Genomic DNA, 57,671 nt, shown 5'->3' with positions numbered 1-57,671 from the left:
CAGCAGCGGGTACTTGAGGTCGCCACCGCGGACGTAGACCGGTTCCACATAGAGCAGTCCGCCGTCGAGCGGCACGGTCAGCAGGTTGCCGTACTCGACCTCGGAGTCGCCGCCTCTGAGGAGTCTGATGGACTCGGCGATGGACGGCTCGGAGTTGAACTGGCTCTGCACCCGTTTGGGTCCGTCGACCGTTCTGCCGGTCGGCAGTTTCAGAATGCTGATCTTGCCGTAACCGGGCGTCCCCGCCTCGGCGTTGACCGACACGAACGCGCTCAGGTTGTCACGGCCGTTCGGTGTCATCGTCGTCGTCAGCGAGAACGCCTGCGACGAGTCCCCCGGCAGCTTCATGCTCAGGTAGTACGGCGGCACTGCGCTGTGCGAGTTGTTGCTCGGGTCGTCCGGGACCTGCCACACCTCGCTGCCGCTCAGGAACGTCTGGGCGTCCTTCACGTGGTAGCGGGTGAGCAGTTCGCGCTGGACCTTGAACAGGTCCTGCGGATACCGCAGATGAGCCATCAGCTCCGGCGAGATCGACGTCTTCGACTGCACCGTGTTCGGGAACGCCTTCATCCAGGTCTTCAGGACCGGGTCCTCGGTGTCCCACTGGTAGAGCTTGACGGCGCCGGTGTACGCGTCGACGGTCGCCTTCACCGAGTTGCGGATGTAGTTGACCTGGTTCTGCTGGGCCACCACCGCGCGCTGGTTGTTGGCCGCCGTCAGCGAGTCCGCCGTGGTGTCGCCGAGCGTGGTGCGGGAGGCGTACGGATAGCCGTTGGTGGTGGTGTACGCGTCGACGATCCACTGGATCTTCCCGTCGACGACCGCCGGGTAGGCGTCACCGTCGATGGTCAGCCAGGGGGCCACCGCCTCGACCCGCTCCTTGGGCGTGCGGTTGTAGAGAATCCGCGAACCCTCGCCGATCGCGCCCGAGTACAGGATCTGCGGCTCGCCGAACGCCACCGCGTACGCGGCCCGGTTGACCGGACTGGCGAGGCTGACTCCGCTCTTGCCCTTGTAACTGGTGGTCTTCTCACCACTGTCGTCGGAGTAGTCGATCTCCTTCTGGGGACCGCCGACGATCGAGTACTGGGTGGTCTTCTCGCCGTAGTAGATCTGCTGCTGGTACGAGCCCAGGTCGCCCGTGGACGGCAGGTTGTACTCGGTGAAGACCGGGCGGCCCTCGCTGTCGGCCGTGGTGCCCTTGGCCGCGACGACGCCGTATCCGTGCGTGTACCGGAAGTGGTCGTTGATCCAGTTGTTCTTCGGGATGCCCGCGAGGTTCAGCTCGCGCAGACCGAGAACCGTGTCCTGTTCCTTGCCGTTCTTGCTGTACCGGTCGACGTCCAGGTTCGACGGGAAGCCGTAGTAGTTCCGCACCTGCTGGAGCTGCTGGAAGGTCGGCGACACGACGTTCGGGTCCATCAGCCGGATGCTCGCGACGGTGTCGGCGTCGGCACGGAGCTTGGCCTGGTCCTTGGTGTCGCTCGTCCCCGGGTAGTCCTGCACATCGGTGCCGGCGATCCCGTACGCCTCGCGGGTCGCCTTGAGGTTCTTCTCGACGTACGGCGCTTCCTTGGCCTGCTCGTTCGGCTCGACCTGGAACTTCTGGACGATCGCCGGGTACAGCCCGCCGATGAGGATCGCCGAGAGCACCATCAGGCCGAAGCCGATGACGGGCAGCTGCCAGGTGCGCCGCCACAGCGTGGCGAAGAAGAGCAGCGCGCAGATGACGGCGATGCAGAACAGGATCGTCTTGGCGGGCAGATAGGCGTTCGCGTCGACGTACCTGAGGCCCGTCCAGTTGCCGGTCGCCTTGAAGTCACTGGACTTCACCGCGAGCCCGTACCGGTCGAGCCAGTAGGCGACCGCCTTCAGGGCCACGAAGAGGCCGAGGAGCACCGAGAGGTGCCCGGTGGCCGCGGCCGTCGCACGCGCTCCCGGACTGGTGATCCGCAGGCCGCCGTACAGGTAGTGCGTGAGCGCGGCGGCGATCAGCGAGAGCACGGCGGCGGCGAAGCCGAAGCCGAGCAGGAAGCGGTACCAGGGCAGGTCGAAGGCGTAGAACGAGATGTCGAGATGGAACTGAGGGTCCTTCTGGTGGAAGGGCACTCCGTTCACCCACATCAGCCACGTGCGCCATTGGCCCGAGGCGGACGCGCCGGCGATCAGCCCCACCAGGGAGGTGATCGCGAGCAGCAGCCACCGCTTGTAGGGCGCGATGCCCATGCGGTACCGGTCGAGGCTCTGCTGCTCCATCGACATGGCGCTCAGCGGCGGGCGCAACCGGTGCGCCAGCCAGATGTTGAAGCCCACCGCGGCCGCCATCAGCAGACCGAAGACGAAGAAGAGCCCGATCTTGGTCCACAGTGTGGTGGTGAAGACCGACGAGTAGTGGACCGAGCGGTACCAGAGCCAGTCCGTCCAGAACCCCGCGAACATGACGAAGGCCATGGCCAGCACGGCCAGCACGCCCAGTGTCATGAGCAGGGTCCGGACACGCCGGGACGGCCGGCCCACTCTGATCCGTGACCCCGTCGGGCCTCCGCCGCGGTCCGGCATCTGGAAAGCCAAGGTGCGCACCTCGAAGTCGCTGTTGATCCGTCAGGCCCCCGTGTTGGTGGACCGTCCGTAAGGCTCCGTGATCGAGGAGCCTCATCTATGCAACTTACTCACGCTTTACTCGGTTCCCGATTCCGGTTACGAACGAGGCAGGATTGTGACCATGTCCAACACTCCCATGGCAGCGAGCCCACTCACCCGGGCCGTACTCGAGATCGACGAGTACGCCTCCGGCCTCGGCTGGGACCAGCCCGCCCGCCTCTTCGCCCTCGTAGACACCGCACGGCTGCGGGCCCAGGAACCCGGCCTCGCCGCTCAGCTCGGCCTGGAGAACGAGCAGGAGACCATCGGTCTCACCCCCATCGAGCAGGACGAGATCCCTGCCGGCAAGCCGCTGGACGAGTTCCTCGGCACCATCGCCTGGCCCGACGCCGTCGTCGGCTGCGCGCTCACCGTGGAGCGGCTCATGCTGCCGCCGTCCGCGGAGGCATCGGTTCCGGAGGGTCTCAGCGGCAAGAAGCTCACGACGTGGGTCGCCGCACACCCGGACCGTCAGGAAGTGCGCATGACGGTCGGCGTCCTGCGCGACGGCACCCGCGACTCGGCGCTGCGGCTGCGCGAGAAGGACGCGGCCACGGAGGTGCTCACGGGGGCGGGCCTGGTGCCGGGCCTCGCGGAGGCGCTGTCGGCGACGTTCGCGGACTGATCCGCGCACGGACGTGGCCGGGGGCGCCCCGCGAACCGCGAGGCGCCCCCGGCCACGGACGAGCGGTGTCCGTCAGCCCTTGGTGGTGCACTTCGGCAGGTCGGAGTTCCGGCCCGCGCTGATGTCCTTGAGTGCCTTCATCGCGTCGTCGATGGTGCCGACCTTGACCAGCGTGAGCCCGTCGGGGGTGTCCTTGGCGGCGGCGGCGCAGTTGTCCTTGGGCGTCAGGAAGTACTGGGCGCCCTTGTTGCGCGCGCCGACGGTCTTCAATTCGATGCCGCCGATCGGGCCGACCTTGCCGTCGTCGTCGATGGTGCCGGTACCGGCGACGAACTTGCCTCCGGTGAGGTTCCCCGGAGTGAGCTTGTCCACGATGCCGAGCGAGAACATCAGACCCGCGCTCGGGCCACCGACGTCGGCGAGCTTGATGTCGACGGTGAACGGGAACGTGTGGTCGATCCCGGCCGAGATCCCGACGATGGCACGATCGCTGCCGCTGTCCTCGGACTTGACCGTGGTGATCGTCACATCCTTGGTCGCGGTCGCCGTCGTGTGCTCCTTCGTGGCGGCGGCCTGCTCCTTGGCGGGCACGATCCTGAACACGACCTTGTCGCCGGGCTTGTGCTTGGTGACCAGCTTCGCGACGTCGTCGGGCGCCTTCACGGCCGCACCGTCGACGGCCTTGATGACGTCACCGGCGTGCAGCCGGCCTTCGGCGGGGGATCCCTTGACGACGGTGGAGACGATCACCCAGGACTTCACCGGGATGCCCAGCTCCTTCAGAGCGGACACCTTGGCGCTCTCCTGGGACTGGCTGAACTCCTCGGCGTTCTCCTGCGTCGACTGCTGCTCGGTCTTGCCGTCCGGGTAGAGCGTGTCGTGCGGCACGATCTTGCTGTCGTGCGCCAGCCATCCGTACACGGCCTCGACGAGGTTCATGTTGTAGTCGGCGCTGGTGACCCGGACCGTGGTCATGTTCAGGTTCCCGGTCGTCGGGTACGTCTTCCGGCCGGAGATCTGCAGCACCGGCTCACCGTCGTGGTCACCCAGCGTGTTCACCGTGGGACCCGGTGACATCTCCGAGTACGGCACTTTGATGAACACTCCCGCGCACAGGAGCGCGATCAGGATCAGAGTGGAGGCGAGCATCGTCGCGGTGCGGCGTGGCATGGAACGACAGTACGGGACGGTGCTGTAAGCGCACCGTCGGGGCCGTCCGTACGTGGTGGGGCCGGAGCCCGCCCAAACGGCGTGAATGCCCGCTTCCCGGCGGTGGTCCGGAGAGTTCCGCACGGTGTCGGAGCCGGCCTGGGCACCGGACGCCGTGCGCCGCGCACCCGGGCGCATCGCGCGGGCGCGTGGCACGGACCGGGAATCTCACGCCGCGTCGGAGTGGGACTTCTCCCGGATGTCGGTCCGCTCCCGGATGTCGGTCCGCTCCATGGCCTCACGGAAGCGCGTGTATCCAGCGAGCTCGACGCCGTCTCCCGCGGCCTTGCGATTCCGGCCGGCCCAACTTCCCCACAGACTGGCACCGATCGCGGCCATCAACGGAATCAGCAACCAGGCAAGCGCCGCCATGTCGACCTCCCAACCCCATGAGCGACCGCAACTGACTGATCAGCAGATTAACCATCCACACGGTTAACGCTCACGGCAGGGCCCCGGTTACGCAACCGGACGGCGGGTGAGAGTTCGGTCAGTCCTCGGCGCCGGAGAATTCGCCGGTCTCAGCAGGCCCCGACCCACTCCTGCGAACCGTCGGAGAACCTCTGGTGCTTCCAGATCGGCACCTCGTGCTTGAGATCGTCGATGAGTCTGCGGCAGGCCTCGAAGGCCTCGCTCCGGTGGGGGCACGACACGGCGACAATGACGGCCAGGTCCCCGACGCGCAGGTCGCCCACCCGGTGAACGGCGGCCAGCGCCCGCACCGGATAGGCGGCGGCCACCTTCTCCGCGACCCGGCGCATCTCCTCCTCGGCACTGGGGTGACACGAGTACCCGAGCTCGTCGACGTCGGCGCCTCCGTCGTGATTCCGCACGGTGCCCACGAACAACGCGGTCCCCCCGGCGGCGTCCTCCCCCACGGCCTTGAAGACCTCGTCCAGGGAGAGCGGTTCGTCGCGGATCGCGAGCAGCCGGATCGGATCCTGCGCGGCCTGCTCACCGGGGTGGTCATAGGTAGGTGCCATGGCTCCATCGTGCCGCACCCCGCCGACACCGTGGAATATGTCTTTCACCCGGCACGCGCGCGTACCGCTCGGAGCCTCCTCCAGAAACAGCCTCGACCCCACGAGCCCGATCCCCGACAGGCGCGGAGGCCACACCTTCACGGCTCGGCCGCCGACACCGGCCGGCCGGCCGGCCGAAATGGTCTCCCACCCCGACCGCACTGCTCGGCATGGGCACGGCGCGGGCCCAGTGTCAGATCCTGCGCCGGGCCTTCCGGGCCCGCCGTACCACCGCTGCCGCGCCCAGCAGGGCCACCGTCGCGCCCGCCGCGCCCGCCGCGGTCGCGTCCTTGCGGCCCAGCCGCCGGCCGGCCACCGTGTGCCGCCCGGCGACCTCCTCCAGCAGCTCCGCGAGGACCGCTTCGTTGGTCCAGCGCGGCCGCCATCCGGCATCGTGCAGCCGGCTCCCGCTCACCACCCAGGGGTACATCGTGTAGGCGAGATCCCCCGCGGGCGAAGGGGTGAGCCCGATCCGGTGGAGCCGGGCGGCGGCGCCCAGCGCGACCGCGGACGGCAGCTCCATCCGCCGGATCCCGCTCAGCTCCTCCACCTCCTCCTGCTCCAGCCACCCGTCGCACCCGACGGCCAGCTCGCCCTCGACCTTCTCGACGACCGCGTACTCCAGCGCGCTGCACAGATCCTCGACGTGGCAGAACTGCCAGGCGGGCCTCGACCCCGCCACGACCAGTAGCCGGGGTGACTCGAAGTACCTGGTCAGCGCGGTGTCCGAACCGCCACCGACGAGCACGCCGGGCCGTACGACGGTCACGTTCAGCCCTGGGTGCGCCCGCGGCGCGCGGCGCGCGAGCCGCTCGATCTCCAGGAGGTCACCGACGCCCGTCGCCTCGGCTGTCGCCCGCAGTTCGGCATCTTCGGAGAGGGGCAGTTCGTTGTCGGGCAGCGCCCCGTAGACCATCGCCGACGTGCACAGCACCACCCGGTGGACGCCGGCCGCCGCGGCGGCGGTGAGCACGGTCTGCGTCCCCCGGACGTTGTACGCGGTCCGGGCCGCCGCGTCCGTCTCCAGATCGAGGTCGAGCGCCAGATGGACCACGACGTCCACCCCGCGCAGCTTTTCGGCGATCGCCGGGTCCCGGACGTCCAGGATGTGCCACTGCGCGTCGGCGCACTCGCCGCGCCGCTCGTCGATGGCGACGACCTGCTTGATCTCCTCGCTGGCCGCCAGCCGCTCGGTGAGCAGCGCGCCCACACCGGCCGCGGCGCCGGTGACCGCGACGACGGGGCCGCGCGAGGCTGGGCTGGTTGAGTGGTTTCGCGCTGCGCGAACCTGCGGATCTGGGGAACTCACCGGGCGTCTCCAGCGGTTGTCTTCAGTAATGGACGCGCGTGACGCGCCCCTACCAGGTGGCATCCATCCTGCCGCAGGCGACGAGTCGGCGAAGCACCGAGGCCCGATCGGGTTCAGGTGTCTACGCTGGGTGGTGTTGTGGGCAGCCGCCGTCGGAACGAACCGGCGGCCTTACCAGCCGAGGAATCCCGTGAGTGACACCCCATTCGGATTCGGCCTTCCGCCGGAGGAGCCGGAGAACGGCGACGAGGGCAAGAAGAAGGACCAGCAGGGCGGCGGTGGTCAGGGACCGTTCGGTTTCGGACCGCCCGGAGCCGGTGGCCCCGGAGCCGACAATCCGCTCGCAGCCATGTTCGGCTCGATGAACCCCAATGACCTGGGCGCCGCGTTCCAGCAACTGGGCCAGATGCTCTCGTACGAGGGCGGCCCGGTGAATTGGGACATGGCCAAGCAGATCGCCCGGCAGACGGTCGCCCAGGGCACCTCTGACGGCACCAAGGACGCGAGCATCGGCCCCGCCGAGCGGCTCGCGGTCGAGGAGGCCGTCCGTCTGGCCGATCACTGGCTGGACGACGCGACGTCCCTGCCGTCCGGTGCCGCGTCCGCGCTCGCGTGGAGCCGCGCGGAGTGGGTCGAGGCGACCCTGCCCGTATGGAAGGAGCTCGTCGACCCCGTCGCCGAGCGGGTCGGCGCGGCCATGGGCGACGTGCTGCCCGAGGAGATGCAGGCCATGGCGGGCCCGCTGATCGGCATGATGCGCTCCATGGGCGGCGCCATGTTCGGTACGCAGATCGGGCAGGCCGTCGGCGTGCTCGCGGGCGAGGTCGTCGGCTCGACCGACATCGGCCTGCCGCTCGGCCCGGTCGGCAAGGCCGCGCTGCTGCCGCTGAACATCGAGTCCTTCGGAAAGGACCTGAGCGTCCCCCAGGAAGAAGTGCGGCTCTACCTCGCCCTGCGCGAGGCCGCCCACCAGCGCCTCTTCGCGCACGTGCCGTGGCTGCGCTCGCACCTGTTCGGCGCAGTCGAGGGGTACGCGCGCGGGATCAAGGTCGACACCGCGAAGCTGGAGGACGTGGTCGGCCAGTTCGACCCGCAGAATCCGGAGGAGCTGCAGCAGGCACTCCAGCAGGGCATGTTCCAGCCGGAGGACACGCCGGAGCAGAAGGCCGCGCTGGCCCGCCTGGAGACGGCGCTCGCGCTGGTCGAGGGCTGGGTGGACGCGGTCGTCCACTCGGCGGCCAAGCCGCGCCTCTCGTCGGCCGACGCGCTGCGCGAGACGCTGCGCCGCCGCCGTGCCACGGGTGGTCCCGCCGAGCAGACGTTCGCCACGCTGATCGGTCTGGAGCTGCGCCCGCGCCGGCTGCGGGACGCCTCGCGCCTGTGGGCCTCGCTCACCGACGCGCGCGGTGTGGACGGCCGGGACGGCCTGTGGGCCCACCCGGACATGCTGCCGACGGCGACCGACCTCGACGACCCGGACGGCTTCGTGCACCGCGAGCACATGGACTTCTCCGAACTCGACAAGATGCTCGGCGAGGCCGCGAGCGGCACCCACGAGAAGCCGAACCTGAAGAAGGCCGACGACGCCAAGGACTCCGACAACAGCGGTGGGGACTCCGCCGAGGACGACGACAAGGGCGACGGCACCGAGTGAGCCTGTACGACGGCGCGGTCCTCGTACTGAAGAGGTACGAGGGCCAGGAAGAGCTGCGCCAGGCCTATCTGGACCATCTGTCCAGGCACCCGGACGGGATGTGGAAGTCGTGCCACGCCGGGCACCTCACGGCCAGCGCTCTGGTGATCGACCCGTCCCGGGGCCGCGTCCTGCTGACGCTGCACCGCAAGCTCCGGATGTGGCTGCAGATGGGCGGGCACTGCGAGCAGGGCGACTCGACCCTGGCCGACGCGGCCCTGCGCGAGGCGACAGAGGAGTCGGGCATCGAGAGGCTGACCCTCCTGCCCGGCGGCCCCGTGACACTGGACCGGCACGCCATCCCGGCGCCGTGCCACTGGCATCTGGACGTCCAGTACGCCGCCCTCGCCCCGGCCGACGCCGTCGAGGCCATCAGCGACGAGTCCCTCGACCTGCGCTGGTTCGCGTACGGCGAGGTCGCCGAGGTGGCCGACGATTCGGTCGTACGACTCCTGGAAGCGGCCCGCGCGCGGCTGTGACCGGCCCGAAGACGACCAGTAGGTCCAGCATGTAAGGGGCGACCGCCCATGGCGGTCGCCCCTTACATCTGCTCGCTGAACCGTCGCATCCTGGACGGTCGGGTGTCAGCTCCAGGCGTTGCCCTGGTTCTGCGCGTGCACGCCCTGCTGACCCATGCCGTACTGGGCGCGCAGCCCCTGGCCGATCGCCGCGTTCTGCGGCGGCAGCAGTTCACTGGGCTGCACGAGCGCGTAACCGCTGCCCATGAAGCTGAGCTCCCAGCCCTCACCGGTGTTGCCTCGGCGCCGCCACACTCCGGAGGAGTGGGTCTGGGCCTGCATCTGCACGCGCAGGCCGGTCGACCACGCGACGATGGCGTCGGCATCGCAGTTGACGTACCGGTCAGGGGTGACCTGCATCATCAACGGCATCCCGGAGGTCACCAGCGCGACCTTGCCGCGCCCCGTGATGTTGAGCTGGTACTTGCCGGAACCGGAGATGCCGTACTGGCTGTCCACGGCGATGACCTCGTGGTGCAGCCCGGAGTCCATCGCCAGCACATAGCTGCTGTCGACGGTGAGGCCGTCCTGGTCCACGTCGAGGACGTGCACGTGCTGGCCGAGGTTGGCGAGGTAGACCGTGCCCTGCCCGTGGCAGCGCATCAGGTCGAGGCCCTCGCCTGTGTACGCACGCGCGCGGTGCTGGCTGTTGTTCTGGTACTCGGCGTCGAACTCGACGAGACCCTGGTACGCGACCATGGTGCCCTTGCGGGCGAGGATGTCGTCGTGCCCCTCCAGGACGACGCGCAGCATCTGCGAGTTCTGCAGGCTGTAGCGATCCTGGGTCTGCTGCTCGTTGTAGCCGAAAAGCGGGCTCTGCATGATGTCCTGCTCCCCCTCAGCCCCGGACTCGGAGGCGGTCGGTGCTGTCCTCGCTGGGCTGGACGACGACGATGCCCTGCCCGGAGAACGCCATCTGGAACGCCTCGCCGCTGCCGCGTCCGATCAGCGACTGCGCCTTGAAACTGCGCTTGCCCTTCACCTTGAGGTTCGGGGACCAGGCGACGAGCGCGTCCGGGTCGACGTACGTCTCGTCCTCACCGCCGCCGCAGTCGACGACGATCGGCGTACCCCGGGAGGTCAGCGCGACCCAGCCCTGACCGGAGATCTTGGTGTTCCACAGACCCTGTCCGGCGAACTTGGCGAGCCCCTTCACACGCTCGACACCCCAGGTGAGATGGGCGTCGAAGGCGAGCAGATTCGTCGCGTTGACGGAGATCGCGTCCCCGTTGAGGTTGATGACGACGACGTTCGCCCCGTAGTCGGCGAGGTAGAGCAGACCGTCGCCGGAGCACTTCATGAGGGACGCGCCCTCGCCGGTCATCCAGTCGCGTGCGATCTGGCGTACGGCGGGCGGGTTGGGCTCGTACTGGACGAACCCTTCGTAGGCGACCATCGATCCCACGCGCGCGAGGAGATCGTTTCCGGTCTGCATGGCGACCTTCAGCATGTGACTGCCGTGGTTCTCCATGCGCGCGGTGACGGGTGCCGGGGCAAAGCCCGCGAGTTGCTGGTTCATGACGGGCTCCCTCAGACCTCGTACGGCTGGACGACGACGAAATTGCCTGGCGCGGCACGGAACTGGAGGTTCACGCTCTCGCCGGTGTCGCCGGGGTAGGCGTTCCGGCGCATCCTCACCTGGCTGGAGACGATCACCTGAGCGGCCGCGGACCAGGCGACGACGGCGTTGCAGTCGGCGAACGTCGTGGGGGTCACCGGCAGGACGACAGGAGCGCCGTGCGTCTTGACGACGATCGTGCCCGTCCCCTGGAACTGCATGGTGAACAGCGCACCCCCGGGGATGCCGTGTCCCTCGATGCGGCGGACCTCGTACTGGAGGGACTCGTCGAAGGCGAGGACGTTCTCCGCGGAGACACAGATCGCGTCCCCCTGGAGCTCGATCGGGTGCACATGGGTGGCGTTCTCGGCGAAGAACACCTGGCCCTGACCGGTGCAGCGCATCAGCTGCATCTCCTGGCCGGTCGCGCTGCCCACGAGCCGGCCGGCGAATCCGGCGCCCTTGTAGCTGAAATCGACCTTGCCCTGGTACAGCACCATGCTGCCCTGACGGGCCAGCACGGGCTGCCCGCCGATGCCGAGATCGACACGGATGAGCTTCTTGTTCTGCGGAGTCCACCGCTGACCGGTGGGCGTCTCCTTGAAGGCCCCCAGCGCGGCGGACACACCGGCCCCGCCCTGCGGAGCACCCTGGGGCACGCCGTACGGCGAGGGGGCGCCGGGCTGACCCGGATACTGCGCGGGTACCTGACCGTACTGCGGCTGCTGGCCGTAGCCGGGGGGTGCCGTCGGGGGCTGCTGACCGTATCCGGGAGGAGCGGCCGGCGCCTGCTGACCGTAACCGGGCGGCATCTGAGCCGTCTGGCCGGGCGGCTTCACGCCGTAGCCGGGCGGCGGACCGGGCGGACCCGGCGGCTGCCCGTACGGCGCGGGGCCCGGCGGCGGGACGGTGCCGCCCGGAGGGGTGTGCAGCGGACCCACGATGGTGGGGGCGGCGTGCACGGAGGGCGCGGGCGCCGGAGCGTGCGGCGGGGCACCGGGAGGCGGCGCGAAGCCCTGCGCGGCGGGTGCCGGAGCGGGCGCCGCCGGCGCGCCGAACGTGGGCGCCGCGGTGGCCTGGGCGGGCGGGGCGAAGGACGGTGCGGCACCGGACTGCGGCTGCGGGGCGGCGGGCGCCTCCTCGGCGACCTCACCCCCGAAGTTCTTCAGCAGCGCGTCGAGGCCGCCGTCGAAGCCCTGTCCCACGGCGGCGAACCGCCAGACGTCCTTCAGGTAGAAGTCGCCCAGCATCACGGCACGTTCGGTGGAGAACTCGGCACCGCTGAACGCGTACCGGGCCACCTCTTCACCGCCTGCGACGACGCGCAGGTATCCGGGGGCTATCTGCGACATCTGTCCGGCGCCGTCGATCGTCGCCGTGAAGGCCAGCTTGTGGATCTGCGCCGGGATCCGGTCGAGGGTGACCCGGAAGGACTCCGTGTCGCCCGACTGCGCGCCGAGCAGCTGAATGGACTCCTCGGGGGACTTCGGCTGGTTGAAGAAGACGAAATACCGGTCGTCCGACAGCCGTTCGTCGGCGTCCAGGCCGAAGCAGCTGATGTCGAAGGTGAGTCCGGGGCCGGTGATCTGCACGCCTACGTACAGATCGGTGCCCGCGGTGAGGTCACTGATCTTGGCCTTGTGGCCGCGTTGGAATTCCCTGGCCATGCGTAACGACCGTCCCCCATCCCGAATGCGAGTGCGTCGCGTCAGGCTAACGGCAAAGTCCGGAAGTGGACGAAGCCGGTACAGACCCGGTACAGAATCACTCTCGTGGAGGGGGTCGGCCCGCCTCTACTCGTCGCGCGCTGCCGGGAGGTGGGGAAGCCGGTCGGCGGCGACGACGCCTTCGAGATAGCCGCGAGCGCGCTCGGTACGCGGATAGGCCTCCAGGAGCCGCCAGAAGCGCGGCCCGTGGCCCGGTACGAGCAGATGGGCGAGCTCATGGAGGAGGACGTAGTCGACGACGTACTCGGGCATGCCCTGCAACCGGTGCGACAGACGGATGCTGCCCTCGGCGGGGGTGCAGGAGCCCCAGCGGGTGTTCTGGTTGGTGACCCAGCGCACCGACGAAGGCCGGGCGCGGCCCTCGAAGTAATGGGCGGACAGCCGCTCGGCCCGTTCGGCCAGCTCGGTGTCGCCGAGCACCCGTTTGCTTTCCTGGGCGGCCAGTTTGTCGAGCATGACGGTCACCCAACGCTGCTCCTCCGCCTCGGACATACGGGCGGGGATGAGCACGACAGTGCGATCGCCCTCGCGGTATGCGGAGACGGTTCTGCGCCGTCGGGCACTCCTGCGGACCTCGATCGCGCTCGCCCCCGAACCGCTCGGCGGCGGGCTCGTCGTGCTGCGCTGTGATTTTGCGGCGCTGTGCAGTGGGTCGGCGGGCACGCCCCGACGTTACCTGCTGCACACGGGGGAAGTCCCGCCCCCGGGACGGTTCGATGCCGATCCGCACTCTGCGCGTTTAATTCGTACGACGAACGGTGCCACCTGTGGACAACTTTCGGCGGGGTCCGGCGGGGACGGGCATGCTGGCATTCGGTCCGCGCTGCGGGAGTGCACCACGGACATACGGGGACGTACTACAGGTCTACGGGGGTAGGTCATGCATCCGATCGTGAAGCCCGCTCTGCGGCGCGGCTGGCGGGATCTCAACACCGTGCAGTTCGGAATGGCACCGGCGCACGCGATGGTGCTGGGCCCGATGGACACGGCTACAGGCAGCTTCCTCGAACTGCTCGACGGGACACGCGGAATGCCGCTGTTGCGGGAGCAGGGACGTGAGATGGGGCTGCCCGACGGCCATGTCGACGGACTGGTGGACCGGCTGGCCCGCTCGGGCCTGCTGGACGACACGACCGGAGGCGGCCCGGCGGCGGACGCGTTGCGCGGGAGGAAGGAGGTCATGGACCGGCTGCGACCCGACCTCGCCTCCCTCTCCCTCGTCGCCCCCGAGCCGGGCGGGGCCGTCAAGCGCCTGGCCGCCCGCCGCTGCCTGCGCGTACAGGTGCGGGGTGCCGGCCGGGTGGGGGTCGTCCTGGCCGCGCTGCTCGCGGGCGCCGGCGTGGGCGAGGTCGAGGTGCGTGACCTCGGCCGCGTCGAGCCGTGGGACGTGGCGCCGGGCGGCCTTCCCGTCGAATCCATCGGCGAGCGCCGGGAGGACGCCGCCCGACGGGCGGTGCGCAGAGCGGCTCCGGACCGTCCGCCCCGCGCCCGCGGCAAGGAGAGGGAGGGAGAAGAGACGCGCGGACTGTCCCTCGTGATCCTCGCTCCCCGGGACGGTCTCGCCGTCCACGCTCCGGACCCCGCGTCCGCCGAGAGCCTGATCGCCTCAGGGACACCCCACCTCTACGCGGGGGTCGTCGAGGCCACCGGAGTGGTGGGCCCCTTGGTCCTGCCGGGCGACACCGGCTGCGCGGGCTGTCTGGACCAGCGGCGCACCGACCGGGATCCGACCTGGCCGCGCCTGGTCGCGCAGTGGCGCTCCGGGCAGCAGCGCCGGGTGGCCGCATGCGACCTCGCCCTGGCCGCGGCGGTCGCGGGACTCGCCGCGAGCCACGCGCTCGCCTTCCTGGACGGTGATCCACCCGCCGGCGCGGGCGTCCGCTGGGAGGCATCGCTCCCCGGATGCGACTGGCATGCGACACCGGTCTGGGCGCATCCCGCCTGCTCCTGCGGCACCGCGGAGAAAACAAAAGGTGGGCGGACCCCCGAGGACGGCGAAGCGCACGAGACAATGGCAGGGCAACAGCCGCACGCGGCACGGCTTGCTGGGACCTGGAGGGCGCATGTCTGATCTTCCCCGGAAGGCAGTCACCCGTACTGCCAAACTGGCCGCGCTACCGCTCGGCTTCGCCGGGCGTGCGACCTGGGGGCTCGGGAAGCGGATCGGCGGGAAGTCTGCGGAGATCGTGGCCCGCGAGCTTCAGCAGCGCACGGCCGAGCAGCTCTTCAAGGTGCTCGGGGAGCTGAAGGGCGGTGCGATGAAGTTCGGGCAGGCACTGTCCGTATTCGAGTCGGCACTGCCGGAAGAGGTCGCGGGTCCCTACCGGGCTGCGCTGACGAAGCTCCAGGACGCGGCACCCCCGATGCCGACACGCACCGTCCACTCAGTACTGGTGGAGCAGCTCGGCGCGGACTGGACCGAGCTGTTCGTGGAGTTCGAGGACAAACCGTCGGCGGCGGCCTCGATCGGTCAGGTGCACCGGGCGGTGTGGCACGACGGCCGTGAAGTCGCCGTAAAGGTGCAGTATCCGGGGGCGGGCGAGGCCCTCCTGTCCGACCTGACCCAACTCGGCCGATTCGCCCGGATCCTGGGGCCCCTCATCCCCGGTATGGACATCAAGCCACTCATCGCGGAACTGCGCGACCGGGTCTCCGAGGAACTCGACTACGGCTTGGAGGCGCAGGCACAGGCAGCGCACGCCGAGGAGTTCGCGGGCGACCCGGACGTCCTGGTGCCCGCCGTGGTCCATCAGTGCGAGCAGGTCCTGGTGACCGAGTGGATCGACGGAGTGCCTCTGTCAGAGGTCATCACCGGCGGCACGCAGGAGCAGCGGGACCGCGCCGGTCAGTTGCTGGCCCGATTCCTCTTCTCGGGCCCCGCCCGCACCGGCCTGCTGCACGCCGATCCGCACCCGGGCAATTTCCGTCTCCTGCCGGACGAGAAGAGCGGCTGGCGCCTGGGTGTCCTGGACTTCGGCACGGTGGACCGGCTTCCCGGCGGCCTGCCCCAGCCGATCGGCGATTCCCTCCGCATGACACTGGACGGTGACGCCGAGTCGGTCTACGAACTGCTCTGCGAGGAAGGATTCGTCAAGGAATCGATAGACCTCGAACCCAACGCGGTCCTGGACTACCTGCTGCCGATCATCGAACCGGCCGAAGTGGACGAGTTCACCTTCACCCGAGGCTGGATGCGCAGCCAGGCCGCCCGGATCGCCGACCCTCGCTCTCCCGCTCACCAGTTGGGCAGGCAGTTGAACCTGCCGCCTGCGTACCTCCTCATACACCGGGTGACCCTCAGCACCATAGGTGTCCTGTGTCAGCTCGGCGCGACAGTCCGCCTGCGCGACGAACTGGAGGAGTGGCTGCCGGGATTCGTGCCGGAGGAGGAGCTGGAGGGCGAGGAGTTGGGCGAAGAGGTGTCGGCCGCCGAGGCGTGAGCCGGCACCGCGGACGCGGCCCGCGGGTCAGACACTCGTCAAACCGGGCTGTGGGCCGGCCGTTCACGAACCGGGTGCTACCACCAGGCCGAGTCGAGACGGCCCTCGATCGCTCTGAGGTTGTCGCGGGCGCAGTTGTCACAGAAGTATTGGCGGGCGCCGTTCTCGACGGAACAGGTCCACATCGGCTGCGGGCCGTCGGCGGCGGTGCCGCAGCGGGCGCACACGATCTTCTCGGCTTCGCCCGCGTCGGACCTCGATGTGGAGCCGGTGCTGTCACTGTCTTCGGGAAGACTCGTCACTCGGGCGACGATATCGCCGCGATCGGCGGTTCGCCCGGTACAACGCACCGCGGGGACCGGTCCGTTCGGACCGGCCCCCGCCAAATTCAATGCCTGCGACTGCTGCGACTGCAACGGCTGCTACGACGACATGCGTCGATTACTGCATGACCGCCATGGCCAGCGCGCGCCGGGCTCGCATCGAAGCGCGCTCGGCCCGGCGCTGCATGCGGCGAGCGGTGGCCAGGCGCACGGCCCGGCGTTCCCGCTCGGCCTGATGCAGTCGCTCGTGCATATGCGCACGAGCCAAGGCTTCTGGAATGAGTTGCATCTCTCGGGTCCTGTTCTGACGCGAGTCGTTCGCGCCGGTGGTGATGAAGTCTGGGGTCGCGGAGCCGGCGGGCTCGCTCGTGGACGGCGTCATCGGGGCCTGTTTCTTGGGGTCGTGCGTCAGGGGGCGGTCGATCGTTCCTCGGATGCTCATGCCGCAACCGGGTTCTTGCGCGGGCGGCCACGCGGCCGCTTGCGGGCCACGACAACACCCTGGACGAAAAGCTCGCCACCCCAGACGCCCCAGGGCTCACGCCGCTCCTTGGCGCCGGCGAGGCAGGCCTCCATCAGCGGGCAGGTGCGGCAGAGAGACTTGGCGTACTCGACGTCGGCCGGCGACTCGGCGAAGAAGACCTCCGGGTCGTAGGAACGGCAGGGGACGGGTACGCCGAGGTTCTCGATGGCGTCGTCGAGCGCGGTGAGCGCAGTGAGCGGGATCAAGGTGGAGTCCTCCGTGAGGCCGGGCGGGGGGATCGTTTCGGAAGGCGGTACGGACGGGGCGTGCGCTTCGAGTTGCACGGTTCGTCTTCCTCGTCTGGTCGTGCCGGCCGGGTTGGCCGGTTGGCGGCTGGTACCGGGTTCTTTTCTTGTCCCGAGGCCCCTTCGCTCCGCCGTCCCCGGTCGGGGACAAACAGAAGGGCCGCGGATCCCGGGTGGGGTTCCGCGGCCCTGAAGGCGCCGGCCTGATGGTGGATCAGGCTGGATCACTCCAGGGTTCAGGCCCACGGAAGGCCCACATCGTGTGGTGCTGCTGTGTCTGCTTCAGGGATCCGGCACCGGCTGCCGCAAAGGCATAGACATGTGCCTGTGCCCCTACTGCCGCTTCCAGTGCCTGGGTCGGTCGCTCATTGCGCTCACTGACGGGAAGACCCGCGAGAGACACGGAGGACGTCGGCCGGACGGCGGGAATGCCGGACAGACCGGTGCCCAGGTTCGAGACGCCGAGCATGCACGTGGAGACGACGACCGAGCGATCGGTCATTTTCACGGTGTTGATGAAGCTGGTGTTGATGCTGATCACGGGGAATCGCCTCCTCTCGGCGTCTTGGGGGACCGGTGCGAGCCGGTCCGACGGATATTAAGTACAGCACGGAACCAGGGCCTTGGAGAAGGCCGCTGCTGCCGTGGTTAAGAACCTATGGGGATTGCCGGGGCATGCGCAAACTATTTTCCCGACGAGTTTGAATCAGTCGCCCTCGCTCTCTCCTTCAAGCTCTCGACCTGCGCAGATGGCCAGAACATCGGCTCCGAAGCGGTTGAGTTTGCGCACGCCGACGCCGGGGATCCGGGCGAGCTCGCCCTCGTCGTCCGGCGCGGTCTCCGCGATCGCCATCAGCGTCTTGTCAGTGAAGACGCAGAACGCGGGCTGCCCACTGCGCTGCGCCTGCACCGCGCGCCACTCGCGCAGCCGCTCGTAGAGACCCTCGTCCATGTCGGAGGGGCAGCCCTCGCAGCGCATCAGCTTCATCTCACCGGCGTCGGTGAGGGTGCGGCCGCAGACCCGGCAGCGCGCCGGGCTCCGGCTCGTGCGCCGTACGGCAGTGACACCGCTGCTTCCGGCGCCGCGCTCGATGCCTCCCGAGGCTCCGCCACCACCACGGCCCGCCGTGGCGACGGAACCGGGACGCAGCCCGTCGAGGAACCGGCTGGGGCGTCGGCCCGCGCGGCCGCCGGGCGAGCGGGCGAGTGCCCAGGAGACGAAGAGATGCTCTCTGGCGCGGGTGACACCGACGTAGAGGAGGCGGCGCTCCTCCTCGATCTGCTCATCTGTCTTTGCGTAGGTGATCGGCATCATGCCCTCGGCCACACCGACCAGGAAGACGACGTCCCACTCCAGCCCCTTGGCGGAGTGCAGGGAGGCGAGGGTGACGCCCTGCACGGTCGGGGCGTGCTGAGCGCCGGCACGTTCGTCGAGCTCGGCCACCAGGTCGCCGAGCGTCGCGCCGGGCTTCGCGGTCGCGAAGTCCTGCGCGAGATACACCAGGGCGGCCAGCGACTCCCAGCGCTCTCTGACGGCGCCGGAGCCGGCCGGGGGATTGCTGGTCCAGCCCTCGCCCGAGAGCACCGCTCGGACCTGCGAGGGCAGGTCGACGACGTCGTCCAGCAGCGAGTCGTTGCCGCCGAAGCGGGCCGCGGCGCGCAGGGCCGCGCCCGCCTTGCGCACCTCGGGGCGGTCGAAGAACCGCTCGGCGCCGCGCAGTTGGTAGGACACACCTGCGTCGGCGAGCGCCTGTTCGTAGATCTCGGACTGGGAGTTCGTGCGGAACAGAATCGCGATCTCACCGGCGGGGACGCCGGAGGCGATGAGGTCGCGGATGCGGCGGGCGGCGCCCTCGGCCTCGGCGGGCTCGTCCGTGTACTCGGCGTAGACGGGCTCGGCGCCCGGGGGCCGCTGTGAGATCAGTTCGAGGCGGTGCTCGGCGGCCCGGCCGCGGGCCTGGGAAAGCAGGCCGTTGGCGAGGTGGACGACCTGGGGCGAGGAGCGGTAGTCGCGGACGAGCTTGACGACGGTGGCTCCGGGATGGCGGGTGCGGAAGTCGAGAAGGTGGTCGGGGGTTGCACCGGTGAACGAGTAGATCGTCTGGCTGGCGTCACCGACCACGCAGAGGCTGTCCCGCTCGCCGAGCCACAGCTCCAGAAGGCGTTGCTGCAGCGGGCTGACGTCCTGGTACTCGTCGACCACGAAGTGCTGGTACTGGGAGCGGACCTGCTCGGCGATGTCGTGCCGGTCCTGCAGGATGGCGACCGTCAGCAGCAGGACGTCCTCGAAGTCGATGACCCCGCGGTCGCGCTTGAGGTCCTCGTACACCGAGTAGATCTTGGCGGTCTCGGCCGGGTCCCGGGGGGCCTCGCGGCCGGCGCGGGCGGCGGCCGCGGCGTAGTCGGCGGGGATGGTCTGGGTGACCTTGCACCACTCGATCTCGCCGGTGACGTCCCGCAGCTCTCCCCTGTCGAGGCGGATGCGGCAGGCGGCGGCCGCGTCCGCGACGAGCTGGATCTTGCGGTCCACGAGCCGGGGCAGACTGCCACCGACAGCTTTCGGCCAGAAGTACTGGAGCTGTCGCAGCGCGGCGGAGTGGAAGGTGCGGGCCTGGACTCCTCCGGCGCCGAGCTGGCGCAGCCGGCCGCGCATCTCGCCCGCGGCCCGGTTGGTGAAAGTGACCGCGAGCACGCTGGAGGGCTGGAGGATCCCCGCGCGCACCCCGTAGGCGATCCGGTGGGTGATCGCCCGCGTCTTGCCCGTGCCGGCACCGGCCAGCACGCACACCGGACCGTGCAGGGCGGTGGCGACCTCGCGCTGCTCGGGGTCGAGCCCGTCGAGCACCGCGTCGGCCGTGTCCGGAACCTGTGGGAAGAGGGTGGAGTGCGTTGCTGCTGTCACACCGCCATGCTGCCAGGTCGGGCGAGACGGGTGAGCCGGTTGTCCACAGGGAGGCGCCTGCAGTCGTACGAATGCGGCAAGCGTCACGTCCGTCGCGTGCGCCGGGGTCGCATCTCGGCCATGCCCCGGGCGTCACACCCCTCCCCCGCCGCGGCCGTCGACGCCTAGGGTGCGGTGCAGTGCGGTGCGGTCAGTGCGGCGAGCATCACGTCTCGGCGGGCGCCCGGATACCCCCTGCGGGAATGGCGACCGGGTGACCTGCGTTCCACTTTCAGCGACGACGCACCCGAAGCCGTGAAGGAGCGCATGAGACATGCAGGGCACTGTGACGATGTACAGCACCACGTGGTGCGGCTACTGCCGTCGGCTCAAGAGCCAGATGGACCGTGAAGGCATCGCGTACAACGAGATCAACATCGAGCAGGACCCGCAGTCCGCGGCGTTCGTCGAGAAGGCGAACGGCGGAAACCAGACGGTTCCGACGGTCCTGGTGGTCCCCGCCACGGGTGGCAGTGAGGTCGTCATGACGAACCCCAGCCTCGCCCAGGTGAAGCAGGCCCTCAGCGCCTGACCTCCCGCGTGCACGGCAATGCCCCTCTGGTGAGCCACCAGAGGGGCAGCGTCATGTCAGGGGCGCCGTCAGGCGGTGTTCCCCCGCGTCGGCAGGGGCTTGCCGTACCAGAGTTCGATCAGGCGGGCCGCGATCGAGATTCCGTAGGGCGGCACCACCTCCCCGGACTCGAAGGCGGCTCGCAGGTCTTCCCGGGAGAACCAGCGGGCTTCCTGGATCTCCTCGCCGTCGACGTTGATCTCCGACGAGGTGGCGCGGGCCATGAAGCCCAGCATGAGGCTGGAGGGGAACGGCCAGGGCTGGCTGGCGACGTAGTCGACCGCGCCGACCGTGACGCCCGCCTCCTCGAAGACCTCGCGGCGTACGGACTGCTCGATCGACTCGCCGGGCTCGACGAAGCCCGCGAGCGTGGAGAAGCGGCCTTCGGGCCAGTGCACCTGGCGGCCGAGCAGGATGCGGTCCTCGTCGTCCGTGACAGCCATGATCACGGCCGGGTCGGTGCGCGGGTAGTGCTCGGCGCCGCACGCGGGGCAGCGGCGGATGTGGCCGGCGGCCGCGATGACCGTGCGCTCACCGCAGCGGGAGCAGAAGCGGTGCAGTCGCTGCCAGTTCTCCAGGGCGACCGCGTGCACCATCAGGCCGGCGTCGCGCGGGGACAGCAGGAGACCTGCCTCGCGCAGGCCCGCCGGGCGGGCGGACTGGTCGATCCGGCCGGGAAGCGCGTCCTTCTGGAGTGCGAAGTAGCTCACCCCGTCGTCGTCCGTGCCCAGGAAGTAGCGGTGCGCCTCGGTGAGCGGGGCTTCGAAGGAGGGCGTCATCAGCAGCGCCGTGGTGCCGTCGGCCATCTCGTCGATGAGCACCTGACCGCCGGAGACCACGAAGGCGCGGGTGGTGGGGTGGCTCCAGGCCGCCGCGAGCCAGGCCTCGTCGAGCCGGTGGTGGGCGGCCCGGTCGATGCCGCTCGGAGCGGTGAGCGAGATGGGACGGTCGGCGCTGTGGTCGGTCCAGGTGGTCACGGGTGCTTCCAACTCCCCCGGTGGAACGGTTATTTCGGCGGGCGGTTCGGCAGGACGGGCGTGCGGTGCGCTCTTGAGGGTGTGGATCGGCTTGTTCAGTGTGTGTCGCACCAGTTCTCGGCCAGGTCGCCCCACAGGTAGGCGGTCGTTTCGACGCCCTTCATGAGGAGGTCGAGTTCGACCTTCTCGTCGGGGGCGTGCCAGCCGTCGGAGGGAACGGAGATGCCCAGGAAGAGCACCGGGGCGCCGAGGACTTCCTGAAGGTCGGCCGCCGGTCCCGAGCCGCCCTCGCGGGTGTAGCGGATCGGCTGCTCGAAGGCTCGGCCCATGGCGCGTACGACGGACTGCAGGGCGGGGTGGTCCAGTGGCGTCAGGCACGGGCGGGTGGCCGCGCCGAACGTGATCTCGTGCCGGATGCCGTCGGGTACCTGCTCGGCCGCCCAGGCGCGTACGGCCTTCTCGATGTGGTCCGGGTCCTGCCCGGCGACCAGCCGGAAGGAGAGCTTCACCAGGGCCGAGGACGGAATGATCGTCTTGTTGCCGGGGCCCTGGTAGCCGCCGCCGATGCCGTTGACCTCGGCGGTCGGGCGGGCCCAGACGCGCTCCAGGGTGGTGTGACCGGCTTCTCCGTGGGTGGCCGTCGACCTGGCCGTGCGCAGCCACTGCTCCTCGTCGAAGGGCAGCTCGGCGAAGAGTTCGCGCTCGCGGTCGGTGAGTTCGGTGATGCCTTCGTAGAAGCCGGGTACGGCCACGCGCGCGTGCTCGTCGTGCAGGGCGGCGACCAGGCGGGCGACCGCGGTGGCCGGGTTGGGCACGGCGCCGCCGAAGGACCCGGAGTGGATGTCCTGCTCGGGGCCGTGCAGGACGATCTCGCACTCGGCGAGGCCCCGCATGCCTGTGCAGACCGTGGGGGTGTCCTCGGACCACATGCCGGTGTCGGAGACGATCACGGCGTCGGCGGCGAGGTGTTCCGCCTGCTCTTCGACGAGTTCGCGGAAGTGCGGGGAGCCGGACTCCTCCTCGCCCTCGATCAGCAGTTTGAGGTGCACTGCCGGGGCGGTGCGCCCGGTGGCGGCGAGGTGGGCCCGGACGCCGAGTGTGTGAAAGAACACCTGGCCCTTGTCGTCTGCCGCTCCGCGCGCGTGGAGGCGGTTTCCGCGGATCACCGGCTCGAAGGGCTCGGTGTCCCAGCCGTCCTCGCGGGCGGCGGGCTGCACGTCGTGGTGCCCGTAGACGAGGACTGTGGGCGCGTCGGGGTCCTCGGAGGGCCACTCGGCGAAGACGGCCGGGGCGCCCGCGGTCGGCCAGACCTCGCTGGTCGGGAATCCGGTCTCGCGGAGCTTGACGGCGAGCCAGTCGGCGCTGCGTGCCACGTCCGCGGCGTGGTCCGGCTGAGCCGAGACCGAGGGGATGCGCAGCCACTCCGCGAGGTCGTCGAGGAAGGCGGCGCGGTGGGTCTCGATGTACGTACGGACGGTGCTGACGGCGTTGTCAACGGGCTTGCTCATGTTCCTGAGCCTATCCGCCCACAGAGGCGTGTTCGTCCGGCGGTTCGCCGGGAGCCCCGTCCTGTGGGCCCGCCGGGTCCTCGGTGAGCAGCCGCTCCAGTGCGGCACGGTCCGGGAGGCCGTCCGGTCGTACGACCTCGCCGTCGCGGACGTACAGGAAAGCGGCGGTGACGGATTCCAGGGGCACACCCTGCCGCTCGGCCCAGCCGAGGCGGTACAGCGCGAGCTGGAGCGGATCTGCGGTTCGACCGTGGCCGGTCTTCCAGTCGACGATCTCGTACGTCGTCCCGTCGCCGTCGTCCGTCCTGTAGACGGCGTCGATCCGGCCGCGGACGACCCGGCCGGCGATCGCGAACTGGAAGGGCACCTCGACGCGGTACGGGGTGCGGTGCGCGTAGGGAGTGCGTTCGAAGGCGTCCTTCAGGGCTTCCAGGTCACGCTCGTCGGCGATCTCCGCCTCGCTGCCGGGCAGTTCCTCGGGATCCAGCATCGGCAGCCGCAGCTCTTCGAAGCGGGACTCCACCCAGGCATGGAAGCGCGTTCCCCGGCGCGCGGCGGGCTGCGGGGGGCGCGGCATGGGGCGTGCGAGTTCCTGTGCGAAGCCGTCCGGGTCGGCGGCCAGACGCAGCAGTTGGGAGGCGGTGAGCGAGGCGGGCAGGGGTACGTGGGTGACGGTCGCGCGGGAGCGCAGGAGTTCTCCGGTCAGCGCGTCCAGGTCGCGGTCCCAGGAGGCGAGGGTGCGGGCCTCCTCGGGCGTGAGGTGTTCGCTCCCGGTCTCCTGGGGGTGCGGGCGGGCGGCGGGCGCCGGGCCGTGGGACTGGTGCGGCACCGTCGGTCCCCCGCTCCTGCGGCCGGTCGGCCGGTCTCCCGGTCGTTCCGTCGTCCAGGAGTCCCAGTCGGAGTCGTCGCCCTCGGACAGAGCGGTCTCCACGAGGTCGCCTTCCGGGAAGTGGTCCTCGGGAAGGTGCTCCTCGGGAAAGTCGCCTTCAGGGAACTCGTCCTCGGGGAGGTCGTCCTCGTCGTAGGGCGGGAGGTCGTCCTCCGACGGGGGCGGCCACTCCGGATCGTCGTACGAGGCGGGGTCGTGGGCGGCCGCCCGTCGGTGTCCGTCGGCCCCCGGGTGGGCCTCGTCGTGGGACGCGACCCGCTCCAGGTGGGCGAGTACGGTCTCCGCCGCCGCGCGCCGCCGGGCGTGGGCCGCGTCGTCGAGCGGGAGCGGCCAGGCGTGGTCGGCGGCCGCCTCATGCAGGGCCGGATTCTCCTCGCCCTCCGCCGGTTCGTCCGCCCAGAGCTCGATCTCGCCGTGTCCGGCCGCGCAGTGGTCGTGGAGGGCGTGCAGGAAGTCCGAGGGGCCGCGCGGCCGCTTCTGGGAGGGGCCCCACCAGTGGCCGGAGCCGAGCAGGAGCGAACGGGGCCGGGTGAACGTGACATAGCCGAGGCGCAGTTCCTCGGTGTGCTGGTGGTCCTTCATGGCCTCGTGGAAGGCCTTGATGCCCTTGGCGTCCCAGGCCTCGATGTCGGGCAGCGTGTCGGCGTCGCCGCGCAGCCGGTGCGGCAGCACCTTGCCCTGGGCGGTCCATTTCTCACGGCCCTGGCTGCTGGGAAAGGTGCCGTTGACGAGACCGGGGACGACGACCACGTCCCACTCCAGGCCCTTGGACTTGTGCGCGGTGAGCACCTTGACGGTGTTCTCGCCGCCGGGCAGGGCATTGTCCAGGCCCTTCTCGTACTGCGCGGCGGTGCGTAGGAAGCCGAGGAAGGCCAGCAGGCTCGCCTCGCCGTCGCCGGAGGCGAAGGACGCGGCGATGTCCAGGAAGTTCGAAAGGGTCTCGCGGCGGCGGGCGGCCAGGGCGTGCGGGGACGCGGAGAGCTCGACCTCGAGACCGGTGACGGCGAGGACCCTGTGCAGGACGTCCATCAGCGGGTCGGCGAGCGAGCGGCGCAGGTCGCGCAGCTCGGCGGCGAGCCGCGCGAAGCGCACGCGCGCGTCCGGCGAGAAGGGCAGCCCGTCGTCGTCCCCCGACGCCTCGATGGGCGTCTCCAGGAACGTGTCGAGGGCGTCGGCGAGCGATATCACCTCGGCCGGGTCGACCCCCTCGACGGCCGCGGCGAGCCTGCGGTCCGGATCGTCGTCGGCCCCCACGCGCGCGTGGGACACGAGCAGACGTGCGCGGCGCCCGAGGAGGGCGAGATCGCGCGGGCCGATCCGCCAGCGCGGGCCGGTGAGCAGCCGGACCAGGGAGGCGTTGGCACCCGGGTCCTGGAGGACCTCGCAGACGGCCACGAGGTCGGCCACCTCCGGCAGGTGCAGCAGACCGGAGAGGCCCACCACCTCGACGGGGACGTCGCGAGCGACCAGGGCGCCCTGGATCTCGGCGAAGTCGCTCGCGGTGCGGCACAGGACCGCGATCTCGGCGGGTGCCTTTCCGGTGCGTACGAGATGGGCGATCGAGTCGGCGAGCCAGCCGATCTCCTCGGCGTGGGTGCGCAGCAGCGCGCAGCGCACCAGGCCGTCCCGCTCGGCCCCGGGGGCGGGCCGCAGGGCCTCCACACCCGCGTGCATGGCGCGCAGCGGCTCCGCGAGGCCGTTGGCGAGGTCGAGGAGGCGGCCGCCGCTGCGGCGGTTCTCGCTGAGCGACTGGCGGGTCGCAGGGCGGCCGTCGGGGCGCGCGAAGTGCTCGGGGAAGTCGTCGAGGTTGGCCACGGAGGCACCCCGCCAGCCGTAGATCGCCTGGCAGGGGTCGCCGACCGCGGTCACGGGGTGTCCTGTGCCGCCGCCGAACAGTCCGGCGAGCAGGACGCGCTGGGCCACCGACGTGTCCTGGTACTCGTCCAGCAGGACCACCCGGAACTCGTCGCGCAGGATCTCTCCCACCTCGGGACGGGTGTCGGCCAGGGTGGCCGAGAGGGCGATCTGGTCGCCGAAGTCGAGGAGGTCGCGCTCGCGTTTCGCCGCGCGGTAGCGGCCCACCAGCTCGGCGAGTTCGCGCCGGGCCGCGGCGGCCTCGGGGACCTTGCGCAGATCCGCGTTGGTGAGGTTGGCGCTCTCCAGGGTGCGCAACAGTTCGGCGTCGTAGGAGCGCAGGTCCTCCGCCCGTACGAGGTGTTCGGAGAGTTCGGAGTCGAGTGTCAGGAGGTCGCCGACCAGGTCCGGGAAGGAGCGGGTCAGCGCCGGATACGGGCCCGGCACCTCGCGGAGCACGCGCGCGGCGAGCTGGTAGCGGGTGGCGTCGGCGAGCAGCCGGGACGTCGGTTCGAGCCCGATGCGCAGGCCGTGGTCGGTGAGCAGGCGGCCCGCGAAGGCGTGGTACGTGGAGATGACCGGCTCGCCAGGCGGGTTGTCGGGGTCGATGACGTCCGGGTCGGTGACGCCCGCCTTGACGAGCGCCTTGCGCACGCGTTCGGCGAGTTCGCCCGCCGCCTTGTTGGTGAACGTCAGGCCGAGGACCTGCTCGGGGGCGACCTGCCCGGTGCCGACCAGCCACACCACGCGTGCCGCCATCACCGTGGTCTTGCCCGAACCCGCTCCGGCCACGATCACCTGCGGGGCCGGCTCCGCGGTGATGCAGTCCGTCTGTTCCGGGGTGAACGGGATGCCGAGGAGCTCCTTGAGCTGTTCGGGGTCGGTGATACGGGCGGGCATGTGGCAGAGGCTAGCGGCGTCCACTGACAGCGGTGGCCACATTGACTCCCGGGGCGGAAGAACCGCAGGTCAGCACATGTGGTGCCGTACGTCACTCGCTGACGCCACATCTCCTGACCCACCCGAACCGGCGTCGCGCGACCCACCCGAAGCGGCGTCGCGGTACGCGCCACGGGACACGCACCACCTGGCACGCGCCACGGGGCCACGTCCGACCGTGGGTGGCGCCGCTGCGAAAACCGTCACTCGACCACCTGCCGGCCCTCCGGCCGGGCACTGCAGGATGCCTGGAAAGAGCAATGCGTGCAGTGTTGTCCTGTTGTCGGCGAGAACCGTTCGTCGAGGACCTTGCCCGCGGCGTTCGCCAGGAGGTCGCCGACCCACTCGCCCTCCAGCGGCTCCTGCGCCTGCACCTTGGGGAGGGTCTCGCCGCCGTTCTTCTTGGCGGCACCCTGGCGGAGCTGGACGAGCTCGGCACCGCCCGCCTCGGGGCGTTCCCCGTCGAAGACGTCGTCGACCGCGCCTTCGCCGACGGCGAGCTGGTAGACGGCGAGCTGCGGGTGGTGGGTCACCTCGGCGGCGCTCGGCGCGTGCTTGCCGGTCTTGAAGTCGACCACGTAGGCGCGGCCTTCGGTGTCCGCCTCGACGCGGTCCATGGAGCCGCGGATGCGTACTTCGTAGGAGCCCGCTTCAAGGGTCACGTCGAAGTCGTGCTCGCTGGCCACCGGCGTACGGCCGGTGCGGTCCATGACGTGCCACTTCAGGAAGCGTTCGAGCGCCACGCGCGCGTGCTCCTTCTCCTGCGCGGACTTCCAGGGCGCGTCGAAGGCGAGCGCGTTCCACACCGAGTCGAGGCGCTCCATGAGGACGTCGAGGTCGGCGGGGGTGCGCCCCGACGCGACCTCGTCGGCGAGGACGTGCACCACGTTGCCGAAGCCCTGGGCGGCCGTCGCGGGCGCGTCGGCCTTCACCTCCCGCCCCAGGAACCACTGCAGGGCGCAGGTGTTGGCGAGTTGGTCGAGGGCGCTGCCGGAGAGCACGACGGGCTGGTCGCGGTCGCGCAGCGGGACCTTGCTCTCCGTCGGCTCGTACATGCCCCACCAGCGGTAGGGGTGCGCGGAGGGGACCAGCGGGCGGCCGTCCTCGTCGGCGAGCGCGGCGAGCCGGGCGAGCCGGCGGGCCGCGGCCTGCCTGAGGTTGTCCGAGACGCGCGGATCGACCGTGGTGGCGCGCAGCTCGGCGACCAGCGGGGCGACGGCCAAGGGGCGGCGGGGGCGGCCGGTCACGTCCTTGGGTTCGACGCCGAGTTCGGTGAGGAAACGCGAGGGCTGGTCACCGTCGTCGGCCGGGGCCTTCACCGCGGTCACGACGAGGCGTTCACGGGCGCGCGTGGCGGCCACGTAGAACAGCCGGCGCTCCTCGGAGAGGAGCGCCCCGGGTGTGAGGGGTTCGGCGAGTCCGTCCCGCCCGATGCGGTCGGCCTCCAGCAGGGACCCGCGGCGACGCAGATCCGGCCACAGGCCCTCCTGGACGCCCGCGACGACGACGAGGCGCCACTCCAGGCCCTTGGAGCGGTGTGCCGTCATCAGGCGTACGGCATCGGGGCGGACGGCCCTGCGGGTGAGCGTGTCGGCCGCGATGTCCTCGGCGTCGATCTCCTCCAGGAAGTTCAGGGCGCCACGGCCTCCCGTGCGCTCCTCCGCGCGCCCGGCGGTCGCGAACAGCGCGCACACGGCGTCGAGGTCCCGGTCGGCGTTGCGTCCGGCCGCGCCGCCGCGCCGGGCGGCCCGCTCCAGGCGCTGCGGCCACGGTGTGCCGTCCCACAGGTCCCAGAGGGCCTCCTCGGCCGTTCCGCCGCCCGCGAGACGCTCACGCGCCCTGCGCAGCAGCGCGCCGAGGCGCTGAGCCCCTCGGGCGTACGCGGGATCGTGCGCGACGAGCCGCTCCGGCTCGGCCAGCGCGCGGGCGAGCAGGACGTCGGACGGCGGGGGTACGAGGTTTCCGCTGGCGCGCTCCTCCTCCCGCAGCGCCCGCCCCAGGCGCCGCAGGTCGGCGGCGTCCATGCTCGCGAGAGGCGAGGCGAGGAGGGTGAGCGCGGTCTCGGTGCCGAGCCAGGACGCGACGTGGACATCGGCGGCGCCCTCATGCGGGTCGGTTCCGGCATGCTGGTCGGTTCCGGCATGCGGGTCCGGGTCGGCATGCGGGTCCGGGTCGGTCTCGGTACGCGGGTCCGGGTCGCTGTCCGTACGCGGGTCGCTGTCGGTATCCGGGGCGGCGGCGGCACCGGACACCCCGTCCGCACTCGACTCCGACTCCGCCCGGGCCACCGCCCGCAGCGCGGTCAGCAGCGGCGCGACCGCGGGTTCGTGCCGCAGGGGCAGATCGTCGCCGTCGATGTCGAGGGGCACGCCCGCCGAGGTGAGCGCCCGCCGGATCGTGGGGATCGTCCGGGAACCGGCGCGCACCAGGACGGCCATCTCTCCCCAGGGGACACCGTCCTCCAGGTGCGCGCGGCGCAGGATGTCCGCGATGTTGTCGAGCTCCGTACCGGACGTCGGGTACGTGTAGACCTCGACCTCTCCCCCGTCCCGTACCGGGGACAGCTCGCGGTGGGCGCGCACCTTCTGCGCAGGCAGCCGGGTCAGCGGCATGCGCTGGGTGACCCGGCGGGTGGCGGCCAGCAGGTCGGCGCCCGAGCGGCGGGACGTCGCGAGGACCTCGACGGGAGCCGGGCGGCCGTCCGCGCGCGGGAAGGCGTCGGGGAAGTCCAGGATGCCGTTCACGTCGGCGCCGCGGAAGGCGTAGATCGACTGGTCGGGGTCGCCGAAGGCGACGAGGGTGCGCCCGCCGCCGGCGAGGCCGCGCAGCAGCCGTACCTGCGCGGGGTCGGTGTCCTGGTACTCGTCCACATAGACGGCGTCGTACTGCGCCGCCAGCCGCTCGGCGACCTCGGGACGCCGGGCGAGGAGCACCGCGCGGTGGACCAGTTCCGCGTAGTCGAGGACTCCTTGCATGTCGAGGACGTCGAGGTACTCGGCGAGGAAGGCGGCCGCCGCGCCCCAGTCCGGGCGGCCGATGCGGCGCGCGAAGGCCTCCAGGGCGTCGGGGCCGAGCCCTAGTTCCCGGCTGCGGGCGAGGACCGCGCGGACCTCGTCGGCGAAGCCGCGCGTGGTCAGGCAGGCACGCAGTTCGTCCGGCCAGCGCACATGGGCGAGGCCCAGCCGCTCCAGGTCGGGCTGGCCCGCGAGCAGCTCGCGCACGGCCACGTCCTGCTCGGGGCCGGACAGCAGCCGCAGGGGCTCCACAAACAGGTCGCTGTCCTGGTGGGCGCGGATCAGGGCGTAACAGAAGGAGTGGAACGTGGTGGCCCGGGGGGCACGGGCGGCCCCTATGCGCAGCGCCATACGGTCGCGCAGCTCGACAGCCGCCTTGCGGCTGAACGTGAGCACCAGGATCCGTTCCGGGTCGCCGCCCCGTTCGATCCGGGCGGCCACGGATTCGACGAGCGTGGTCGTCTTGCCCGTACCGGGGCCGGCGAGCACGAGCAGCGGACCGCGCCCGTGGTCAACCACCGCGCGTTGTCCTGCGTCAAGACGAGGGGGATCCACCCGGGCCGGCGGGGTGCGCACCAGCCGGTACGCGCCACGGGCCCCCTGGCGCACCGATGGGTGCGCCAGGCGCCTGGTGGAAGAAGTGGAGCTCACGTGGTTCGCCGGTCCTGGTGGTCGTACTGGTTGGCGGACTGCCGCGTGTGGAGGGCGGTGACCGCGGGGTGAGGGGGACGCGTGCCGACGACGCTACGCCGGTGCGGTTCGCGGAAGGAGGGCTTCCGATTCTTCCCTCACGCCACGTGTGTCCCGTCCTTCACGAACGTACGGCATGTCACGGATGTGCCTCGTTTCCCACATACGGGGCTCAGCATCCCCTTCGGCCCCGTGAATGCCGGAAGCTGTCAGGTGTGACTTTCCGCGCGTTCGCCGCCGTCCCATCGGGCCCGTCTCATGTCGACGCGCGGCAGATGCCCCTCGGAGGCCCGGCTCGCCTCCTTCAGAGGCGTTCCTTCGGCACGGTAGTGGGCCAGCGCGTCCAGTTCGTGGCCGGGGAGCAGCCCACCGTCGGCGCGTATGACACGCCACCACGGAACCGCTCCTCCGTAGAGAGCCAGCACCCGGCCCACCTGGCGCGGCCCGCCCTCTTCCAGCCATTCGGCGATGTCGCCGTACGTCATGACGCGGCCGGGCGGGATCAGCTCGGCGACGTCGAGGACCCGCTCCGCGTACTCCGGCAGGGCGTCCGCCGGAAGGCTCTCCTCGCTCATCCGCCCCATCCTGCCTCACCCCACCGACAACGTGACACGGCGGCGGCTGTGCATATTCCCCGCCACGGAGTGACGCTTGTAGCAGATTGCGCGCCCCGCATTTGCACCCTGATGCCCCCGTGTGTCGGTCGGGCATGCCACCATCGTGCGGGCGGTGACTGGTGATACGAGATCAAGAAGAGACCATGAGGCAGCAGGGCGTGCACCCCGAAGACGCGGAGGGCACCTCCGCTGCCTCGTCACGCCCGGACACCGACGGCGTCGACGAGAAGGACACGGACGACAGGGCGAACGAGTCCTCCTCCGTGACGAGCGAGACAGCCTCCGGCGAGGCCGAGGGTTCCTCTCGTAGGGCCCACGACCCGTCTCGGACCTACGGGGACGAGAAGCGGCAGGCCGAGCAGGACGCCGACTGCTCCGACGAGGTGCATGCCGACGAGGTCGAAGGCGACGAACCGCTGCTCCCCGCGCGCGTGCACCGCCCGTCCGACCTGATGCGGCTCCTGGTCGGCGTTCTCGCGATCGTGGTGCTGCTCGCCATCGCCGCGTTCGCGCACGGCACCACCTCGGGCCTCGAACAGGACATCAACAAGGGCACCGGGCAGGCGCCCGATCTGCTCATCAAGATCGCGGGGCTGGCGTCGAGCATCGCGATCCTCCTGGTGCCGGTCGCTTTCGCCATCGAACGGCTGATCAAACGGGACGGGCTGCGCATCGCCGACGGCGTCCTCGCCGCGGTCCTCGCCCACGGAGTGACACTCGCCACGGACCTCTGGGTCGCGAAGGGCGCCCCGGGCTCCATCCAGGAGGCGCTCACCCAGCCCTCGCCGGGTGACATCCACGCCCTCACCGACCCGGTGCACGGCTATCTCGCACCGGTCATCGCCTATATGACGGCCGTCGGCATGTCCCGCAGACCGCGCTGGCGCGGGGTGCTCTGGGTCGTACTGCTCCTCGACGCCTTCTCCATGCTGGTGACCGGCTACACGACCCCCTTCTCGATCATCCTCACGGTGCTGATCGGCTGGACCGTCGCCTACGGGACGCTGTACGCGGTCGGTTCGCCGAACGTGCGGCCGACCGGACGGACGCTGATGGCGGGCCTTCGGCATGTCGGCTTCCACCCGGTCAGCGCGGCCCGCGAGGAGCTGCCGGAGACCGCGGAGAGCGGCGACCGCGGCCGACGCTACTTCGTCACCCTGGAGGACGGCCCGCCACTGGATGTCACGGTCGTCGACCGCGAGCAGCAGGCACAGGGCTTCTTCTACCGCGTCTGGCGCCGTCTGACGCTGCGCGGCATCACCACGCGCCGCAGCCTCCAGTCACTGCGCCAGGCCCTGGAGCAGGAAGCCCTCCTCGCGTACGCGGCCATCGCGGCCGGGGCCAACGCGCCCAAGCTGATCGCGACCTCCGAGCTGGGCCCGGACGCCGTGATGCTCGTCTACGAGCACACCGGCGGTCACACCCTCGACTCGCTGCCCGACGAGCTGATCACCGACGAACTGCTGCGCGACACCTGGCACCAGGTGCAGGCGCTGCAGTCCCGGCGCATCGCGCACCGCCGGCTCGCGGGCGACGCGATTCTGGTGGATCGTTCCGGCACGGTGATCCTCACCGATCTGCGCGGCGGCGAGATCGCGGCGGGCGATCTGCTGCTGCGCATGGACATCGCCCAGCTGGTGACCACCCTCGGGCTGCGCGTGGGCGCCGAGCGCGCGGTGGCGTCGGCGGTCGGCGTGCTCGGCCCGGACGCCGTCGCGGACTGCCTGCCCATGCTCCAGCCGATCGCGTTGACGCGCTCCACGCGCGCGACGCTGCGCAGACTTGCCCGGGAGCGCTCGCAGCGCGAACGCGAGGCGGTGCTGGAGGCCTCACGGCAGGCCAGGCTCGCCCGTGCCGAGGCAGCGGCCGAGGAAGCGAGCGAAGCGACGCCCGTACCGGAGAGGCCCGGAAAGAAGGCCGTACGCGCCGAGCAGCGCGCCGAGAAGCGGGCGATCGACGAGGCCCTGGACGAGGCGCGCGAGGAGGATCTGCTCACCCAGATCCGCCACCAGGTCCTGCTGATCAGGCCGCAGGCGCCTGTCGAGCCGGCCCGCCTGGAGCGGGTCAAGCCCCGCACGCTGATCAGCGTCTTCGCCGGAGCGATCGGCGCGTACTTCCTGCTGACGCAGCTCACCCACATCCAGTTCGGAACCCTCTTCGACAACGCCGAGTGGGGCTGGGTCGCGGCGGCGGTGCTGTTCTCCGCGCTGAGCTACTTCGCGGCGGCGATGAGCCTGCTCGGCTTCGTGCCCGAGCGGGTGCCGTTCCTGCGGACCGCGGCGGCGCAGGTCGCCGGCTCGTTCGTGAAGATCGTGGCGCCCGCCGCGGTCGGCGGCGTCGCCCTCAACACGCGCTTCCTGCAGCGTGCCGGGGTACGGCCGGGACTCGCGGTGGCGAGCGTCGGCGCGTCGCAGCTGTTCGGGCTCGGCTGCCACATTCTGATGCTGCTGTCCTTCGGCTATCTGACCGGTACGGAGAAAACGCCGTCCCTGTCGCCGTCCCGTACGGTCATCGCGGGTCTGCTGACGGTCGCGGTGTTCATCCTCGTGGTGACGTCGGTTCCGCTGCTGCGCAAGTTCGTCTCCACGCGCGTGAGGTCGCTGTTCGCGGGCGTCGTACCGCGCATGCTCGACGTGCTGCAGCGGCCGCAGAAGCTCGTCACCGGCATCGGCGGCATGCTGCTGCTGACGGCCTGCTTCGTGATGTGCCTGGACGCGTCGATCCGCGCGTTCGGCCACGAGGAGACGACCAGCCTCAGTCTCGCCAGTGTCGCCGTCGTCTTCCTCGCCGGTAACGCTCTGGGTTCGGCGGCGCCGACCCCGGGTGGTGTCGGCGCGGTCGAGGCGACCCTCACCGTCGGTCTGATCGCCATCGGTCTCCCCAAGGAGGTCGCGGCCCCCGCGGTACTGCTGTACCGGCTGCTGACCCTGTGGATTCCGGTGCTGCCGGGATGGCTGTTCTTCAACCATCTGACACGCAAGGGCGCACTCTAGGGTCCGCGCGAGGACCGTCCCGTACGCGCGTGTGCCCGCGGGCGCACGGTCTCGTCCGGGCCCCGCGCCCACCGGGTACGGCCCCGCGGTGCGCCCTCACCCACACGGCTCGTGCCCCGAGCGCCCCACCTCGCACGCCCGCAGGATGGGGAACATGCCGAACCCGCCCCAGCGGCGCGCCGCCGCCCTGGCTGCCACCGCCGTCCTGCTGACCTCGTGGGTGTCCGGCTGCAGCGGTGACTCCAAGGACGAGGATCTGACGGCACAGAAGCTGAACTGGAAGGCGTGCCCGGCACCGTCCGAGGCCGAGGGCGGCGGCAGCGCCCCCTCACCTCTGCCGGGCGGTGCGGAGTGGCAGTGCGCCACCTTGAAGGTGCCCCTCGACTGGTCCGACCCCAAGGGCGACACGATCGGTCTCGCGCTGATCCGGGCGAAGGCGAGCGGCGACCCCAGCAAGCGCATCGGCTCGCTCATCTTCAACTTCGGCGGCCCCGGCGGCTCGGGCGTCACCACGCTGCCCGCCTTCGGTCAGGACTACGCCGCCCTGCGCACCCGGTACGACCTGGTGAGTTTCGACCCGCGCGGAGTCGGCCGCAGCGCGGGTGTGAAGTGCGAAAACGACCAGCAGCTCGACAAGTTCTTCCAGCAGGACGCCACTCCGGACGACGCCGCCGAGCAGCAGGAACTCCTGCGGAACACCAGGACGTTCAACGCGGCGTGCGAGAAGAACTCCGGCAAGGTCCTCCCCCATGTGCGCACGACGGACGCCGCGCGCGACATGGACCTGATGCGGCAGGTGCTCGGCGACGACAAGCTGCACTACTTCGGCATCTCGTACGGCACCGAACTGGGCGGCGTCTACGCCCACTTGTTCCCCAAGAACGTGGGCCGCGCCGTCTTCGACGGAGTCGTCGACCCGACGCAGAACGTGGAACAGAGCTCCCTCGGCCAGGCCAAGGGCTTCCAGCTCGCGCTGGACAACTTTGCCGCGGACTGCACCTCGAAGGCCGAGGACTGCCCCATCGGTGACACCCCGCAGGACGTCAAGGACCGCATCGCCAGACTGCTCAAGGACCTCGAAGCCAAGCCGATCCCCGGGGTCTTCCCGCGCCGGCTCACCCAGACGGCCGCGACCAGCGGCATCGCCCAGTCGCTGTACTCCAAGGACTTCTGGGAGTACCTGACGGAGGGACTTCAGCAGGCGTACGACGGCGACGGCAAGGTCTTGATGCTGCTGTCGGACTCCATGAACGGGCGCAGCGAGAACGGCCAGTACAGCAACATCACCCCGGCGAACATCTCGATCAACTGCGCCGACGACAAGCCGCGTTACACCGCGGACCATGTGCGGTCGAAGGTTCCGGAGTTCCGGGCCGCCTCCCCGCTGTTCGGCGACTATCTGGCCTGGGGCATGGTCAGTTGCACCGACTGGGCCGTGCCGGGAGCCGCCGAGCACCCGGACGTCAGCGCCCCCGGCGCGGCACCGATCCTCGTGGTCGGCAACACCGGCGACCCCGCCACGCCGTACGAGGGCGCTCGGGCGATGGTGGACGCGCTCGGCAAGGGGGTCGGAGTCGAGCTGACGTACAAGGGTCAGGGGCACGGGGCCTACGACAGCAAGAACAAGTGCGTGCAGGGCGCGGTGAACGGCTACCTACTGGAAGGCACCGTGCCGTCGGCTGGCACTGTCTGTTCCTAGAAAACCCCAGGTCAGAACGTTATCCACAGGCCTCGACGGCGATCGGCGGCCGACGCCTACTATGGCCTGCAAGGTGATCCGCGACTTCCGGCGGACCACGGGCGAGGGGGACTCTCATGACACGTTTCGCACGGTGGACGGCCGCGGCCGCCGCCGCGTTGCTGCTGACCGGCTGCGGCGGGGGCTCGTCGGCCGGCAGCAAGGACGAGGGGAAGAACGGTGACGGGCCGTCGGTCACCGCGCCGTCTTCCGGCGGGTCGCCGGGGCTGCCCGCCTCGCTCACCTCACAGAAGCTCGACTGGGGCCGCTGCAAGGGCACTTCGGACTCCCCCGCGCCCGGAAGCGGCTGGCAGTGCGCGACGCTCAAGGTGCCGCTGGACTACGCGAAGCCGGGCGGCGGGACGATCGGCCTGGCACTCGTCCGCTCGAAGGCGACCGGCGGTCGGGGCAAGCGCATCGGCTCGCTCCTGTTCAACTTCGGTGGGCCCGGTGGCTCGGGCGTCTCCACGATGCCGTCGTACGAGAGCGTCGTCGGCCCGCTCCACGAACGCTACGACCTGGTGAGCTGGGACCCTCGTGGGGTGGCCGCCAGTGAAGGCGTGCGATGCCGCGGGGACAAGGCGATCCAGGTTTCCGAGTCGGTGGACGCCACACCGGACGACGCGGCCGAGGAAGCGGCGTACTTCAAGGACGCCACGGACTTCGGCAAGGGCTGCGCGAAAGCCGCCGGGAAGCTGATGTCCCATGTCTCGACGACCGACACGGCCCGCGACATGGACCTGATGCGCCAGGTCCTCGGTGACCGCCGGATGCACTACTTCGGCATCTCGTACGGCACCGAACTGGGCGGCGTGTACGCCCACTTGTTCCCGAAGAACGTGGGACGCCTGGTGCTGGACGCGGTCGTCGACCCGAGCGCCGACACCGTGGGCCATGCCAAGAACCAGACACTGGGCTTCCAGCGCGCCCTGGACGACTACCTCAAGTCCACCGGCCAGGACCCGAAGCAGGGCTCCCGGAAGATCGCGGACCTGCTGAAGCGGATCGACGCGAAGCCACTGCCCACCGCCGGCGGGCGCGAGCTCAGCCAGACACTCGCCCTCACCGGCATCGTGCTGCCGCTCTACAGCAAGGAGGGCTGGCCGCGCCTCACCGAAGCACTGAAGGACGCCGAGGGCGGGGACGGTTCGGCCCTGCTGACGCTCGCCGACGGCTACAACGAACGCGACACCTCGGGGCACTACGGCACGACGACGCATTCCCAACGGGTCATATCGTGCTTGGACGACAAGGAGCGGCCGACTCCCGAGGAGACGAGGAAGCGGCTGCCCGAGTTCGAGAAGATCTCGCCCGTCTTCGGGGACTTCATGGGCTGGGACACGGCGGGCTGGTGCCACAACTGGCCGGTGGCCGGTCAGTACGACAACCCCGAGGTCAGCGCCCCGGGAGCCGGACCCGTGCTGGTCGTCGGCAACACCGGGGACCCGGCGACACCCTACGAGGGCGCCCGCAGGATGGCGGACGAACTCGGCAGGGGCGTGGGTGTGGAGCTCACCTGGAAGGGCGAGGGCCATGGCGCCTACGGGAGTGGCAGCGACTGCGTCGACTCGACCGTGAACAGCTATCTGCTGGACAGGACGGTGCCGAAGGACGGCAAGGTCTGTTCATGACGACGGCGGGGGTCTCGCGGACACCGCGTCCGCGAAACCCCCGCCATCGAAAGAGCGGGCCGAGCCGCCGGTCAGTACACCGGCTTCTCGGGTTCGATCTGGTTGACCCAGCCGATCACACCACCGCCGACGTGCACCGCGTCGGAGAAACCGGCGGCCTTCAGGACGGCGAGGACCTCCGCGCTGCGGACACCCGTCTTGCAGTGCAGGACGATCTTCTTGTCCTGCGGCAGGCTCTCCAGGGCGGTGCCCATGAGGAACTCGTTCTTCGGGATCAGCTTGGCACCGGGGATCGAGACGATCTCGTACTCGTTGATCTCGCGGACGTCGATGATCTCGATGTTCTCCCCGTCGTCGATCCACGCCTTGAGCTGCTTCGGAGTGATCGTCGAGCCGGCCGCCGCCTCCTGCGCCTCCTCGGACACGACGCCGCAGAAGGCCTCGTAGTCGATGAGCTCGGTGACGGTGGGGTTCTCACCGCAGACCGCGCAGTTCGGGTCCTTGCGGACCTTGACCTGGCGGTACTGCATCTCCAGGGCGTCGTAGATCATCAGGCGGCCGAGGAGCGGCTCACCGATGCCCGCGAGAAGCTTGATCGCCTCGTTGACCTGGATGGAGCCGATGGACGCGCACAGCACACCGAGGACACCGCCCTCGGCGCAGGAGGGGACCATGCCCGGCGGCGGGGGCTCCGGGTAGAGGCAGCGGTAGCAGGGACCGTGCTCGGACCAGAAGACCGAGGCCTGTCCGTCGAAGCGGTAGATCGAGCCCCATACGTACGGCTTGTTGAGCAGCACACACGCGTCGTTGACCAGGTAACGGGTCGCGAAGTTGTCCGTGCCGTCGACGATCAGGTCGTACTGGCTGAAGATGTCCAACACGTTCTCGGCCTCGAGCCGCACCTCGTGAAGGACCACGTTCACGTACGGGTTGATACCCAGCACGGAATCGCGCGCGGACTCGGCCTTGGAGCGGCCGATGTCCGCCTGGCTGTGGATGATCTGGCGCTGCAGGTTCGACTCGTCGACCTCGTCGAACTCCACGATGCCGAGCGTGCCGACGCCCGCCGCGGCCAGGTACATCAGTGCCGGCGATCCGAGGCCGCCGGCGCCCACACAGAGCACCTTGGCGTTCTTCAGCCGCTTCTGCCCGTCCATGCCCACATCGGGGATGATCAGGTGGCGGGAGTACCTGCGGACCTCGTCTACGGTGAGCTCAGAGGCTGGCTCGACCAGGGGTGGCAGCGACACGGGGACTCCGTTGGTCGGTCAATCACTACAGTTGTTCTCCCCGTAACACTGCCACGCCCTCCTTCATTCCGAGACACCCGTTCCGATCCGCGAGACGATTTCGTCCCAGTAGCCGGGCAGGCTCTCCCAGGGGTCGGTCTGCCCGCCGTGATCCGAGCGGTCGGTGAAGTAGATCGTCGAGGCGCCCTGCCAGCGGGCGATGCGCAGTGCCTCGACAAGGTGGCCGCGCGGCACACCGTGCACGAAATGGCAGAAGCGCTCGGGGGGATGGTCGGCGGTCCACTCGGCGACCTGCGACCAGCGGTATTCGGTCCAGGGGCCCGAGAAGGTCACCAGCTGGTCGGCGTTCTCTGCATACCCAGGGTGCGGGTGAGTACCGTGGCCCAGCACTATGTGGCCGCCGTCGCACAGTGCGCGGAGCGCGCCGACCGTACGGCGGATCTCGGGGAGCGCGGCGCGTTCGGTGGGACAGCGGTCGAGGATGAATCCGTCGGCCTGGTACCAGTCGAGATAGCGACGCGCGTCGGAGAATATTTCGCCGAAGGTACGTGCCCCATGGGCGGTGTCCAGGTGTCCCAGCACCCGGATCCCCGCGTTGCGCAACCGACCCGAGGCCTCCAGGCAGCGCGGGTCGGGTCTCGCGCCGGGACCGTTGTCCACGTTCAGGACGACCCAGTGCAAGGGAGTGCCGGGGCGGGTGAGTTCGTCCCATTCCACGGGAGCGACGAGGGGGTGCGCATAGCCGGGGATACCGAAGCCGAGTCCTAAGTCGGTGCTCGCGCTGCTGGTTGCGGTTCTGGTCAGATACGACATGCTGCCTCCATCCAGATGTCGGCGAGGGATTCCTCGAGGTTGATCCGGGGCCGCCAGCCGAGCCGGTCGCGTGCGGTGCGCACATCGGCCTGCTGCCAGCTGCCGCAGCCGTCCGGGTAGGGGTACGCGACCGGGGCCACGTGGTCGGGTTCGGGGCGGGGGTGGCCGATGGACGGCCTCATGGACGGGCCGGGCGGGCCGTCGAGTTCGTGCAGGGTGCCGCTGTAGCCGGCCACGCGTGCGAGGACGGCGGCGGCGTCACGGAGACGTACGGCACGGCCCGAGCCGATGTTGATCACGCCCTGTGCGGCGGACAGGGAGGCGGCGTGGACGGCACGGGCGACATCACGGACGTCGATGAAGTCGCGCTGGACACCGAGGCCGCCCAGTTTGAGTTCGCCGTCGCTGGCCTGCATGGCGCGGCGCAGGGCTTCGGCGAGCCGGCCGAGCGGGGAACCGGCGGGTGTGCCGGGTCCCGCGGGTGAGAAGACGCGGAGCACGACGGCGTCCAGGCCGGAACCGAGGACGAGTTCGGTCGCTGCGAGTTTGCTCACTCCGTACGGGCCACCGGGGCGCGGGACGGCGTCCTCCGCGGTGGAGGAGCCGGGCTGGCTGGGCCCGTACTCGGCGCCGCAGCCGATCTGGACGAGCCGGGCCCCGCAGCCGCTGCGGCGCAGGGCCTCGCAGACGGTGGCGACCGCGACGGTGTTGTGCCGGGTCAGGTCGCGGGCGCCGCCGCGGGTGGCGCCCGCGCAGTTGATGACGACTCCGGGGTGCACCGCGTCCAGGAAGCGGGTGAGTGCGCCGGGGCTGCCCGAGGCGAGGTCGAACCGTACGTCGGCGTCGTCGCCCCGGCCGAGCGCGGTGAGCTGCACGGCCGGGTCGGCGAGCAGCCTGTCGGCGACGAAACGGCCGAGGTAGCCGTTGGCTCCGATCAGCAGGACCCTCATCGGGCGGCTCCCGGGGCGGATTCTCCGGTTCGGGAGGTGATCATCTGACTGTCTCCTTCGAGGTCGTGCCGTAGTCGTGAAGAGGGCCCGCGGTGTCGGCCCCGCGGGAGAAGGGGGCCCGGATCCGGGACGCTGTCCGGACTCCGGGGAGGGCTCACGGCGGTGAGGGCGTCGTGGGCCGGTTCAGGGCGGCCTCGGGCCACCGGGTAGGCAGACTCGGCGCGTCGGGGCGCGGATCGCGGCTCATGGGGCCTCGCAGGGCAGGGCATGGGCCGAGGCGCGGGTGAGGGTGCGGGTCGCCTGGACGAGGAGGACGAGGGCGCCCGCCCCGCAGGCCAGGGCCGGTACGGCGCCGGGTCCCGCTGCCCCGATCAGGTGGTCGACGGGGGTGGCCAGGAACGAGCAGCCGGGCAGGCGCGCGGCGAAGACCGTGGCGAGGGCGGTGGCCTCCGTCGCACCCGCGCCGGAGAGCGCGCGGCCCGGGGCGTGGGTGAAGCCGCGTGCGGACAACAGTCGCGCGAGCAGGAGCAGTGCGCCGAGGGCACCGGCTCCGGCATAGGCGGGTGACTCGTTCAGGGCCGTCCCGCACAGCGCGAGCAGTCCGCCCAGTGCGCACAGGAACAGGGCGAACGTCCCGAGGAGCAGGGGGCGTACGGAGGCGGCGAACTCCTCCAGGCCGCGGCTCGCGCTCAGTCGGCGACGGGCGCGGGCGGCGAAGAGGTGGGCGCACCAGGCCGCCGGGGCACAGGCCAGGGAGAGGGCCAGCACGGGTGCGGTGGCCAGAGGCCAGGGGCCGTCCGGGCCGCCGTCCCGGCCGGCGGTCAGCAGTCCGTCACCGACGAGGGCGTACGCGGCGAGCCAGCAGGTCCACGCGCGTGCGGCGTTCGTCGTGCGGTGCCGGGTGCTCAGGGGGCCGCGGCGGAGGGCGACATGCAGGCCCGACGTCATGGCCAGGACGCCGAACGCGGCGACGGCGAGACGCTGCTGCCCGTCGGTGAGCCGCAGCCCGACGACGACGGCCGAGCCGAGGGCACCCGGCACCAGGGCGAGCGCCGCCCAGTAGGCGCGCTTGCCGGAGCTCCCCGGAGTTTCGGTGCGGGGCGCGGACTCCCCGTCGCGTGCGGCGCGGGCGTACATCTCCTCGGCAAGCGAGAAGACGTCCCGGTGCCGGAAGCGCGCGGCGGTCCGGTCGGTCACCCCGTGCGCCTCCAGACCCGCCGCGATCTCCAGCGGGTCCACGGCCCGCTCGCAGAGCTCGCGGTGCCGGTGCATCAGCGCCTTCACGGGGTCGACCGCGCCGCGGCGCCCGGTCGGCCTGCGCACGCCGTGGGAGCCGTCATGTTCCGAGCCACTGTCACGTACCGGGTCACCGTCACGTGACGAGTCACCGTCGCGGAGTGAATCGGTGTCGCGTACGGACCGCTCGGCCCAGGTGTCGGGGCTCGCCGGTGTCGCGGGCCGGTTCGGTTCGCCCAGGTCGTCGAGCCCGCTCGGGGCGCCGGGTCCGGCGCCGTCGATGGTCATGCGCCCTCCCCCACGGAAACGGACACCGGCACGGACAGGGACACGGGCGTGGGCACGGACAGGGGCACGGTGGCTCGTACCGGTGCCCCCTGCGCCCAGCGCGGTCGGCCCGCGGTCCCCGCGGTCATGAAGCGGTTCTCGGTCCAGCGACCAGGCACATGGGCCTCGGCGGGCACTCCGAAGGGCAACGGCTCCCCCTCATCGTCCACGACTACCCGACACACCGGGGAGTGCGAGACGATCTCCAGGTAAATGCCGTGAAATGCCGTGATGTTCTGCTCGACGGTGAAGAGTTCGAGGGCGCGTGCGCGGGCGGCCGCGCCCAGACGCTCACGGCGCTCGGGATCGCGCAGCAGCGCCACGCACGCCTCCGCGAGCGCCCGCGGATTGCGCGGCGGAACCACCAGCCCCGTACCGCCGATGACCTCGACGACCGCGCCCACGTCCGTGGACACGGTGGCCCGGCCGCAGAGCATGGCCTCGACGAGACTGACCGGGAAGCCTTCGACGACGCTGGACAGGACGACCAGGGCTCCGCAGGCGTAGGCCTCCGCGAGGCTCGGGACCTCCGGACCGCCGATCTCCTCGAAGGAGACCGGGTTGTCGCCGACCGCGTGCACCCCCTCCGCCTCGTCCGGGAAGAGCTGCGCGGCCAGCGCCTTGCAGTGGGCCAGGTAGGTCGCGCCGTCCGGGCCTTCGGCGGGGGCGCCGACGATCCGCAGCCGGGTCGCCGGCTCGGCCTTGCGGACCTCGGCGAAGGCGTGCAGCAGGGAGATCAGGTCCTTGGCCGGTTCGATGCGGCCGACCCATACCAACGTGTCGGGGTCCGCGCACCGGCTGCCCCGCACGGCCTCCCCGACGTCCGCGAAGCGCGCGGCCTCCATGCCGGGGTGGACGGTGCGCAGCTTGGCGCGGTCGGCGCCGCAGCGCTCCTGCCAACGGCGGACGTGCGCGTTGCCGGGCGTGATGAGCGCGGCGGCGCGGTAGACCTCGGTGGCGAGCCGGCCGTGGAAGGCGGCGAGCAGCGCCCGGACGGCGGGGGCCTCTTCGAGGGTCGCGGCAGCGAGGTAGTGCGCCCGCAGCTGCACGCCGTACTCGGTGACCAGCAGCGGGACACCCAGGAAGTGCCGGGCGAGGAGACCGGGCAGCGCCGCCGCTCCGCCGGCCGCGGCGTGGCAGAGGTCGGCCGAACCGAGCGCGTCGTCCTCGTACCAGTCCAGCGAGAGGGGGCGCAGGGTGCGCTCGATGTGCGCGGCGACGGTGAGCAGATCGGGTACGCGCGCGGTGCGGGCCGTGCGGAGTACGCCGGGCGCCCGGCAGGCGTGTTCCAGGGCACGCACCGCGCTCTCGGAGCGCAGGGCGCCGACCAGTCCGCCCTCGTCCCGGGCGAGTTCGGCCAACCCGTACAGGGCGCTGGCGAAACGGTCCGCCTCGGCGCCGACGGAATCCGCCGGGTCTCCGGAGACTTCCGCGCCCGCGGCTTCCGGCCCTCCGCACACCGCCGCCGCCAGTTCCCCGTACGCCTCGGCGAACCGGCGCCGGGCCCGGCGTCCGTACACCACCCCGTCGCTGGGCGCCGTCCACAGCGGTGCCGTGCGTACGCGGCCGACCTGGGGCGGCAGCTGGACCCAGCCCCGGTCCTCCTGGCGCTCGGTGCGGCTGAGCGCGTAGATGTCGAACTCGTGCCGCCCGAGCCCGCGTACGAGCCGGTCGCACCAGAGTCCGGCGTCACCGCTCACATACGGATAGCCACCCTCCGTCAGCAGTCCGATGCGCACGAGCACACCCCCGATCTCCCGTATGGGGAGCCGCCGTTGACCCGGCGGCTCGCAGCGGGACGAACGTATGCGGACAAGGCGGTGGTGCGACGGACGGTTGTCCGTCACACCACCAAAAGGGGTGAACGGTCGTAACTTTCCCGCGCAGGCCGCGTTTCGTCGCGCTACGAGATCAAGCAGCCACGCCTTCGCCGGCCCCGGGGCCTCGTATCACGCCGGGGACAGCTCCTTGCGCTCCGCGCGGCGCCGCGCCGCGATCTCCGGGTCGAGTGCCGGTACGGCGGCCAGCAGCTGTCGGGTGTACGGGTCCCGCGGGCTCTCGTAGACCTCGTCGGCGGGACCGTACTCGACGAGCCGCCCGCGTCGCATCACCGCCACCCGGTCGCTGACCTGGCGTACAACCGCGAGATCGTGGGCCACGAACACCAGCGCGAGCCCGAGTTCCCGCTGCAACGCGGCGAGCAGGGCGACCACCTGGGCCTGTGTGGTGACGTCGAGGGCGGAGACCGGCTCGTCGCACACGATGACGCGCGGCTCGGCGGCGAGTGCCCGCGCGATGCCGACTCGCTGGCGCTGCCCGCCGCTGAACTCGTGCGGGTAGCGGTCGTAGTGCGCCCCTTCGAGCCCCACGCGCTCCAGCAGTTCCCGTACGCGCCCTCGAATGCGCGTCTCGTCCCTCCCCCACTCGCGGCTTCGCTCGAGCGGGGGGACCCCCATCCCGCGCGCCCGCAGCGGATCGGCGATGGACTCGCCCACGCTCCGCCGGGGGTTGAGGGACGACACCGGGTCCTGGAAGACCATCTGCACCGAGGGGTGGACGCCGGACTGTTCGCGCCCCTCGTGGAGGACCACGCCGGACGTGGGCTCCAGCAGCCCCACCAGCATCCTCCCCAGGGTCGTCTTCCCGCTGCCGCTCTCGCCGACGATGCCGAGGGTCTCGCCCCGGCGGACGCTCAGCGACACGTCGTCCACGGCCGCGAACCGCTGCTTCCCACGCCCGAACTCCCGCCGGAGCCCGACCGCTTCGAGGACGATGTCGCCCTCGACGGGTCGTGCGCCCGCCTCCGGTCCGGCGCCGTCTTCCTGCCCGGCCCGCTCGACCACGCGAGGGGTGTCCACGCGGGGAACGGCGCCGAGGAGTTCGCGGGTGTACGGCTCCCGGGGTGCGCCGAGGACGGCGGCGACCGGCCCGTGCTCGACCGCGCGTCCGTGACGCATCACCAGGATCTCGTCGACGCTCTCGGCCGCGACCCCGACATCATGGGTGACCAGCAGCAGCCCCGTCCCGGTCTCCTGCCGCAGGGCGTGCAGGAGGTCGAGGATCTGGGCCTGGACGGTCACGTCGAGGGCCGTGGTCGGCTCGTCGGCGATCAGGAGCTCGGGTTCGCAGGCCAGGGCCATGGCGATGAGGGCTCGCTGGCGCATGCCACCGCTGAACTCGTGCGGGCGCGAGCGGGACCGGCGTGCCGCGTCGGGGATGCCGACGCGGTCCAGTACCCGCACCGCACGCGCGCGTGCCGCTCGCCGGGACGCCTTGGTGTGCACCCGGTACACCTCGGCGATCTGGTCGCCGACCGCGTAGTACGGGTCGAGGGAGGACAACGGGTCCTGGAAGACCATGGCGGCCTTTCCGCCGCGCAGCCGACGCAGTTCGTCGTCGGACGCCCGCTGTACGTCGACACCGGCCACCCGGACCGTGCCGCCGACGCGCGCTCCGGTGCCCCGGTGCAGCGCCAACAGTGCCGACGCCACCGTGGACTTGCCCGAGCCGGACTCGCCGACTAGGCCCAGTGCGGCACCCTTCTCCAGCCGGAGGGAGAGCCCGTCGACGGCGCGCAGGTCCCCGAAGTCGACGACGAGGTCGCTCACTTCGACCAGAGGGGCGGAGGCCGAGGCGGAGTCAGCGGATGAAGCCGGGGAAGCGGCCTGGGCAGAAGCCGGGGCAGAGGCCGTCGAAGGAATCGTGGAAGGAGTCTTGGAGAAGTCGCTCATGCCAGCACCACCCGTCGGTCGGCCACCGCGTAGAGCACGTCCGCGACGGCGTTGGCGATGACCACGAAGAAGCCGATGACCAGGACCATGCCGACGACCACGGGAAGGTCGACGACGTTCACCGCGTGCACCAGTTCCTGGCCGATGCCGGGCAGTCCGAAGAGTGTTTCGGTGAGCACGGCGCCGCCGACCGCCGACCCGAAGGTGTTGGCGTTCAGCGCGATGATCGAGGCGAGCGCTCCCCGGACGGCGTGCCGCCCGATGATCGACCGCTCGCCCACGCCGTAGGCGCGGAAGGTCCGGATGTGGTCCTCGGCCAGCGTCTCCAGCATCGAGGCCCTGGTCAGCCGGGCGAACGCGGCGGCTTCGACGAGGGCGAGCGAGAGCCAGGGGAGCACCAGGTTCCACGCCCACTGCTCGGGGTCGTCGGAGAAGTTCACGTACTGCGGGAAGGGCAGCAGTTCCAGCTGGCCGCAGACGACGATCATCAAGATCAGGCCGATGACGAAGACGGGCGTCGCCGTGCCGGCGAGGGTGAGGCCGGTCAGGACCCGCTCGCTGATCCGGCCGCGCCGCCACGCGGAGAGCACGCCGGTGCCGACGCCGAGAACCAGCCATACGACCATCGCGCCGAACACCAGCGACAGGCTGACCGGCAGCTTCGTCAGGATCAGCCGCGTGACCTGCTGATCGGTCTGGTACGACAGCCCGAGGCAGGGCGCCGGGCAATGCTGGACGGAGGTGCCCGTCGAGTAGTCCTGCCCGATGAGGAGGCCCTCCAGGAAGTGCCAGTAGCGCACGTACAACGGGTCCCCGAGATGCAACTGCTCGGCGACCTGGTGCACTTGGAGGGGTGAGCAGCGCGGGCCGCAGGTGATCTGGGCGACGTTGCCGGGGGTGGCGTAGAAGACGACGTAGATGATCACCGAGATGGCGAAGAGGGTGACCGCGGTGCCGAGGGAACGGCGCAGGACGAACCCGCCGAAGCCGCTCATGCCGTGGCCTCCTTCGTCTCGTCGGCGGACGCGCCCGGCCGGGGCACACCCGCGACCTGCGGGGGCGTTCCGGCGTCCTGTGGGGGCGTTCCGGCGTCCTGCCGGGGCAGGCCCGTGCCGCCGCCGATGGGTACGCCCACGCTCGCGTCGGCCTTGGCCTCGCGCCTGCGGCCCGTGCCGACGCGCAGGCGGGATGCCGCGCGCGGGTCGAGGGCGACGCGCACGCCGTCGCCGAGGACGGTCAGGGCGAGGACGGTGACGAACAGCGCGCCGGCGGGCAGCAGCAGGTACTGCGGCGCGGCCTGGTACCAGACGTCGGCGGCGGTCAGCATCTGCCCCCAGGACGGGGTCGGCGGTTTCACGCCGACCCCGAGGAACGACAGGGCGGCCTCGACACCGATGTTCATCGGCACGAGGAGCGCGGAGTACGTGATGAGCGGGGCGGCGAGGCCCGGCAGCAGTTCGCGGCGGGCGATCCGCCAGGTGCCCCAGCCGCTGAGCCGGGCCGCGGCGACGTAGTCGAGCTGTTTGAGCGTGAGCGTCTGGGCGCGCACGATCTTCGCGAGGGTGCCCCAGGCGATCAGGCCGATGACGAGGGCGACGAGTACGGGACGCGGGAAACTGCCGGGCACGATGGCCAGCAGCGCCAGCGACATGATCATCAGCGGCAGCGCGACGATGATCTCGGTGACGCGGCTCAACAGTTGATCGACCCATCGGTTCCCGAGCGCCGCCGCGACGCCCACGACGACGGCGATGACGACCTGCACGATGGTCGCCGCGAGCGCGACGCCGAGGGAGACCCGGGCGCCGTACACGAGGCGGGCGAACAGGTCGCGGCCGGTCTGGGGTTCGACGCCGAGCCAGTGACCGGCGCCGATGCCGCCGAGCGGGCCGACGGGGACGCCGCCGCGCGCGGAGTCCACCAGCGAGGGGTGGTAGGTGCTGGGGTCCTGGCCCTCGATCGCCGTGAGCAGCGGTGCGGCGAGCGCGACCAGGACGAGCAGTGCGACGACGGCCGCCGCGACGAGGGCGGCGCGCTGCGCACGCAGCCGGCGCCAGAACTGACGGGCCCCCGAAGCCCCCGTGACGGACGTGTCCGTCACGGGGGCCGAGGAGGCGACAAGTGCCTCGCTCACGGTGCTACTTCACCGCGACCTGGGAGATGTCCAGCACGCCGGTCCAGTCGCTGATCACGATGTTCTTGACGCCCTCGCCGTACAGCCGCTTGTAGACGGGGTGGAACAGCGGCACGGTCAGCGCCTGCTCACCGATCTTCTTGTCCAGTGCGCCCCAGCGCTTGGCGGCCTCGTCAAGATCGGTCAACTTGTTGATCGCGTCAATCTCGTCATTGACCGACTTGTCATCGAGGAAGCCGGAGTTGAAGTTGGCTCCGTCCTTGACGATCTGCCAGCCGTCGAAGATCGGGGCCAGGAAGGGGCCGCCCGAGGGCCAGTCGGCACCCCAGTGGGCGAGGAAGAAGCCCGGCTCGGACTTGGCGCTGTGGATCTTGTCGCTGTAGTCGTTCTCCTCGAGACCCTGGAGCTTGACGGTGATGCCGGCCTTCTTGAGCGCGTCCTGGACAGCGGTCGCGATCTCCGGACTGGTCTCGAAGTCCTTGCTGTTGGAGTGGGTGAGCGTGATGGTCAGGCCGTTCTTGTGGCCCGCCTGCGCCAGCAGCTCCTTGGCCTTGGCCGCGTTGCCGGACGCGCCCGCCGGGAACAGGTCGTACGGCGTGTAGCCGAAGGACTTCTGGTTCGGCAGGTACGTCGTGGCGGGCTCGGCGAGCGACGAGCCGCCCGCGGCGTTGATCACCGAGCTGCGGTCGACTGCGTACGAGATCGCCTGGCGCACCTTCGGGTCGTCGAACGGCTTCACCTTCGGGTTGAAGGCGAGGTAGTTCGTGTAGCCGAAGTGCCCGGTGCCGACGCGCGAGGCCAGCGCCTTGTCCCCCGTCACCTTGGCGAGCTCGGCCGGGCCGAGGTTGGTGTCCGTGGTGACGGCGCCGGCGTCCGCGCCCTGGGAGGAGGACAGCCGCTGGTTGATCACGGAGGAGTCCAGGCCGGACCGTACGTCGATCTTGTCGGGGTAGGCCTTGCGCTCGGCGTCGGTCGACGCGGACCAGTACGTGTTGCGCTCCAGGGTGAGGCGCTCGCCGTCGTTCTCGTTCTTGACGACCTTGTACGGACCCGAGGAGACCGGGTGCTCCTCGTACTTCGTGCCGGTGTCCTTGGCCTTCGGGACGGGCGTGAACTGCGTCTGCGTGGCCAGGTAGGGGAACTCGCCCTCGGGCTTGTTCAGGTGGAAGACGAGGGTCAGCGCGTCCGGCGTCTCGATCGAGTCGAGGCCCTTCTTGTCCTTGTAGGGACCCTGGTAGCCGGCCCCGCCGATCAGCCAGTCCCGCAGGTAGGGGGCGCCCCCGGAGAGCTCGGCGGCGAAGGAGCGCTCGATGCCGTACTTGATGTCGGCGGAGGTGATCGGCGTGCCGTCCTCGTACTTGAGGCCCTTCTTCAGGGTGTACGTCCACACGGTCGCGTTCTTGCTCGGGCGGCCGGTGTCGGTGGCGAGGTCGGGGACGACCTGGGCGCCGGCGGCCCCGTTCTCGCGGTTGCGGGTGGTGAGCGTACGGAAGACGAGCGAGGGCACGTTGCCGCCGCCGGAGGTGTAGAGCCGCGCGGGGTCGAAGTCCGACTGCGGATTGGAGTTCAGGACGGTGAGTGTGCCGCCCTTGTGGGGCTGGGAGTCGCCACCGGAGCTCTTGGCATCGTTGTCCTTCGGCCCGCAGGCGGCGGCGCCCGCTGCCACGACCAGGCTGACGGATGCCGCGGCCACGCGGCGCGCTATGACGGACGGTTGACGCATCGGAAGACGACCTCTCGGATGACTCGAATACTGAGACGGAATGACGCGGAGTGAGACGGAGGAGCGCAGAGCTCGCCCAGGGCGTCAGGCGTCGGAGTCCGACCGGACCGAAAGAGGCACGGGCGCGCCGAACCGCTGAGGTTCGGGAGCGCACGGAAACAAGACGGGAAGGAAAGCGACGCACTCGCCGGGGGCGGGCGTCAGCAACAGTGAATGTCGGCCACGCAGAGCGCGGTCACGCCGAGGAGCGCCAGCTGAAGAGCGGCGCGAACGGAGGCGTGACGGGGTGACATGCGGAAAAATATGAACGATCTTTCGGCGCATGTCAACGCGGCCCGAGCGCTCCCTGTCAACTCCCGGGATAGGGCCAGGGGTTGGGCAGACAGTGGATTCCGTCATGGTCGAGGAACTTGGTCTGCTGCTGCATGACCGGGGCGAGATCGCCGTCCTTGCTGCAGGTGACGTGCCCGTATCCGAGCCGGTGGCCGACCTCGTGGTTGATCAGCATCTGCCGGTAGGAGTGAATCTTGTCACCGAAGCCGTAGGTCTTGGAGCCCTGGGCCCAGCGGTACGCGTTGATCATGACGCGCTCGGTGGACGCCGAGTCGCACGACACGTTGTCCTCCGTGGTGTCGAGGCCCGACTTGGCGCACCACTCGGCGGTGGTACCCGGGCTCGCCAGCGTGATGACGAAGTCCGGCTTCCCGGAGTCGACCCGCTCGAAGGTGCGGGCGCCGCCGTGGGCCCAGCTCCGTCCGTCGTTCAGGGTCTTCTGCACGGCGTCGGCGAAGAGCGCGCCGTCGAGACCGAGGCCCTCTTCGATGTCGACGCGGTAGGTGTACTTGTGCCCCTTGCCGGGCGCCTTGGCGACTCCGGGCACCGCGTCGAACTTCCCCGACGCCTTGAGCTTCGCGCCGAGCGGGTACGTCCTGGCCATCTTCTGGTCGTACGTCAGGGCCGCCGCGGCCACGTTCGGTTGCCCCGACTGGGTCGGCCGGTCGTCTCCGCGCGAGGCGGAGTCCTGGGTCACCCGGCCGGCGCCGCCGTCGGCGGATTCCGTCTTCGCGGCCGCGTCGTGCTGTCCCGTGGCCATCTGTCCGGCCACGACGACGGCCAGCACGGTGGTCACGGCTGCCGCCGCGATCCCGGTGAAGGCCCACCCCTTGCGGGCCTTGCCCTCGTCCTGCTCGTCGGTCTCCGGCAGCGGCCGCTCACCGGTCCCGGTGGACCGGGCGTTCCGGTCGGCGGCGGAGCCGCGGGGATCGGCGGCACGGGGGCCGGTCGTCCGCCCCGCCGCACCGCCGCGAGGCGCCGGAAGGTCGCCGCTCTCCTGCGTGTCGAGGTCGAACGCGTCGACGTACGCCTGCCGGGGGGTCGTCACGGCCTGCTGACGCTGCCGGGGGACCCGGGGCCCGGGAGGCGCGCCCTGTGGAGCCCCACCCGCCCTGGACTCCCCCCAGCCGCCGCCCTGTTCACGTTGCTCGGGATGCCCGCCCCGCACCTGCGGCATTCCGTGGGCGGGGGTCCCGTCGGGAAGACGCGGCACGCCGTGCGCCGGGGTCCCGTCGAAAAAACGCGGCACCCCACGCGCCGGGGTGCCGTCGTCGAAACGTGGGACGCCCTGTGCCGGAGTCCCGTCCGCGAATCGTGGCACCCCGCGCGCGGGAGTGCCGTCGGTCATCCGCGGGAAGCCGTGTGCCGGAGTCCCGTCAGGAAAACGCGGCACGCCGTGCGCCGGGGTGCCGTCCTGGAAACGTGGCACCCCACGCGCGGGAGTGCCGTCGGCCGGCCGGGGGAAGCCGTGTGCCGGGGGCGCGTCGTCGAAACGCGGTGCGCCTCGCTGTGGTTCGCCCTGCTGCGGGGTCCCGCCCGCGGGCGGATAGGGACCCAGGGGGCCGGGCGGGCGGGTCGCCGCGCGGCGGGCGCCGTCCGGGCCCGGCGCCGGAGCGGATGCCGCTTCCTCTGCCGGAACCGCTCGCGTCTGCGAGGTGTCCGTCCTGCCGGCCCGCCCCCGACGACTGTGTCGTCCCACTTCCCGCCTCAGCTCTCCGCGCCGATTGCCACCGAAGAGGTCAACTCTCCCAGGTCCGCCAGGAGTTCACGGAAGGCGGTGGCCACCGTCTCCGGATACTCCATCATGGCGACGTGCCCCGCCTCCGGCAGGGACAACAGCCGGGAGTCGCGGAAGGCACGGGCCGCGCGCTGCGCCATACGGTAGCCGACAAGTTGGTCGCGTCCGCCGTAGACCAGGAGCGTCGGGGCGAGCACCCGTTCGGCCTGACGCCACAGCCCGTGCTGGCCGCCCAGCGTGTAGGCGTTCACGACCCCGCGCGCGGAGCGTGCCATCGCGTCCCAGAAGTAGGGCAGGGCGAGCCGCCGCTCCATCTCCTCGACAGCGTTGCGGAAACCCTCGGGCGTCACGATGCCGGGATCGCCGTAACAGAGGGCCAGCACCCCCCGTACACGCTGCTCAGCGGACCATTCCTTGGTCAGCTTGGTGAACAGCGCCGCCACCCCGGGCAGCGCGAGCAGCGCGGTCGGCCACGCGGTGCGCTGCGCGCGGATCTCGGGCAGCGCGGGCGAGACCAGAGTGAGCGTCCGGACGAGATCCGGCCGGACGGCCGCGACGCGCGTCGTGACGGCTCCGCCTAGGGAATTGCCGAAAAGGTGTACGGGGCCGCGTCCGGACGCGTCGAGATAACGGATGACCGCGCGCGCGTGGCCGGTGACCGAGTAGTCGCCGTCGTCCGGCGGCGGCGAGTCGCCGAAGCCCGGCAGATCGAGGGCCTCGCTGTCCACGAGCCCGTCGAGCAGCGACATCAGCGCCGACCAGTTCTGCGAGGAACCGCCCAGACCGTGCACGTACAGCGCGGACGGCAGGTTCTCCCTGGCCGGAGGTCTCGACCGGATCGTCAGCGTGATGCCGGGCAGCCCGACCGACCGCAGTCGCTCCCCCTCCGCGACCCTGACGGCGCCGACCCTCGGCATGACGGTGGCGGCCGGCGCGGAAGGGAGTTCGGTCGAAGACATGCCGCAATGTTACGAGACGATCACGCGGGGGCTCATGTGTTCGCGGTCACAGATCGCGAGCGCATCGCATAGCGTCCGGATCGCGTGTCTCCTAGGCTTCGAACGAGGGCACTCGTACGTACATCAGGAGCGCACTCGTACCGTTCGGGAAGAGGAACCATGACAGTCGACCCGACAGACCCCGGAACATTCGACGACCAGTTCCGGGAAATCCTCGACACGGAGGCCCCTGAGGCCGACGCCGTCGAGCAGTCCGCCGAGGTGGATCCCGCGGACGATGTCGACCCGGAGCCCCCGGGCGACCGCCTCAACGCCGATGAGGCGGATCTCGCCGAGCAGGCCCGGGTCGTCCGGCTGAACGAGGACGACTACAGGTGACGTGACACCGCTGATCAGGGCCGTCGGGACGGCCGGGTGCCCAGCTCGTCCCCTTCGGCACACTGTGCGCCGTCCCGTCGGCGTCCGGTCCGTGAAATTCTGCGCTCGCACCGCACACAGCACGGTTACCGAAAAGTACGATGGCGGCGCGGCGCACACCGCACGTGGACAATTTTGGGAGGCGGCGTGACAGCCATCGAGCAGACAGAGGCAGCACGCCCGCGGGGCACTCGCCTGCCGCGCCGTGCCCGACGCAACCAGCTCCTCGGCGCCGCCCAGGAAGTTTTCGTTGCGCAGGGATATCACTCGGCCGCCATGGACGACATCGCCGAGCGCGCGGGCGTCAGCAAGCCGGTTCTCTACCAGCACTTCCCGGGCAAGCTCGATCTGTACCTCGCCCTGCTCGACCAGCACTGCGAGTCCCTGCTCCTGGCGGTACGGACGGCGCTCGCGTCGACCACGGACAACAAGCTGCGCGTCCGCGCCACCATGGACGCCTACTTCGCGTACGTGGAGGACGACGGCGGCGCCTTCCGGCTGGTCTTCGAGTCGGACCTGACCAATGAGCCGGCGGTGCGCGAGCGCGTCGACAAGGTGACGCACGAATGCGCCGAGGCGATCTGCGACGTCATCGCGGAGGACACCGGTCTCTCACGCGCCGAGTCGATGCTCCTCGCCTCGGGCCTCGGCGGTCTGGCCCAGGTGGTGGCCCGTTCCTGGCTGCACAGCGATCACAATGTCCAGCGCGACCAGGCGGTCCAGCTGCTGACCTCGCTCGCCTGGAGGGGGATCGCGGGGTTCCCGCTGCACGGCACCGATCACCAATGACCCACCGCATCACCGACACCAAGGAAGCGGCCGGGGGCGCACCCCTCGGCCGCTTCTTTGTTCCCGTCGGCTGTTCGCTCCTGGCGTTCCCGGGCGGAGCGTGCACCTCCCCTCGCCGGGCTAATGTGTGCTGCGTACGGCGCGTACGAACGCGCACATGACTGACCGTCGGAGGGACAAGGCCGTGGAGGTCAAGATCGGCGTGCAGCACGCGCCCCGCGAGATCGTTCTGGAGAGCGGTCAGACCCCGGAAGAAGTCGAGCGCGCGGTGTCCGAGGCGCTGTCCGGCAAGTCGCAGCTGCTGAGCCTCGTGGACGACCACGGCCGCAAGGTCCTGGTTCCGGCCGACCGGCTGGCGTACGTGGAGCTCGGCGAGCCCACGCAGCGCAAGGTCGGATTCAGCGCTCTGTAGAGAGCCAGCGCGACGAAGTGGTGTGAAGGGCCCGGTGACGATGTCACCGGGCCCTTCACGTACCACTCGCCGCACCTGGCCCGGCGCGTCCACAGATGGAGCACATGCCGGGCACAGGGGAGGGTTGCGTTCCGCACGTCAGGGGTAGGACCGGCTACGACCGATTTGCACCGGCCGTGCGGGAGGGACCCTCACCATGTTCTTGGAAGCGCTCGGCTCCGCGCTGCTCGGTTTCGCGCTGGCGTGGGCGGCCTCGTACCGCCTGCCCCACCGGTTGCCGGAACGCAGCCTGGTCCTGTCGACCGGGGTGGCGGGAGCCCTGTTCGGCGCCTTCCTGACGCACACGGCGCTGGGCTCCGGCCACTTCCTGGTCATCCTTCTCGGCGCGGCGGCCGTCTCCTTGGCGCTGCTGTCGCTGCTGCTCCGCCCCGAGGAGCGGTTTCGCCGCCGCTCGGCGACGGCGTAAGCCGTTCCGCGGACGCCGCTCCCGCGACCGTGAACCGCGCCCCTAGTCGGCTGATGCCGAGGGTGAGCCCCTGGCGGGCGGGCCGCTAGGCGGCGAGGCCCAGTGCGGCCATGCGCTTGGTGTGCGCCTCGGTGATCCGGGAGAACATCCGGCCGACCTCCGCGAGATCGAAACCGTCCGCGACACCGCCGACGAGCATCGTCGACAGGGCGTCTCGGTCGGCGACCACGCGCTGCGACTGGGACAGGGCCTCGCCCATCAAGCGTCGCGCCCACAGCGCGAGCCGGCCGCCCACCCGCGGGTCGGCGTCGATCGCGGCGCGCACCTTCTCGATGGCGAAACCGGCGTGACCGGTGTCGTCGAGGACACCGAGGACGAGCTTGCGGGTGTCCGAGTCGAGGCGGGCCGCGACCTCACGGTAGAAGTCACTGGCGATCGAGTCGCCGACGTACGCCTTGACGAGCCCCTCCAGCCAGTCCGAGGGAGCCGTCTGCCGGTGGAAGCCGTCGAGCGCTGCGACGAAGGGCTCCATCGCCTGCGTCGGCTCCGCGCCGACCGCGGAGAGCCGGTCCCGCAGCTGCTCGAAGTGGTGGAACTCGGAAGACGCCATCTTCGCCAGCTCCGCCTTGTCGCTGAGCGTGGGCGCCAGCTTGGCGTCCTCCGCGAGCCGCTCGAACGCCGCGAGCTCGCCGTACGCGAGCGCTCCGAGCAGGTCCACCACCGCGGCGCGGTAGTGCGGCTCGGCCGAGGCCGTGTCCCAGTTCTGCGCGGCGACTCCGGTGGCCGCGGGGGCGGTGTCGGCGGGGGCCTCGGCGGGCTTCTCAGCGGCGTTGTCAGGCGTCGTCATGAAGCGCACAATAGCCCGCTCACAGCACGAGGGAAGTCCCTGGTCAACCAGTGTGACGACGACTACGTGACCAAATCGGCCATCGCATGTGCGCGATTCCGGGGTATGGTGGTAATGCGCCCGGCGAGTAAATTCGACGGGCCGCACGAATGAGGATGCCCGGTCGGTGGCCCGATCGGCTCCGACCCGACAGCCCTCCTCGTCGGTACGGCACATTGCGTACGGCATCCGGAGGGAACCCTCAGCGGCACGAGAGCTCGAGCGTCGGCAGTGGTCCCATGCCACTCGGCCCGCCCGTCAAGAGCGGCCGACGTTCCCGGCACGGTCCCGTCACGACCCCCGCGCTCGCCTCGCACCGCGTACACAGAAGAGGCAGCACCCTGACTACGACTTTCCGAGACCTCGGAATCCTTCCTGAGACCGCCGAAGCCCTTGAGGCCGTCGGCATCATCAACCCCTTCCCCATCCAGGAGATGACGCTCCCCGTCGCCCTTTCCGGCAGCGACGTCATCGGCCAGGCCAAGACCGGCACCGGCAAGACGCTGGGCTTCGGCCTTCCGCTCCTGGAGCGCGTCACCGTCCCCGCGGACGTCGAGGCGGGCCGGGCCAAGCCCGAGCAGCTCACCGACGCCCCGCAGGCCCTCGTGGTCGTCCCGACGCGCGAGCTGTGCACCCAGGTGACCAACGACCTGCTGACCGCGGGCAAGGTCCGCAACGTGCGCGTTCTCGCCATCTACGGCGGCCGGGCGTACGAGCCGCAGGTGGAGGCCCTGAAGAAGGGCGTCGACGTCATCGTCGGCACCCCCGGGCGGCTGCTGGACCTCGCGGGCCAGAAGAAGCTCAACCTCAAGCACATCAAGGCGCTCGTCCTCGACGAGGCCGACGAGATGCTCGACCTGGGCTTCCTGCCCGACGTCGAGAAGATCATGAACATGCTGCCGCCCCGCCGTCAGACGATGCTGTTCTCGGCCACCATGCCGGGCGCGGTCATCGGTCTCGCGCGCCGCTACATGTCGCAGCCCACGCACATCCGCGCCTCCGAGCCGGACGACTCGGGCGCGACGGTCCGCAACACCGCGCAGTTCATCTACCGCGCGCACAACATGGACAAGCCCGAGTTGGTCGCCCGCATACTGCAGGCCGACGGCCGTGGCCTGGCCATGGTCTTCTGCCGCACCAAGCGCACGGCGGCCGACCTCGCCGACCAGCTCCAGCAGCGCGGCTTCGCCTCCGGCGCGGTCCACGGCGACCTCGGCCAGGGCGCCCGTGAGCAGGCGCTGCGCGCGTTCCGCAACGGCAAGGTCGACGTCCTCGTCTGCACCGACGTCGCGGCCCGCGGTATCGACGTCGAGGGTGTCACCCACGTCATCAACTACCAGTCCCCCGAGGACGAGAAGACGTACCTGCACCGCATCGGCCGCACCGGCCGCGCGGGCGCCAAGGGCATCGCGATCACCCTCGTCGACTGGGACGACATCCCGCGCTGGCAGCTGATCAACAAGGCGCTGGACCTCGGCTTCGGCAACCCGCCGGAGACGTACTCCACGTCCCCGCACCTCTTCGAGGAACTGAGCATCCCGGTCGGCACCAAGGGTGTCCTGCCGCGTTCCGAGCGCACCCGCGCCGGGCTCGCGGCCGAAGTGGTCGAGGACCTGGGCGAGACCGGTGGCCGTGGCGGCCCGCGTGGCCGCGGTGGCCGTGCGGCGGCGCCGTCTACCACCGAGCGCGAGCGTGAGCGCCCGGCGCGTACGCCGCGCCAGCGCCGTCGTACGCGCAACGGTGCGCCGATGGACGAGACCTCCGAGTCCACGTCCCCCGAGACGACCACGGAGTCTCCCGCGTCGGTCGAGGCGACCGAGCCCCGCACACCGCGCCGCCGTCGGCGTACGCGCAGTGGAGCGGGCTCCGAGCCGGTGGCCGCCGCTGCCGTGGCCGCCCCGGTGGCCGAGGCCGCCGAAGCCGCCGTCGCGACGGCGGAGGGTGTCACCGACGAGCCGGCCGCGCCGCGCCGTCGCCGGGCCCGGAGGGGCGCCGAGCCCACCGGGACCGCTGTCGAGTCGCCGGAGGCGGCTGTGACCGCTGCCGAGGCCGTGGTCGAGAGCGTCGCCGCCGAGGTCGTCGCCGAGGCTCCGGCCAGGCAGACCCGCCGTCGGACCCGCAAGGCCGCCGAGACGGTCGCCGAGGCCGTCGCGGTCACCGAGGCTCCGGCCGAGCCCGTGCGGCGCCGGACCCGCAAGGCCGCGGAGGCCGTTCTCGACACCGTCGAGGCCGCCGCGACCGAGGTCGCCGAGACGGTCGCCGAGACCAAGCCCCGGCGCACCCGCGCCAAGGCCGCGACCACCGTCACGGACA

The 57,671-nt window shown here is 70.9% G+C and carries 46 protein-coding genes (1 of these 46 only partly in view); 14 read left to right on the top strand and 32 right to left on the bottom strand.

The window, feature by feature from the left end; all coding sequences use genetic code 11:
- A protein-coding gene (locus ACFYR3_RS21810; RefSeq protein WP_355845085.1) for a UPF0182 family protein crosses the window boundary here: on the bottom strand, positions 1 to 2,559 show its 5' portion. It extends 399 nt beyond the left edge of the window; 2,559 of the gene's 2,958 nt are visible here — the first part of the coding sequence; the start codon lies at positions 2,557 to 2,559; the stop codon falls past the left edge of the window.
- A gap of 163 nt (positions 2,560 to 2,722) precedes the next feature.
- Here ACFYR3_RS21810 and ACFYR3_RS21805 point away from each other — a divergent pair, with 163 nt between their 5' ends.
- Positions 2,723 to 3,265, top strand: coding sequence for a PPA1309 family protein (locus ACFYR3_RS21805; RefSeq protein WP_355844752.1), 543 nt, complete (start codon positions 2,723 to 2,725; stop codon positions 3,263 to 3,265).
- A gap of 72 nt (positions 3,266 to 3,337) precedes the next feature.
- Here the strand turns inward: ACFYR3_RS21805 and ACFYR3_RS21800 are convergent, their stop codons facing one another.
- The 4 genes from ACFYR3_RS21800 to ACFYR3_RS21785 all read right to left on the bottom strand — a co-directional run bounded on the left by ACFYR3_RS21800 (position 3,338) and on the right by ACFYR3_RS21785 (position 6,805).
- On the bottom strand, positions 3,338 to 4,435 hold the full coding sequence (locus ACFYR3_RS21800) for a PDZ domain-containing protein (RefSeq protein WP_389284409.1): 1,098 nt from the start codon (positions 4,433 to 4,435) through the stop codon (positions 3,338 to 3,340).
- 207 nt (positions 4,436 to 4,642) lie between these two features.
- Positions 4,643 to 4,846: a hypothetical protein gene (locus ACFYR3_RS21795; protein WP_356781199.1), complete on the bottom strand. Its 204-nt coding sequence runs from the start codon at positions 4,844 to 4,846 to the stop codon at positions 4,643 to 4,645.
- A gap of 149 nt (positions 4,847 to 4,995) precedes the next feature.
- Positions 4,996 to 5,457, bottom strand: coding sequence for a molybdenum cofactor biosynthesis protein MoaE (locus tag ACFYR3_RS21790; RefSeq protein ID WP_355844761.1), 462 nt, complete (start codon positions 5,455 to 5,457; stop codon positions 4,996 to 4,998).
- 232 nt (positions 5,458 to 5,689) lie between these two features.
- On the bottom strand, positions 5,690 to 6,805 hold the full coding sequence (locus ACFYR3_RS21785) for an SDR family oxidoreductase (RefSeq protein ID WP_355844764.1): 1,116 nt from the start codon (positions 6,803 to 6,805) through the stop codon (positions 5,690 to 5,692).
- A gap of 190 nt (positions 6,806 to 6,995) precedes the next feature.
- Between ACFYR3_RS21785 and ACFYR3_RS21780 the strand changes: the two genes are divergently transcribed.
- Complete coding sequence (locus ACFYR3_RS21780; RefSeq protein ID WP_355844767.1) at positions 6,996 to 8,459, top strand: zinc-dependent metalloprotease; 1,464 nt, start codon at positions 6,996 to 6,998, stop codon at positions 8,457 to 8,459.
- Positions 8,456 to 8,977, top strand: a complete 522-nt coding sequence (locus ACFYR3_RS21775) for an NUDIX hydrolase (RefSeq protein ID WP_389284406.1) — start codon at positions 8,456 to 8,458, stop codon at positions 8,975 to 8,977. Before ACFYR3_RS21780 ends, ACFYR3_RS21775 begins: the two co-directional genes overlap by 4 nt.
- Before the next feature lie 105 nt (positions 8,978 to 9,082).
- On the opposite strand, the gene ACFYR3_RS21770 is transcribed toward ACFYR3_RS21775, so the two are convergent.
- The 4 genes from ACFYR3_RS21770 to ACFYR3_RS21755 all read right to left on the bottom strand — a co-directional run bounded on the left by ACFYR3_RS21770 (position 9,083) and on the right by ACFYR3_RS21755 (position 12,964).
- Positions 9,083 to 9,838: an AIM24 family protein gene (locus ACFYR3_RS21770; RefSeq protein ID WP_355844773.1), complete on the bottom strand. Its 756-nt coding sequence runs from the start codon at positions 9,836 to 9,838 to the stop codon at positions 9,083 to 9,085.
- Positions 9,839 to 9,854: 16 nt separating this feature from the next.
- Positions 9,855 to 10,535 (bottom strand): AIM24 family protein, encoded by a 681-nt coding sequence (locus ACFYR3_RS21765; RefSeq protein ID WP_355844776.1) that lies wholly within the window; start codon positions 10,533 to 10,535, stop codon positions 9,855 to 9,857.
- Between the two features lie 11 nt (positions 10,536 to 10,546).
- Positions 10,547 to 12,241: a TerD family protein gene (locus tag ACFYR3_RS21760; RefSeq protein ID WP_355844778.1), complete on the bottom strand. Its 1,695-nt coding sequence runs from the start codon at positions 12,239 to 12,241 to the stop codon at positions 10,547 to 10,549.
- A 126-nt stretch (positions 12,242 to 12,367) separates the two neighbouring features.
- Positions 12,368 to 12,964 carry a M48 family metallopeptidase gene (locus ACFYR3_RS21755; protein WP_355844781.1) on the bottom strand — a complete coding sequence of 199 codons (597 nt, stop codon included), beginning with the start codon at positions 12,962 to 12,964 and terminating at the stop codon, positions 12,368 to 12,370.
- Positions 12,965 to 13,181: 217 nt separating this feature from the next.
- Here ACFYR3_RS21755 and ACFYR3_RS21750 point away from each other — a divergent pair, with 217 nt between their 5' ends.
- Positions 13,182 to 14,372, top strand: coding sequence for a TOMM precursor leader peptide-binding protein (locus ACFYR3_RS21750; protein WP_355844784.1), 1,191 nt, complete (start codon positions 13,182 to 13,184; stop codon positions 14,370 to 14,372).
- Positions 14,365 to 15,741: an AarF/UbiB family protein gene (locus ACFYR3_RS21745; RefSeq protein WP_355844787.1), complete on the top strand. Its 1,377-nt coding sequence runs from the start codon at positions 14,365 to 14,367 to the stop codon at positions 15,739 to 15,741. Before ACFYR3_RS21750 ends, ACFYR3_RS21745 begins: the two co-directional genes overlap by 8 nt.
- 77 nt (positions 15,742 to 15,818) lie before the next feature.
- On the opposite strand, the gene ACFYR3_RS21740 is transcribed toward ACFYR3_RS21745, so the two are convergent.
- The 5 genes from ACFYR3_RS21740 to ACFYR3_RS21720 all read right to left on the bottom strand — a co-directional run bounded on the left by ACFYR3_RS21740 (position 15,819) and on the right by ACFYR3_RS21720 (position 19,734).
- Positions 15,819 to 16,043: a hypothetical protein gene (locus ACFYR3_RS21740; RefSeq protein ID WP_355844789.1), complete on the bottom strand. Its 225-nt coding sequence runs from the start codon at positions 16,041 to 16,043 to the stop codon at positions 15,819 to 15,821.
- Between the two features lie 139 nt (positions 16,044 to 16,182).
- The gene (locus ACFYR3_RS21735; RefSeq protein WP_355844792.1) at positions 16,183 to 16,506 is read right to left on the bottom strand and encodes a hypothetical protein; all 324 of its coding nucleotides are present in this window, start codon (positions 16,504 to 16,506) and stop codon (positions 16,183 to 16,185) included.
- Positions 16,503 to 16,871: a WhiB family transcriptional regulator gene (locus tag ACFYR3_RS21730; RefSeq protein ID WP_028802016.1), complete on the bottom strand. Its 369-nt coding sequence runs from the start codon at positions 16,869 to 16,871 to the stop codon at positions 16,503 to 16,505. The genes ACFYR3_RS21735 and ACFYR3_RS21730 overlap by 4 nt, the downstream gene beginning before the upstream one ends.
- 175 nt (positions 16,872 to 17,046) lie before the next feature.
- Positions 17,047 to 17,373, bottom strand: a complete 327-nt coding sequence (locus tag ACFYR3_RS21725; protein ID WP_355844795.1) for a hypothetical protein — start codon at positions 17,371 to 17,373, stop codon at positions 17,047 to 17,049.
- Positions 17,374 to 17,538: 165 nt separating this feature from the next.
- Entirely contained in the window at positions 17,539 to 19,734 is a 2,196-nt protein-coding gene (locus tag ACFYR3_RS21720; RefSeq protein ID WP_355844798.1) for an ATP-dependent DNA helicase UvrD2, read from the bottom strand.
- A 313-nt stretch (positions 19,735 to 20,047) separates the two neighbouring features.
- Here ACFYR3_RS21720 and ACFYR3_RS21715 point away from each other — a divergent pair, with 313 nt between their 5' ends.
- On the top strand, positions 20,048 to 20,305 hold the full coding sequence (locus ACFYR3_RS21715) for a mycoredoxin (RefSeq protein WP_355844801.1): 258 nt from the start codon (positions 20,048 to 20,050) through the stop codon (positions 20,303 to 20,305).
- 68 nt (positions 20,306 to 20,373) lie between these two features.
- On the opposite strand, the gene nudC is transcribed toward ACFYR3_RS21715, so the two are convergent.
- The 5 genes from nudC to ACFYR3_RS21690 form a co-directional block, all read right to left on the bottom strand.
- Complete coding sequence (gene nudC / locus ACFYR3_RS21710) at positions 20,374 to 21,321, bottom strand: NAD(+) diphosphatase (RefSeq protein WP_355844804.1); 948 nt, start codon at positions 21,319 to 21,321, stop codon at positions 20,374 to 20,376.
- 95 nt (positions 21,322 to 21,416) lie between these two features.
- Positions 21,417 to 22,829: a dipeptidase gene (locus tag ACFYR3_RS21705; RefSeq protein WP_389284400.1), complete on the bottom strand. Its 1,413-nt coding sequence runs from the start codon at positions 22,827 to 22,829 to the stop codon at positions 21,417 to 21,419.
- A 10-nt stretch (positions 22,830 to 22,839) separates the two neighbouring features.
- Positions 22,840 to 26,472 (bottom strand): UvrD-helicase domain-containing protein, encoded by a 3,633-nt coding sequence (locus tag ACFYR3_RS21700; RefSeq protein ID WP_389284398.1) that lies wholly within the window; start codon positions 26,470 to 26,472, stop codon positions 22,840 to 22,842.
- Positions 26,473 to 26,714: 242 nt separating this feature from the next.
- Positions 26,715 to 30,176 carry an ATP-dependent helicase gene (locus tag ACFYR3_RS21695; RefSeq protein WP_389284396.1) on the bottom strand — a complete coding sequence of 1,154 codons (3,462 nt, stop codon included), beginning with the start codon at positions 30,174 to 30,176 and terminating at the stop codon, positions 26,715 to 26,717.
- A gap of 248 nt (positions 30,177 to 30,424) precedes the next feature.
- Positions 30,425 to 30,790 (bottom strand): MGMT family protein, encoded by a 366-nt coding sequence (locus ACFYR3_RS21690; RefSeq protein ID WP_355844816.1) that lies wholly within the window; start codon positions 30,788 to 30,790, stop codon positions 30,425 to 30,427.
- Between the two features lie 185 nt (positions 30,791 to 30,975).
- Between ACFYR3_RS21690 and ACFYR3_RS21685 the strand changes: the two genes are divergently transcribed.
- The 3 genes from ACFYR3_RS21685 to ACFYR3_RS21675 all read left to right on the top strand — a co-directional run bounded on the left by ACFYR3_RS21685 (position 30,976) and on the right by ACFYR3_RS21675 (position 37,194).
- Complete coding sequence (locus ACFYR3_RS21685; protein ID WP_355844819.1) at positions 30,976 to 33,825, top strand: lysylphosphatidylglycerol synthase domain-containing protein; 2,850 nt, start codon at positions 30,976 to 30,978, stop codon at positions 33,823 to 33,825.
- 154 nt (positions 33,826 to 33,979) lie between these two features.
- Positions 33,980 to 35,524: an alpha/beta hydrolase gene (locus ACFYR3_RS21680; protein ID WP_355844822.1), complete on the top strand. Its 1,545-nt coding sequence runs from the start codon at positions 33,980 to 33,982 to the stop codon at positions 35,522 to 35,524.
- Positions 35,525 to 35,640: 116 nt separating this feature from the next.
- Positions 35,641 to 37,194, top strand: coding sequence for an alpha/beta hydrolase (locus ACFYR3_RS21675; protein WP_355844825.1), 1,554 nt, complete (start codon positions 35,641 to 35,643; stop codon positions 37,192 to 37,194).
- Positions 37,195 to 37,265: 71 nt separating this feature from the next.
- Here the strand turns inward: ACFYR3_RS21675 and moeZ are convergent, their stop codons facing one another.
- The 12 genes from moeZ to ACFYR3_RS21615 all read right to left on the bottom strand — a co-directional run bounded on the left by moeZ (position 37,266) and on the right by ACFYR3_RS21615 (position 52,388).
- The gene (gene moeZ, locus ACFYR3_RS21670; protein ID WP_355844828.1) at positions 37,266 to 38,444 is read right to left on the bottom strand and encodes an adenylyltransferase/sulfurtransferase MoeZ; all 1,179 of its coding nucleotides are present in this window, start codon (positions 38,442 to 38,444) and stop codon (positions 37,266 to 37,268) included.
- A gap of 63 nt (positions 38,445 to 38,507) precedes the next feature.
- The gene (locus ACFYR3_RS21665; RefSeq protein WP_355844831.1) at positions 38,508 to 39,257 is read right to left on the bottom strand and encodes a spherulation-specific family 4 protein; all 750 of its coding nucleotides are present in this window, start codon (positions 39,255 to 39,257) and stop codon (positions 38,508 to 38,510) included.
- Positions 39,245 to 40,207 (bottom strand): NAD-dependent epimerase/dehydratase, encoded by a 963-nt coding sequence (locus tag ACFYR3_RS21660; RefSeq protein WP_355844834.1) that lies wholly within the window; start codon positions 40,205 to 40,207, stop codon positions 39,245 to 39,247. The genes ACFYR3_RS21665 and ACFYR3_RS21660 overlap by 13 nt, the downstream gene beginning before the upstream one ends.
- Before the next feature lie 243 nt (positions 40,208 to 40,450).
- Entirely contained in the window at positions 40,451 to 41,731 is a 1,281-nt protein-coding gene (locus ACFYR3_RS21655) for a hypothetical protein (protein ID WP_355844837.1), read from the bottom strand.
- Positions 41,728 to 43,509, bottom strand: a complete 1,782-nt coding sequence (locus ACFYR3_RS21650; protein ID WP_389284488.1) for a DUF3492 domain-containing protein — start codon at positions 43,507 to 43,509, stop codon at positions 41,728 to 41,730. The genes ACFYR3_RS21655 and ACFYR3_RS21650 overlap by 4 nt, the downstream gene beginning before the upstream one ends.
- A gap of 210 nt (positions 43,510 to 43,719) precedes the next feature.
- The gene (locus ACFYR3_RS21645) at positions 43,720 to 45,501 is read right to left on the bottom strand and encodes an ABC transporter ATP-binding protein (protein ID WP_355844840.1); all 1,782 of its coding nucleotides are present in this window, start codon (positions 45,499 to 45,501) and stop codon (positions 43,720 to 43,722) included.
- Complete coding sequence (locus tag ACFYR3_RS21640) at positions 45,498 to 46,496, bottom strand: ABC transporter permease (RefSeq protein WP_355844843.1); 999 nt, start codon at positions 46,494 to 46,496, stop codon at positions 45,498 to 45,500. Before ACFYR3_RS21640 ends, ACFYR3_RS21645 begins: the two co-directional genes overlap by 4 nt.
- Positions 46,493 to 47,635 carry an ABC transporter permease gene (locus tag ACFYR3_RS21635; protein ID WP_389284393.1) on the bottom strand — a complete coding sequence of 381 codons (1,143 nt, stop codon included), beginning with the start codon at positions 47,633 to 47,635 and terminating at the stop codon, positions 46,493 to 46,495. Before ACFYR3_RS21635 ends, ACFYR3_RS21640 begins: the two co-directional genes overlap by 4 nt.
- 4 nt (positions 47,636 to 47,639) lie before the next feature.
- On the bottom strand, positions 47,640 to 49,358 hold the full coding sequence (locus ACFYR3_RS21630) for an ABC transporter substrate-binding protein (protein WP_389284392.1): 1,719 nt from the start codon (positions 49,356 to 49,358) through the stop codon (positions 47,640 to 47,642).
- A 200-nt stretch (positions 49,359 to 49,558) separates the two neighbouring features.
- Positions 49,559 to 49,651 carry an Ms4533A family Cys-rich leader peptide gene (locus tag ACFYR3_RS21625; protein ID WP_355844852.1) on the bottom strand — a complete coding sequence of 31 codons (93 nt, stop codon included), beginning with the start codon at positions 49,649 to 49,651 and terminating at the stop codon, positions 49,559 to 49,561.
- 56 nt (positions 49,652 to 49,707) lie between these two features.
- Complete coding sequence (locus tag ACFYR3_RS21620) at positions 49,708 to 51,390, bottom strand: DUF3152 domain-containing protein (protein ID WP_389284390.1); 1,683 nt, start codon at positions 51,388 to 51,390, stop codon at positions 49,708 to 49,710.
- 8 nt (positions 51,391 to 51,398) lie between these two features.
- Positions 51,399 to 52,388 carry an alpha/beta hydrolase gene (locus ACFYR3_RS21615; RefSeq protein ID WP_355844858.1) on the bottom strand — a complete coding sequence of 330 codons (990 nt, stop codon included), beginning with the start codon at positions 52,386 to 52,388 and terminating at the stop codon, positions 51,399 to 51,401.
- Between the two features lie 159 nt (positions 52,389 to 52,547).
- Here ACFYR3_RS21615 and ACFYR3_RS21610 point away from each other — a divergent pair, with 159 nt between their 5' ends.
- From ACFYR3_RS21610 to ACFYR3_RS21595, 4 genes are all read left to right on the top strand, one after another.
- A complete protein-coding gene (locus tag ACFYR3_RS21610; RefSeq protein ID WP_355844861.1) occupies positions 52,548 to 52,766 on the top strand; it encodes a hypothetical protein in 219 nt (72 codons plus the stop codon).
- 186 nt (positions 52,767 to 52,952) lie between these two features.
- Positions 52,953 to 53,594 carry a TetR/AcrR family transcriptional regulator gene (locus ACFYR3_RS21605; protein WP_355844864.1) on the top strand — a complete coding sequence of 214 codons (642 nt, stop codon included), beginning with the start codon at positions 52,953 to 52,955 and terminating at the stop codon, positions 53,592 to 53,594.
- 184 nt (positions 53,595 to 53,778) lie between these two features.
- Complete coding sequence (locus tag ACFYR3_RS21600) at positions 53,779 to 54,006, top strand: DUF3107 domain-containing protein (RefSeq protein WP_095852722.1); 228 nt, start codon at positions 53,779 to 53,781, stop codon at positions 54,004 to 54,006.
- 196 nt (positions 54,007 to 54,202) lie between these two features.
- A complete protein-coding gene (locus ACFYR3_RS21595; RefSeq protein WP_355844866.1) occupies positions 54,203 to 54,472 on the top strand; it encodes a hypothetical protein in 270 nt (89 codons plus the stop codon).
- A gap of 85 nt (positions 54,473 to 54,557) precedes the next feature.
- Here the strand turns inward: ACFYR3_RS21595 and ACFYR3_RS21590 are convergent, their stop codons facing one another.
- Positions 54,558 to 55,319 (bottom strand): ferritin-like fold-containing protein, encoded by a 762-nt coding sequence (locus tag ACFYR3_RS21590; RefSeq protein WP_355844869.1) that lies wholly within the window; start codon positions 55,317 to 55,319, stop codon positions 54,558 to 54,560.
- A 278-nt stretch (positions 55,320 to 55,597) separates the two neighbouring features.
- On the opposite strand from ACFYR3_RS21590, the gene ACFYR3_RS21585 reads away from it, so the two are divergent.
- Positions 55,598 to 57,671, top strand: a 2,074-nt coding sequence (locus ACFYR3_RS21585) for a DEAD/DEAH box helicase (RefSeq protein ID WP_389284387.1), incomplete at its 3' end; no start/stop codon positions are given.

Source organism: Streptomyces sp. NPDC005784, from assembly GCF_042871525.1.
Classification (GTDB): Bacteria; Actinomycetota; Actinomycetes; order Streptomycetales; family Streptomycetaceae; genus Streptomyces.
Note: the sequence above shows the minus strand (reverse complement) of the source record. Positions and strands in the feature narration are given on the sequence as shown.

Excerpts from the sequence above, each read along its gene's own strand:
- ACFYR3_RS21805 (WP_355844752.1), top strand. The coding sequence starts at position 2,723 with ATGTCCAACACTCCCATGGCAGCGAGCCCACTCACCCGGGCCGTACTC.
- ACFYR3_RS21800 (WP_389284409.1), bottom strand. The coding sequence starts at position 4,435 with ATGCCACGCCGCACCGCGACGATGCTCGCCTCCACTCTGATCCTGATC.
- ACFYR3_RS21795 (WP_356781199.1), bottom strand. The coding sequence starts at position 4,846 with ATGGCGGCGCTTGCCTGGTTGCTGATTCCGTTGATGGCCGCGATCGGT.
- ACFYR3_RS21790 (WP_355844761.1), bottom strand. The coding sequence starts at position 5,457 with ATGGCACCTACCTATGACCACCCCGGTGAGCAGGCCGCGCAGGATCCG.
- ACFYR3_RS21770 (WP_355844773.1), bottom strand. The coding sequence starts at position 9,838 with ATGCAGAGCCCGCTTTTCGGCTACAACGAGCAGCAGACCCAGGATCGC.
- ACFYR3_RS21765 (WP_355844776.1), bottom strand. The coding sequence starts at position 10,535 with ATGAACCAGCAACTCGCGGGCTTTGCCCCGGCACCCGTCACCGCGCGC.
- ACFYR3_RS21760 (WP_355844778.1), bottom strand. The coding sequence starts at position 12,241 with ATGGCCAGGGAATTCCAACGCGGCCACAAGGCCAAGATCAGTGACCTC.
- ACFYR3_RS21750 (WP_355844784.1), top strand. The coding sequence starts at position 13,182 with ATGCATCCGATCGTGAAGCCCGCTCTGCGGCGCGGCTGGCGGGATCTC.
- ACFYR3_RS21745 (WP_355844787.1), top strand. The coding sequence starts at position 14,365 with ATGTCTGATCTTCCCCGGAAGGCAGTCACCCGTACTGCCAAACTGGCC.
- ACFYR3_RS21735 (WP_355844792.1), bottom strand. The coding sequence starts at position 16,506 with ATGAGCATCCGAGGAACGATCGACCGCCCCCTGACGCACGACCCCAAG.
- ACFYR3_RS21715 (WP_355844801.1), top strand. The coding sequence starts at position 20,048 with ATGCAGGGCACTGTGACGATGTACAGCACCACGTGGTGCGGCTACTGC.
- ACFYR3_RS21705 (WP_389284400.1), bottom strand. The coding sequence starts at position 22,829 with ATGAGCAAGCCCGTTGACAACGCCGTCAGCACCGTCCGTACGTACATC.
- ACFYR3_RS21700 (WP_389284398.1), bottom strand. The coding sequence starts at position 26,472 with ATGCCCGCCCGTATCACCGACCCCGAACAGCTCAAGGAGCTCCTCGGC.
- ACFYR3_RS21690 (WP_355844816.1), bottom strand. The coding sequence starts at position 30,790 with ATGAGCGAGGAGAGCCTTCCGGCGGACGCCCTGCCGGAGTACGCGGAG.
- ACFYR3_RS21685 (WP_355844819.1), top strand. The coding sequence starts at position 30,976 with ATGAGGCAGCAGGGCGTGCACCCCGAAGACGCGGAGGGCACCTCCGCT.
- ACFYR3_RS21680 (WP_355844822.1), top strand. The coding sequence starts at position 33,980 with ATGCCGAACCCGCCCCAGCGGCGCGCCGCCGCCCTGGCTGCCACCGCC.
- ACFYR3_RS21675 (WP_355844825.1), top strand. The coding sequence starts at position 35,641 with ATGACACGTTTCGCACGGTGGACGGCCGCGGCCGCCGCCGCGTTGCTG.
- ACFYR3_RS21665 (WP_355844831.1), bottom strand. The coding sequence starts at position 39,257 with ATGTCGTATCTGACCAGAACCGCAACCAGCAGCGCGAGCACCGACTTA.
- ACFYR3_RS21660 (WP_355844834.1), bottom strand. The coding sequence starts at position 40,207 with ATGAGGGTCCTGCTGATCGGAGCCAACGGCTACCTCGGCCGTTTCGTC.
- ACFYR3_RS21655 (WP_355844837.1), bottom strand. The coding sequence starts at position 41,731 with ATGACCATCGACGGCGCCGGACCCGGCGCCCCGAGCGGGCTCGACGAC.
- ACFYR3_RS21645 (WP_355844840.1), bottom strand. The coding sequence starts at position 45,501 with ATGAGCGACTTCTCCAAGACTCCTTCCACGATTCCTTCGACGGCCTCT.
- ACFYR3_RS21640 (WP_355844843.1), bottom strand. The coding sequence starts at position 46,496 with ATGAGCGGCTTCGGCGGGTTCGTCCTGCGCCGTTCCCTCGGCACCGCG.
- ACFYR3_RS21630 (WP_389284392.1), bottom strand. The coding sequence starts at position 49,358 with ATGCGTCAACCGTCCGTCATAGCGCGCCGCGTGGCCGCGGCATCCGTC.
- ACFYR3_RS21625 (WP_355844852.1), bottom strand. The coding sequence starts at position 49,651 with ATGTCACCCCGTCACGCCTCCGTTCGCGCCGCTCTTCAGCTGGCGCTC.
- ACFYR3_RS21615 (WP_355844858.1), bottom strand. The coding sequence starts at position 52,388 with ATGTCTTCGACCGAACTCCCTTCCGCGCCGGCCGCCACCGTCATGCCG.
- ACFYR3_RS21610 (WP_355844861.1), top strand. The coding sequence starts at position 52,548 with ATGACAGTCGACCCGACAGACCCCGGAACATTCGACGACCAGTTCCGG.
- ACFYR3_RS21595 (WP_355844866.1), top strand. The coding sequence starts at position 54,203 with ATGTTCTTGGAAGCGCTCGGCTCCGCGCTGCTCGGTTTCGCGCTGGCG.
- ACFYR3_RS21590 (WP_355844869.1), bottom strand. The coding sequence starts at position 55,319 with ATGACGACGCCTGACAACGCCGCTGAGAAGCCCGCCGAGGCCCCCGCC.